Source organism: Acinetobacter sp. YH12233, from assembly GCF_013417725.1.
GTDB lineage: Bacteria > Pseudomonadota > Gammaproteobacteria > Pseudomonadales > Moraxellaceae > Acinetobacter.
The window spans coordinates 1-54,460 of record NZ_VPDK01000017.1; the positions used below are offsets into that span (position 1 = coordinate 1).

The window sequence follows — 54,460 nt, forward strand, 5'->3', positions numbered from 1 at the left end:
TTGCTATAGACCACATTTAAGTTTAAATATGAACACCCCGAATCAGACGTATGAGCAAACTAAAACCGAGCTAATTGCTTAACTCGGTTTGAAGTGGAATACTGTCAATCTATTTCAGGACAAGACATAATTTTGAGTTAATCTATCTCACCAGTTTTGCCGGTTCCCATACATTCGATACACTGTTTAGCTTCCACAACGTTATAGCCGGTACCGCTACAGCTGCTACACTTCTTTTTTGTATAATCTGGATATAAATCCTCATCTGGATAGGATTCGTCCAAATCAAAATCATCATCAAAGTCAGTCATCACCCTTACCTCATTTTTCTAGTTATCAGGGAATTTCTATTAGTAATCCTTCATTGCATATCTGTCAAAACCTGAACGATAGATGGTTCATAGCATTTAATAAGCAAGCTTAATTGAATGAGAATTTTCCAGAAAAAACATGTGCAATTGATTTTATTAAAATTTGTATGAATAATCCTTAGATATTATAAAGCCCTCATTTAGAGGGCTTTATTATTTAACCATAATTAGAAGACTTATTTTACGTTTGGAGCCACCATATTTTCAGGGCGAACCACCTGATCGAACTGTTCTGCAGTTACCAATCCGAGTTCTACTGCGACCTGTTTTAAGGTTTTACCTTCTTTATAGGCAGTCTTGGCCACTTTAGCTGCATTCTCATAACCAATGACTGGATTCAATGCAGTGACCAGCATTAATGAATCATGCAGGAAGTGCTCAATCTTGTCACGGTTAGGCTCGATTCCGACTGCACAGTTATCGTTAAAGCTGTTACATGCATCGCCAAGCAGTTGGATGGATTGCAACAAGTTATAAGCAATCACTGGCATAAAGACATTCAGCTCAAAATTCCCTGATGCACCGGCCACATTAATTGTCGTGTCATTCCCTAAGACTTGGGCAACGACCATGGTCATGGCTTCACTTTGAGTCGGATTCACCTTACCCGGCATGATACTTGAACCCGGTTCATTTTCAGGAATACGTAATTCACCAAAACCACAACGTGGTCCACTTGCCAACCAGCGAATATCGTTGGCGATTTTATTCAGGCTAACCGCTAAAGTCTTTAAAGCACCTGAAGCAAATACTGCTGCATCACGGCCGGCCAAAGCTTCAAATTTATTAGGAGCGGTGACAAAAGGTAAACCTGTTAATTCCGCTAGAGTATCCGCGGCTTTAATGGCGTAATCTGGATGGGCATTCAAGCCTGTACCGACGGCGGTTCCGCCTAATGGCAGTTCATATAACCCTTGCAAAGCCTGATACAGTCGAATTAAAGCATGATCCAGTTGAGAGACATATCCACTGAATTCCTGACCTAAAGTTAAAGGTGTGGCATCCTGAAGATGGGTACGACCGATTTTTACAATCTCAGCAAATTCCTGAGATTTAGTATGCAAGGTATCACGTAAACGTGTTACTGCCGGTATTAACAGTTCATTGATCTGTAAGCTAGCTGCCACATGAATCGCGGTCGGAAAAGAGTCATTGGTCGATTGAGCACGATTGACATGGTCATTTGGATGCACAGGCTTTTGTGCACCTAAAGGATTGCCCAGTTTCTGGTTAGCAATATTGGCAATCACTTCATTACAGTTCATGTTACTTTGCGTGCCCGAACCGGTTTGCCATACGACTAAGGGGAACTGGCTATCCCATTGACCGCTGATCACTTCATCCGCAGCACCGATGATATAGGTCGATAACTCATGAGGAATCTGGTTTAACTCGGCATTGGTGATCGCAGCTGCTTTCTTGACCAAGCCCATGGCACGAATCATGGCGCGTGGCAAATGCTCATTGCCAATCTTGAAGTTCTGTAGACTACGCTGAGTTTGTGCGCCCCAAAGTGCTTCACTCGGTACAGCGACTTCTCCCATCGTGTCATGTTCAATACGTGTTTGCATGCTCAACCTCAATTGTTATTCCATGTTTTACTCATTTAGACAGCAGCTTCAATGCTGTACTCTATTCATCTTAATGAGTTTGATTAATTTTGCAAATGATAATTATTATCAATAATTAACTTATAGGATTCTTAATCACTGCTCTCTTAACGTATTCTGATAGAACAACCATTCATCCTCTAACATTTTCCTTAAGGTATAGCGTGGCTGCCAATGTAACAACTGTTGGGCTTTATCCGTATTAGCACCCAGTTGATCCATTTCGGCATGTGGATATGGCAAAGCATCTACTGTAGGAACAGCAGATTGGGTGACTTCTGCAACCTGATCCAGCAAAGTCTGCATTGAAATTAGCTCTCCAGCAATATTAAAGGCTTCGCAAGTCCATTGTTGCTGTTGAGAAAGCCAATGTAGTGATTTGAATACCGCATCACAGACATCCATCACATGCAAAAAGCTGCGTTCTACCGTATAGTCTTCGGTCTTGGCCTGACGGCGCAATTCCAGATATTCACGCTGCTTCGCACCCACCTGCATGGCCAGAGGCACAATATTCTTTGGTAGAGGTGGTACCCATTCACCTAAAATGCCATTTTCAAAAGCACCCGCGACATTAGAAAGACGTAACATCGCAATACGCCATTCATTATCCGTCTTGGCAGTATCCCGAATGATTTCTTCCACCATCTGCTGTGATTTAATATAAGGGTTTGGATAAGTGTAATTGAAAGCCTGATCTTCTTTTAAATCCGTTCCGGAATGGCCATATACAGCCAATGAAGACAAATACACCAGATTGCGTACTCCAGTACGCTGCATGGCACGCATCAAGCTCATGATACAACTGACATTATCATTATAATATTCAAGTGGTTTTAAAACTGATTCTTCCAATGATTTAAAGCTGGCAGTATGAATGACAGCCTGTACCGAATTCTGTTCAAAAACTTTATTTAATGCTGGAGTGTTACGGATATCAATTTTGACAAAAGGCACATAGCGGCCGGAAATAAATTCAAGGCGTTCTAAGGTCTGGAGACTGGCATTGGCCAGATTATCGACCACAATGACCTCTAGTCCTTGTGCCATCAGACTTAAAGCAATATGTGAGCCTAAAAAGCCTAAACCACCCGTCACTAAAATCATTGTTTATTAACTCCGCTTTAGAATCAGTATCTTAAATTGATATGGTGTTTATTTGGTGCTTTCTCCGACTTATCCACAGGATCAAAAACGCAAAAACCGACCCAAAATTTCTTCTGAGCCGGCTAATCTGCTCAATAAGTATATTTTATTTTACAGGTCGAACAAAAGTTGATTGTTATGTAATGTATGGAATTCATGACAATGAATTAAGCCCTCACTTGGAGGGCTTTCTTAACTAAAAAATAGCTTTTTTAAGTAGGTTAAATGCAGCCTTGGCCGCATTAATAAATCGAAGAATAATTGGGATCCAGTAATCAAGATTCGTTAATACTTCTACAATTTCCTTCTTCGCATACCCAATTACCCAGTTCCGTTTTTCTTCACCAGATAAAGTGCTGTTTTTCAGCTTTTCAGCAGCATCCATATACTTTGCGATCTGGCTTAAAATTGGGCCGCCTGATTCAGCTACCTCTAAGGTGGATTTTGATACCTGTTCAATTGTTAATGCTGTCATTATTTAAGTCCTTTCTCATATTCAATTAGGACTTTGGCCACAGCTTTCGCTGCTAACCAGTAGCTAGCATTGAATCGGGCGAGTTCATCTTCATTTGAGATAAAACCAAGTTCTACAATCAGACCACCGGCATTGATATAACCTAAACTTCCTCGGGCTGATTGGTTTTGATCAATCCAGCCATTGTTACCACGTAAGCGGCTACCTAGTGCAGTTGCCACAGCTTTAGATAGATCCTGTGCTAACTTCTTATCTTTTGGCAATGCAATGGTTTCTACTCCGTTCGCTTGTTTGGAGGTTGCAGCATTCATATGAAATTCGACCGCAACACTTGATCCTTTAATTAATTTTACCGCAGCAGACAGTGGATCGTTTTTAGTGCCAGTGCCATCGGTCTTGACCTGTAATCCAGCCTCACGCAAATAATGAGTCACTGCATTACGGAAGTTGACGACCAGATCTGCTTCTTTGATTTTGCCGTTTACTGCGCCTGGATCTGTATTGCTATGGCCGGCTGTAATGGTGGCCAAGCCTAAAGTCTGGTTAAGATTTGGCTGAGCCTTTTTACGGCCAATAAGTACAGCTAGGAACATCAAACCTAAAGATGCAATTGTTTGATATGGTTCCGGCAATACATTGGCGTTATATACTTCCTGCAAAATCAAATGTACACAGGATAAAAAAAGCGCCATATAGGCGCCATATTTTACTGAGTCAAACTTCCATACACTTTCATTAATTAATTTCATTATTTCCTCTCACATTACTGCGTTCATAAAGTTTGTTACGGATTTCTTCCAAAGTCCGAAGGGTTTGATCAGACTGTTTTTCAAGGACTTGGATTTTTTGACTATTCGCCATTGCTTGTGCATTCACTGTGTCAGTTTTGGCAGTTTGATTGTTCCAGGCGGCAGCAAAGACACCTATGATTGCAATCCCACCCCAGCGGACCAGATTGGTCACACTATCTATTTTGGTTTTACTTTCATGCAGCACCCGGATCTGCATATCGACTTCTTTGTGCTTGACCTCGGCATCCACTCGAATTTGCTTCATTTCATCTCGAAGGCTTGATTTTGTTCTATCTAGATCATCCTCGAGGTTTTTCTGGATTTTCTGCACATTACTATCAAGGTTTTGTTGTTTCTCTTGAAGTTGATCGAACTGCATACTCATACGGTCAATTTTTTGCGGCACATCTTCCAGTTTTCGCATCTCCTGCCGCATCTCTTGGCGTAGTTGGCTAATACTTTCTGATATGGCAAGCAACTGCCCGGACGTGGCTGCAGGTGGATCAGTCAAATAGTCATTCGACATTGCGCCCCCTAAATTTTAGGTAATAAAAAAGCACCTAAAAAGGTGCTGTCATTTGGTTAAGTTTAGACTTCTATTTCTGAATGCTGCCCGGTTGGTGCCGGCCTTAGGATTACCTGATTTGAGATAAATACTCTGGCACCTAAGTTATAAGCTGTACCGGATGTGCAAAGCACTGGACCAGATCCACCATCGATCTGTACCCGGTATTCTGGATGCTTCACTGATGTGATGGTGCCGATGTACTCGGCATGGGTCGGATTAAGCAGCTTACGCAGTTCAAATAAAGGATTAGTCACGGCTGATACGCTCCACTGTAATGGTTTCATTCACCTTTTCATGTGAGAAGCTACCTGAAACTGAATCGATCACACCCCACCACTGACCATTAAAAGCAATGGTTTTACCAGGTAGCATCTCACCAATTTCCTGACTGACCGGGATATCAGAAAAGGTGTGCAACTCCTGAATATTGGCTTTCACTAATGCATTCTTGCCGTAACTAGCACCTGACACCATGTTAAACAGTGGCCCTGTGACTGACTCAAGCGGCACATCACCCGAAGTACCACGTTGCTGTACTTTTAGGCTCTCACCGCTGCGACTATTCACTATGGTGATGGCATTAAAGTCTGCAATGTATTCATCGTTCTGCTTGATGTTCTGCTGCATCACGAGGCTTTCAGATAACAGAATGTCGTAATCCTCAACTGTCATCGTATCCCAGTAGCCGTTCTGATACCGGGGTAAGATAGTCAGCGTGTTGCCCGCTTTCTGGCTATAGATAAAGCCACCGCCTGCATCAACCACCTGTTTGATTGCATCAATCGGTGAAAGTTCTGCATAACTCAGGCTTTCAGTCGAAACGATCCAACCCAGTTCATCGATAAGTTTCCAGTCCAGGCTGGTACCGCTATTTGCTCGATCCAGTTCCGCTTGTACTAGTTGCACAGAGGTACGTTCATTGTCCTGAATGAATGAGCGTGTCGGTCCGTATTTATCCGAGTTCAATGCGGTAACGCTTCGACCCGGATAGGTGTATAAAACGCTGGCAAAACGTCTGGTTTCTTCCGGATCCTCGAGCAGAATATGATGCTCAAAACTATTGATCGTAACCTTCAAGATCACCGGCTGACCATCTATTGGCTGAAGCTTTTCTTTTTCCGTATGAGCAACTGTGATGGAATAGGTCCAGCACCACTGTGATCGGCTGGTGCTATAGGTGCCATCCATGACTTTAATCTTCTCGCCGGTATCTAATCGCTCGGCTATTAATGTATTCACGATATACCACCAGTTCCGTTTAGGCAGTGCTGGAATGCAGTCATCTGCACCAAAATTTAAAACAACATTGTGTGAATCAACGTCATGACATAGACAGATGAAATTTAAATCACCAGTGCCCTCATATTTAGGTAATTCGGGCTTTGGCCAAGGTTGAACCGGATGCTTGCGGTAATGGATCACTTTGGCTTTATCCCATGGCAAATCTGACTTGGTAATAATCTCAAGGCCTTTATCCCACTCAAATGAAAAGCGGTGCTCAAAGACCTGAGCCACTTCATGTGAATAAGTAAAAGTCTTACGCCTGCGGATCATTTCCTGCCAGACCGTTTTCCGGTTGTGGCGCAGCTTGATCGTTTCTTCATGCAGATAGCGTTGATGGATAAAGCGCTTACCACCCTCCTCCCAAATGACATACGCATCGGAACTTAAGCCGATTGCCTGCTCATGCAAGGATCTAATCGCCTGGATTAATGTTCCTGCCTGCTCATGTCGCAGATCCGCTTGATTGGAAATTACTAAGCCCTGCTCATAAAAAAGAGCCTCATTTGAGACTCTTAAGGTTGGTTTGGCCCACGGTATTTCCGTGACACTTAAAGCAGCGATTGCCTTGTGATAACTAGCATCAAACGCATAAGACACTCCGACGATGTGATTAATATCGAATACCGCATCAATTTGAAATTGAAAAGCGGTATCTAAAACCGCATCAATGGTGCATAGGTTTTCAACAAATACTGCTTCGACTTCAAAACTTAAGCTGGTGTCTAAAACCGTATCGATTTGACCGATAACATCAGTATTTTCACTAAACTTAGCAACCACATCAAAGCTAAATTCAGTGTCCAGCACCGTGTCTATGACTGCAGTATTGGCACCACTGTCTGCATAAACTGCGGTGATTTCAAATGAAAACTCAGCATCGAGTACTGTATCAATTACACCTGAAACATCATCACCAAAATTGAGATTGGTTGAACCATCCGCCAGGTGCTCAAAATTCAGAATGATGTTGTGGCTATCGGTATTTTCGGACTTAAAATTCAGGTTTAGGTTGTGAGCATCAACGGTGCCGAGCTTATTTTTAAAATCCACATGAGCACCCTTTTTAAATTAAGGTCTGAGTTTTATCGACTGAATAGACAAGGTTCCACCCAAGACCAGATTGGTATTCGCCAGAGTGATGTCTGTTCCCACGGTTAAATCTGCAGTCACTTCACCCGTACCATTATAAATACGTGCCCAGGTTGCAGTGCCGGTTTTGATGACCGTTGCTGTGTCTGTTGGATGGAGCTCTACATAGGTGGGCGTGGTTTCTTTAATACATGGCTCCGGAAATGTGAGTGTCACCAATGCACTATTCGAATCTGCTGCAGCCGCAGGACTGGCAGGTTGCACGCCCTCATAAAAAATAACGGTAGCACTTTGGCTACCGCTATCCATAAACTCTGAAAAGGCTTGAATCATGGCAAGCCGAGCGTTGACTGAAGTTTTACTCATTTTGCGATTACCTTATCCTGAATAACTGCGTTGTATTGGTTGTTTGGGTCAAAAGCCACCACAAAGCACTCAAGCTCTTTTGCGATGTTTCCAATCCGATATGTGCCATCTGACTTGGATTTTGTTTCCCACAGCAATTCACGAGTTGAGCGCTTAAAACAACACACTGGCACTGGAGAGTAATTTGCTCCAACTTTCTTTGTGGTACCTTTAATTTGCCCAAAACCTTGATTTGCGGTCTTAACATTAATAAAAGGTCTTAAATTTCTAACAGAAAGATATCCCATACCAGTCAATTTGTTTTGATCCGGTGTGTAGCCCCCATGAAAAGCTCTAAAAATCTTAATCAATTTTTATCTCCTCAACTGGAAACGCAAGATATTGACAGTTTAACGCTCCGGTATTCGAGGCAATATGATGAATAATACACTTATTATTTAGGTCAATATCGTAAGTATGGAGTGGTGTTTGCGTTCTATCAGTAGATGGCGCATTTACATCATTTGCATACATGCATTCATACATACCGCCATTTATAAAACCCAAATGTTGGCGAGAGCTGCGTTCATAAATAGCGATAGGTCTAGCTGTTGTGGTGTTGAAAGCTTCAATTGTAGCAGGAAGGTAGGATTGGTTAGCTTTAGCAGTGGTAAAAATAAATGGTGGAAAACTACTACCATTCATGGCGTCAAAAGCTACATTGATTTTTCCCAAATAAGCAAAAGTAGCATAGCTAAGCCCCTTGGTATTATAACCACTGCCTGCTGCATTATTAACAAACCCAAGTATTACAGGTAGTTTAAGATTGTCGTATGGCGTAATAACTGGAAGAAAGCCATTCACTATCCCAGCTGATAAAACTGAACTCATATTACTAAGAATTACAAAATGATACTTACTACCTACAATACAACCCCTACCAAACTCCGAATACCCCTGCGTGTAGGTATAGTTATTAAAGGTAGCATTATTGCTATACTGAAACTCCCACTTTAGATGATCGTTAACAGTAGGGTTGTTGCGAGTCAACTCATAGGATTCTTGATCGGTAATAACACCCGTAGCAATATCAGCTTGCGCCCCAATGCAAACAGAGACGGTATTTCTATTTGTGGAAGCGGTTGTAAATACCAGTCGCAAAAATAGATCACTTTCATCAAGTGCTTTAAATTTATAGAGCTGAACAGGATTTTGCTCGTATACAAGTTGATATCCAAGCGAAGCGATATTCGTTTTAAAATCACCTGCAATCAAACCAGGCGCACCATCAATCGTCATCGTGACTGTATTTGTTGTCACACTATCAATAACGAATTCACCATTATTGATACTTAGAAGTTCTGGTGCGTTGACTTTTAAAACACGGTCAGCAACGTAGCCATGCGCACCGCCATAAGTGAATGTAACCTGATTTCCCGCCACTGCAACACTGGTAACTGTTTGTACGTTATAACCCAGTGTCAGCATTTTCTTAAAACGATCTGGAAACAGGCTTTTTGATCCTGCACAAAAGTCTAAACCCACGTCTGAGAAGTCAAAATATTTTGTTTGTGTTTGCTTCATTGCCATTTCTATTGCTCATAAAAAAGACCGCATAAAGCGGTCATATTTGATTTAAATTTTAAATTACGCGATCAATATCACCGCGTAGCATGATCTGGAATTGGTCTGATATTAATGTTGGTTCAGACTGCTTCACTGTGCGGATCACCCAGACTGGGAAGTTTGCAGCAATAGTATTGAAACGCAGGGTGTTGCCATTAGCCCAACCTGCACCCCAACCTTCTTTTTTAATCACAAAATAAGGCGCACCTGTTACTGGATTAGGTGGTGCATAGTCAACACTGGTCGAGCCTGCAAGAGTTAATCGACCTGTATATTCACCAACACAATAAAAAGCCTCTCCGCTAGTGAAGACAATCGCCCATCGTTCCTGAATTGCGCCCTTGTTGGTGGTCAAGATTGGGTAGAGTGAATCATTGAAATTTGCCGAAATCCCTGTACCAGTCGGCTCATCATTCCAGACACTATTCCAAGCCTGCTGCACAAACTTACGAGTATAACGCGCCTGCATATCACCAATCACTAAAGCAGAGCCCACAATGGTGTCAGCTGCATCATAATTATGAGTCAATGGCTTGGTAAAAGTCAGTTGACCATTAATTTGCACATCACGGATTAGGCCCATATCCTGGTAGCGGTATTTAACTGTCAGTGGTGCAACCAGATTACCCAGTACAAAGTCACCACCCAATGTCACACGACCATAATCATAATCAATCGTGTACAAATCGAAAGCGACTTTCGTTCCGTTAGTATCTTCAAGTTCAGCCCATGAAATACGTTGATCATTCAGATCGTACGTGGTCCCTGCAATTGCGCTTGGTAACTCTTGCGCTTTGCTGGAGCTGACAATTCCAATACCACCAACTCGAAATATCGGCACTCGACCATCAATCGGTAAACGTGTGGCAGATAGACCTAAAATTTCAGAATCTAGTGGAATATAGGTATAAGCCACTGCGTTATAGCGCACGGATGAAGCGTCGACCCAGACTGGCACATTGATATAAGTATCGGCTCCCTCCTGATATTCAAGCAGCGGATCGTACCAGTCGTTTTCCTCAATCTCCGCACGGTTGGCTTCAGTGATTTTGGTTTTGGTGTAAAAGTAAATCGTGACAAAGCCATTATCCCAATTGACCTGCCCATGCGCCCGACTGGTTTCAATCACCCCGTTTTCATCCGCAGTCAGTGTGAGCTGCCCAAATTCAATTGATGCTAAAACCACAGTTAATGATTGTGGCCGGATCGGCATGATTGGTGTTCTAAAACTGATTTTATTGACCGGTAGCAGGTCGGTTGTGGTGGTCAAGGATTCCAAAGTAATCGTGTTATCTGCATTTGGGGTCCATGAGTCGATTTCAACAATACCGGTGCCATATTGAATAACACCTGACTGAATCCCACTGTTATTGGCTGGATTCACATTGCGATATAGCAAGCCAGTACGATCCAGAAAGGTATCAGCGCCCACTTTGAAGCGGGCTGAACCTGTCAGAATCTGCTCATCAAAACCAGATGATAAATCCAGCTTGAGCTTGTTTGCCATCACTGTATGCGTTGCAGAGTTAGAACCTGATGTGTCACGATATTTAACTTGTACATCAACAGCATTAAAGGCCTTCAGCTCAACCTGTTCGCCTTGAATATCTGACGTTTGTGGAGAATAAAAAGACATATTTCCTCGCTAGGCAGCCGCATAGGTAGCCATAGGTGTAAAGGTTTGCACAAATCTGCTCGCTGTACTTTTTGGTGTGACTTCAACTGCGCCAGTGGCATAGATAATGGTGCCTTGCACTTGACCGCGGCTATTCACTAAATTCCCCATGGTTGCATTCACCGGCACATCTGTCAGGGTTACAGATCCTGTAATCCCCTCATTGCTTTGAAGTGGAATTTTTAACTCAACACTATTTGGCTGGATCGCTGGTCCCGTACCAATGGTAAAGGTCAGCTTTTGATTTGCAGGGGTAACATCCATTTTGGTCTGCTCAAGTGATTGGCCATAGTTATAAATCACCGAGAAAACTGTGCCTTTCTGTGGCAGCTTGTTTGGAATGATCTTGCCGGTACCCGTGGCATAGTTGATTTCACCAGTGGCATCACCAGTAAACTTACCTTGAGCATTCGAAGTCGCTGTTTTGGACTCACCCTCAAGCAACCAGTTGATGGTGATACCCGGCAATACACCCGGTCGACCTAAGTCAAACTCAAATGCAGCTTTTTCCACACTTAAATTGGAGCGTACGAAAGTGACAATTGGTGTACCCCAGTTCAGCAAAATCGGCGTATCTACATCCGGTAATGCGCCTGTGGTGAGTAACCAAGAACCGGTTTCGTAATTGATCATGCCTGAACCAAAAGATGGACTGGCAGCCTTTAACTGCCCCGAGCCATCATCTTTAAGTTCATAGAACTTGCCTTGCGACATGTAGGAAATGGATAGTGCACCAGGTGCCGGAATAGGAATCAACACTCCGGTCCAGTTGGTGCTCTGGTTATTTTGAGTCACCGGAATGGCATGGCTTTGGTAATACTGATTCGGTGCAGCTGCTGGTTTAAATGTAATATTCAGATTTGCGGTTCCAGCCGGTGCTGCCGCAGTCCACTGAATTAATCCACGTTGATAATCAATCGTGCCAACCTGAGTACCTTGCGTATTCTTAAGCAACCCACCCTGATCGGTAATCTGCTGGCCTTGTAATGTGAAAGCCACACTGGATGGAATCACTGCTGAACCGATATACAGGTTCTGACTCACTCCAATAGTCATGCCGGGATAATTGACGGTGATCGTACCTTCATTACCCGCGACCAGCACCACGCTTTCACCCGCAGCGTTCACATCAATGATCGGTGTTTCGGTCTGGGCCGATGGAATCAGCTGGGCAAAGATACTTTTCGCATTGACCGTAAATTCACCCACGTTCGCATCAGATGCTAATGCAGTCGATGAATAATACAGACCAGTATCAGCAACAATCGTATCCCGAATAATGGTTTTTGATGGATTGCCTGCATACCACTGCCGTGCAGACAAGCCTACAAAATCTATTTCCAGTGCATCATTTAATGAGTAAGTGGCAATCTTGTATTCTACTTTTTTACCATCGATGACCATAATGGCAGTACGGGTCTCAACCTTGGTGATTCGTACGTACTGCTCACGCTCTAATACCTTGCCCTCATCACTGATCAGAACAATGGTGTCACCTACTGAAGATTCCACTTCCTGAGGAAACATAGCCACCTGTAGTGATGACATACCTTTCCAGTGGGTATCTAGTGGTGTTCCGGCGATCTGACCGCCTTTGGCTAGATAGTTTTCCAACCGGTTCTGAGCAGACTGGCGTTCATCGGTCCAGTTTTTGGTGCTGAAAAGCAATGCTGATACGTTTGGATCCTCTGGTAGCTCAGATACAAAAACCGTTGCACCCATTAATAGATCAGTGTCATCTGTTGTGACTGCAGGGAAAACTTTCCGCATGGATACATCGCCCATGGTGCGATCCATTTCAGATACATCATTGAACAGGTTATTACTAATACCATCCTGGACTACTACACCTGAGTATTTACCACCGCCATCAGAGTTATCCGTCAAGCGTTCAGACTTGTAAATTACTAAATCCTTAGTTTCAATCGCCATCGTCTAACTCCGTAAAGCGTAAAGTCACATTAAAATAATCATCCAGTGATACGGCTGGAATTCCTTTCACCGGTGCAGCTTCTAAAGCCCCATCCTGGTGGTTAAATTTGACTGTGAATTGCCGGTTGTCATGAGGTTGTTCAAACTTCAGTTTGAAAACTTCGTTCTGCAACATGGACCATTCTCGAACAGTCCGTAATTCACGCAATTTGATCCAGCCCATTTCCTGATCTGCTGGCTGTAAAGTAATAGGCCGACCAGATTTCTTTTTGCCTTCCTGAATATGCAAAGTGCCATCCATTGCATAAGCCTGAGTTTGTTCGATGGGCTTCCAGGAGAATTCATCAGACCATAAAAAACCGTCCTCTAATGGGACGGTTTCTGATGTTGCTAAGCGAATAAGTTTCATGTTGATTTCGCTATACCTTTTAATTGATTTACCAGATTGGTCATTACATCCTTTTGGCTTGCATCACCTGTAAGGGATAGGGTTTGACCTCCGAATTGAATGTTGTAATTCACACTTTCCTTAATGCTTTGTGTAGCAGCATTTGATGACACAGAAGGAATTGATGGCGCATAATCACCCAAGTTGGCTGATCTACCACTTTTACCTACATACTGCTCCAACTTCTCAATCTGTTCCATAACATACATAGCATTACCTAAAGCCTTCTGGTTATCGTAAGCAGTAGTACCATACTTTTTCTTCACCCATTCATTGGAGGCTGATTTGTAATAACCCCCAGCCACCGGCTCGGCATCCTGAAAAAGTTGCTTGGCTTTTTGCTTGGCATCACCTTCATAACCAATATCCTTAAGTCTCTGTTCAATTTCTTCAACAGAAAGCCCATGTTTAGCAGTTGTTCCAGTTTTGGATGCCTTCATCTTGCCCTGAGAAGCCATAGCTGCTTCTGTTGCTTTGCGAGCTTCCTCCCAGGCTTCAGCAGTATCGCGACCAGCCTGAACGCCTCTACGACCTAGATCATCAAATCCGTCACCTGCATTTCCTGTGGCATTGCGAACACGGTGTAAGCTTTCTTCCACGGCATTATTGGCTTTTACTGAAACTTGGCCGGTTTCACTTACCTCTTTTGATAGACCGTAGTAAGCAAGCTTAGCTTCATAGGCTGCAATTTTAACTGCATCACCAGAAGCATAGACCTTATCAGCCATGTTAATTAAGGCTTGTCTTAGTTCTTCGACCGAGGCAGTACCGCTTTGCTTTAATACATTAAATGCTCTCATTTGAGCATCCGCAGCCTCACCCGCTTCTTTTCTTGATGTTATACCAAGCAGCTTATAGGCTTTTTCAACTTCAGAAATATTTTGAGGCAGTTTTCCATTAACCTGATCCAGATGCTCCATACCCATCTGAACTTGTTTTGCAGAAAACACTCCTTGTTTTTCAAAGGAAAGGAGTTGAGCTTTTGCTGCATCGATTTCGGCTGGTGATTTGGCTTGCTCTGCCCATTTCTCCCACCCTTGATAAATTAGCTCAGTTGCACGTGCGCCAGTGACACCCATTGCTTCTAAGCCACCTGCATAACTGTTCAAATGATTCTGATCAGAAGCAAATTTTTCAGAAACCCGATTAAGAGCTACATCTAAATCAATACCAAGCGCAGCAGCAGCTTTGCGGGCTTTGTCTGTCGCACTAACTTGACCGTCGGTGGCGATTGTTGCATCCTGCATCGCTTTCACAACTACCTTACCGGTGCTATCAAATTCAGCCTGTAAGCCTTGGGCAGCCAACTGGGCATTAAGAACTTTTAGTTGCGCCATCCCCGCAGCATCTGCAGATTGAATCATTGCACTTGCTACGATCTGAGCAGCCTGAATCTTAGCTTCAGTGATTTTCTGACTTTCAGCCTGATATGCTTTTTCCTTGGCATCCAGTTCGGCAAGACCTTTTACAGCCTGATCAATTGCAGCCTGATTGCCAGTTTTGCGTGCTTCATGGAGTTGCTGCTCTAGCTGAACACGCTCATCACTAATAGCCTTGTAGTCAGCCTTATGCTTTTCTTCTTGAAGCTTTAATTCATTAAGAGTTTTTTGGCTCTCAGCAACCCGTTCTTTATTTGCCTCATCCTCAGTCTGACGAATCTCTCGGATTGCTTCTCTTGTCGCAGATTTGCTTTCAAGTGCTAGCCTGTTAGCCTCTTTACCATTCTTTTCGGCTTGTCTAAATAGAGCATCAGACGCATTTTGAGCCTGTGCAGCAAGATCATCGAAACCAAGGAAATCTAATACCGAGGCGCTAAGCGCATAAATACCACCGGAAATAAACTGGATACCTGCAAGGAGTAGCTTCAAGGCAATATTTAATCCGGTAGCCCCATCGGAAACTACACCAAGTGCAATTTTAAAAACGTTAAATAAGGTTGTTAAGCCGCTAACCTCTTCCTTACCACCCATAATTGCGTTAAATAGCGGGGCGATTGCATCCAAGGTAGATGTGAAGGCACTCCAGGCGGTTTCAGCGATTCCTGCCATGCCTGAAATGACAGTTTTAATCGTGTCATATACAGCAGATAAAGTGCTTCTAATAGCCTCAATTGTAGATGGATCGATTTCAGAGAGCTTGTCTTGAAACCATCCAACACCTTCAGCCACATCATCAAAGAATACTTTTAAAATTCCAAGATTATCAGCGATGACTGAGAGAGCATTAGCTACCGTAGCGCTTGACCCATTGGCTTGATCCATCTCACCAATAAGGATTTGCCACTGTGTTGATATCTTCTGCAGTGCATTGCTAATAGTAGTTGGAAACTGGTTGTAGGTTTCTTGGATCTGTGTGGCTTGGCTTTGAACAGCTTTAACAACTCTTTCAGAGGTAAGCTCCCCATTTTCAGCCATCTTGCGAAGTTCGCCGGTAGTGACTCCCAACCCTTTAGCTAATGCTTCAGCAAGACCATAGCCATTTTCCATAATGGAGTTGAATTCTTCACCGCGAAGAACACCGCCTTGCATTGCTTGAATAAACTGAGTGATTGCTGCTTCACTTGCTTGTGCTGATCCACCACCAATCTGAATCGCTTGGGTCACTGTTTTAGTAAGGTCTAACGCTTGTTGCTGCGTCATCCCCATTTCTTTACCGACTGTATTCAATCGAGTAAATAAGCCTGCTGTAGCATCCAAACTTGAGTTTGTTGCTAATGCGACCTGATGAACGCCAGCCATGGCCGATGTAAAATCACCGCCTTCACGAGTGGCAATCTGAATTTGTACTGAAAGGTTGGTATAAGAATCTGCAGCCTGTGCTAATTCACGAAGGCCCAAACCAATACCAATACCGCCCATAACCCCAATAAGGGCGGTAAATCCGGTTTTTAGTACCCCTATTCCCTTCTGCGCCGTCTGAGCAGCTGTATCCGTTTCTTTTAGGCTTGTATTGGCTTTGCCCACTTCTGCCTGAAATCCATCAAAAGCCTGATCTGCTTGCTGTACTTCTTTTTCTAGTTGATCAACCTGGATTTGTGCTTTTTCAATATCAGCAGGTGAAGCATTGGTTTTTGAGAATGCTTCAAGGTTTTGCTTAGCCTGAGTCAGATCACTCTTAAGCTGACCTAGGGCTTTTTCGGCCTTATTACCAAAATCTGTAAAGTTACCCGCTGTGGATTTTGCGTTATCACCAGCATCCTTAATGATTCCTGTAGCAGCATTTAAGGATTGTGAAAGCTTGTCCGCTAACTCACTGGTTCCTTTTGGGATAATATTTCCCATCTCTTTAGAAGCATCAGTAGTCGCTTGTTTTAAACGTTCTGATTCTTGTTTTATTGCATTGAATACTGACTTAGCCGCATCTTCAGACTGCTTGATATTGCCAACAAAACTTTTAGTGTCGGCATCCATGATTAATTTGAATGTTAAGTTTTTACCAGCCATGATGACCTCTAAATTTTGGCAATAAAAAACCCGCCGAAGCGGGTTAATGTAGGTATTTAAAAGCACATGTTAGTGCCTTAACTTATCCACAAGACTTAGACCATAGAGCGTCCATTACTTGAGGAGTAAAAACAGAATTTTTTGAGTCACTTTCAATCATGACCGCATCATTTGCCGGATCGTAAATATAACGAGAGTAGCCAACATAACCGCCCATGCGGTTTTTAGAATTTACTTCACCACAGTTACCCTTTTGATTTCTAAATTTCGCTGAATCCGAGTCAATTAATTGTTCTTTGACTTTCTGAGCAGCTAATTCAATTTGAGCTTGTTGTTTATCTTGCTCTGCCTTTTGTACAGCTTCATTCTCTCTGATGCGATCTAATTCTGCTTGGGCCTTTTGTTCTGCGGCTGATTTAGCCGCATTAGCAGCATCAATTTTTTCCCGCTCTAATTTTTGCTGGTGAGCAATCTCGGCTTGTTTTAGTCTTTCGGCTGATGCCTTGTTGCTTTGGTGCATAAAATAAAACATACCGGATGCCAAAACTAAAAGACCAATGATTAAGTATTTCATTCGGCATCCCTCTTAAATATTACGCCATAAGATTTTTACAATTCTGTCGCGACATAAAATAATAGTGTATTCCTGCAAATCCACTTCTTTTACATACTCAGTAGCTGCACAATATAGTTTGCCATCATCAAGCACATAGTGTCTTGGACCTCTAACTTCCAATTTATCTTTTAGAGATTGATGACTATCACCAATTCGTACCAGATCCCCTGATGGGGTTCGGATACTGGTGGTTGTTCTCTCAGCAAAAGCAAACCCCGACACTAAACACAAAGCTAATAATAAATATTTCACATTTCACCCCCTAAATTATTATTTCCACATCATAACTTTAGGGTGATGCGTGATCAATCAGAAACCATTTCTTTCTTGAATGATTCAAAGCCTTTTTTGTCGGATTGGGCTACACGTGCTGCAACAGCGTTATTGAAGATTCCCTGCTTGTATATCTTGTTTGCTGCCTTAACATAGCCTTGGAATGCGCCGTAGGTCATTTCCATAATTTCACTATGCTGATGGCCCATTGATACCAGAAACTGGAATGAATCAAACCAGGTGGAGTCATCTTTCTTTTTAATACCACGTTTTGGTTTTTCGTATTTGAAGTAAGCCTGGTTGATCAGAAGTACAGCCTTAAGCAATTCCTTAAAAGTTTGCTCATCTACTGCCAGATCAAAGATAGCTTTCTGATTTAGGTTAGTCACACAGGCAATAGTCGAAATGACCTGGACACCATGGGCCTTAAATAATCCTGTCAAAATCTCATCTGAATGATTTTGGTCTTTGATGAAGTTCTTCAATACTTCAGCATGTATTGCCCAGGTATCGAAGTCTTTTATCTGGATCTGGCGGACTTCAATGTCATTGATTTTGATGCTTCGATTTGTGGCTAAGAAAAAATCATTCATGATGGGGTCTCGAGAAAATTTTAGACATCAAAAAAGCACCCGAAGGTGCTTTTCTTTTAACTTTAATAAAAGCTGAATTCTATAAAGCCCAATTACGACCTTGCCCCATCTCATAAACGATGAGAATTAAGGCTACTATCATTAGAACGACAACAACGATTTCGGCTTTGGTCAGCATTTTCGGAGCTCCACTTTTCATCATTCATATGATAAGCAAAGCATACAATTAATAACATAAAGATTACAAAAAAATTATTGGATGTTACAAAGATTTAGAAGTTAGGGAAGTTTCTTTAGAGTGTAACTACCTACTGAAGCATTCAAACATTTCGTTAAGCAACTCAACAAAAAGTTTCAACCGAAAAGCATTCTTACGCAAACCTAGAAACCTATAACTTTAGACCTGAATATCTTACATATCCCGACATAGCTGCTACATCCACGATTTAAATCATTCTCTACACTGAAATTAAGTCTTAGAAACGTAGAGGAAATTCAAATGAAAAAGTATTCGAAAATTCTAATCTTAGCTTTAATGGGATTTACTGGTACCGTAGCTATCGCAGCTGACTCGATTCCAATAGAAGCCACTGCCGCAGCTGAAGCACAACAGGTTGCTTTAGAGTATGGAAATGAAAAAGATCAAAAATCTGAATCATCTGGTGAATAAAAGAAAGCCCTTAATTAAAGGGCTTTTTAATTACTTCCAGCTTGGCGTACAACCATTCTTCCATGACAACTCAAATTGCTTTTGATCCGTCTGATTTTCTGCAAGTACTATATCCTTTGAAAGCACAATAAAACGCTGGAAGGGAACATAATCACTATCTGCTTCTTTATAGCTTACCTCTCCACACTCTCCTATTTGATTGCGGAACTTTGCCGAATCAGGGTTGGGAATGAATTTTTTTGTAGCTTCTTTTGCAAATTCAAGCTGTTCCTTTTTGCTTGTTTCTAAATCAAGATGCTGACCGTTAGATTCCTTGTGTCCACACCCAGCTAAAATCACAATAAAAAAGAATAAGCTTAAATTTTTCATAATATCCCCATGTATTAAGGGCAGCACTTTACATTAATTTTCAATCTTATCTAAAGCCTAGGGAGAGTGGATTTGTAAAGTTATGTTTTACTATTTTAAGTCTTTTTAAAATTGACCCTATATAGCCAAATGGAACTTCCACTTATCAAAAAACCGCCCTAAAGGCGGTTCTTAGCTTACTAACTTACTGACATACAAGATAAATAAAAGTAGAAATAATTATTACGGCTAGGATGGAGACAAATATTTCTATTTTAGTCATAGCAGTTTTATTCTCAACGTGAACTGAATATCTTTTATAGCCCTATTGAGCGCTAATTAAACTAACAAAATATTACAAAACGATGGAGTATTAAAAAATTACCTTAAAGGTATTTTCTATTACTGACAGTGTCTGGTACCGGTTTTAGTTTCATTGTGAAAACCATTCTTATCAGTTCTTCCACCATGCGCAAAAGCTATTGTTGCAAAGCAAGCTACCAAGATCAGCAATATCAATTTTTCATAATTGTTTCTGCTTTTTTATTGTTTAGAAGAGTTTTTATAACTTACTTTAAAAAGTTTTTAAACTAAAGCTAAAGCAAACCTCCCTAAGGAAGTTTGCTTTAAAGGCTTGTGTGTAAGTTATTTGAGAGTCCAATTACAGCTTTGTCCAATTATGTAAACAACCACAATCGCAGCAAAAATCAATAATGCAATCAAAAAAGCTTCTACTTTAGTAGGCATGCTAATTTCTCGAAATATCCAACACGCCGATCATATATATAAAATATAAATTATGATATTAAATAAGGATAAATATTCTTAAATATGAATAAAATAATTTTTATAAATAGTCAATTTCTATATTTAAACAGGCACAAAAAAAGATGCTAATGCGCCGTGGATTTCTTTGTGCCTGTATGGGTTTAAGCAGCTACACTGAAGCGCTCAATATGGCCAAAGACACTTAGTTCAGCATCATTGGCTTTTGAGATATCTGCGAGAGCTTCACCTTCAATTGAATAAGACCCAAAGTCTTCATGAATCAGATCAAATTCAGTATCTGGTGAGAATTTCACACGCCATAATGTCATGACAACCTTATCACCAGTGAGGGTATCAATACCTTTGAAAAGGATTCGATATTCATTCCCAATGTTATTGGCAATTGTCGTACGTGTCTTAGCACCAGCTTTAGCAGAAAATTTAACTGGACCAGTTACAGCTTCGTTAAAAATTACGGTGCCATAAACTGAATCAAGCAAATATTTGTCTGCCTCAATAGCAGCGTCCGAACTATCCTTAAAAGCCACTTCGCTTAAATTGCGATGACCCAGATCGATCATGGCACCAATCTGTACTGTACCTAAATCGATATCAGTCAGCTGAGCTTCAGGAATTTCAATTGATTTACCGCTAAGGATTAACTCTAAATTTTCCTTAGTAACCTCTTCAATTGTCCCTGAGATAGCAACACCAGTTTGCTTGTATAAGACAGCATCTTTCGAACGTAGACCAGTTTTACTTTCATAGTGGTCAGTAGACTCAGTTGAAATAGCAATCTGTAAGTCTGGAGTACTACCAACCGGCAGTAATGCAGCTGGTACACCACTAACCATTTTCGCTAGATGAAGTTCACCCTGAAGTGAAATTACATTTGAATTAGCCATTACTTTTCATCCCCTGTAGTTTTCTTGGCTGGAGCAGCTTTAGGTTCAGGTAGTTCCTGAATTGCACCATCTGCTAGTAATTTTTTGATTTGTGCATCACTCAGCCCACCGACCACATCACCCTTTTGAAAGCGACCGACAGGCTGTAATGCTTTGTATTGTTTTGCCATGACTGGCTCCTAAATGAATTTTTGTGATTCAAAAATAATCGTGATGTATGCAAAGCCTGGACTATACCCATCCCGAACCGAAATCATTTCTAGTGCCGTTCGTGATGCCTGAGGCTGCCAGCCGGAAAGTAATTGAATGACCTTCTCGGTTAACAACCCAGCTTCATCACTCACCGCTCGGCCATCAGTCATTTGAGATTGAGCATTACGACATGCCACCGTGACCGCCCATTGCTGACCGATCTGATTGATACTTCCACGACCTGCACTGGCTTTTTTGTCAATACGAACGAAATTGACGTGTGCTGACGGCGTAACCTGCGACATCTCGGTTACGCTGACTGAGTTTAACGGCGTATAGATCTTTAGAAGTTCTGGAATTTCTTTCAGCTTTTCTGCAATCTCATCACGCACCGCGAAGAAGGTGCTCATCTATAAAACTCCCGACAATATCCAAAATCATTACCTCATCTTCAGCATTAATACCGAGCTGGGTCCGTGGCGGTAGAACTGATTGCTTAACCTTTCGATACTGGCCACCAACTGCAAAGGTGATGTATTGGCCATTCTTAGGTAAGATTGTTGCGCCGTAATGCAGATGGGGTGCATACGCAACATCTGTACCCACCTCCACACCATTTGAAAGAACATTGTGTGTGTAGGAATTCATCAGGCGGCCAGTATCTCGAAGCGTTTCACCACCCTGCATACGTGCACGCCATGAAATCTTCCATGGATTACCATCAACATCAGTACCTGTTAAGAATCGATGCTGCACACTATCCACAAGTCCAGCACCAATCTCATCAAACAGCTGGTTCTTTAATGATTCAAAGTTACCTAATTGCTTAAGCACTGCTTCAATAGGTGAACTATCAGCTTGAATGGTTATTGCAAAAGCCATAAGCACCTCACTTCAAGCTGGGCATCTGGTCCAGGATAGAATCTCCAAATACACCACCGGTATATGAAGTACCGACTGGTGCTGTTGAAGGTCGTCCTTTAGGTTGGTCATCCACGATCTGGTTTGTTTCTGGTAACTGAATCTGCAAATGTGCTTTGTTATCAGCCACACGTTTTAAGAATGCAATTGCATCCTCATAACGCTTCCGGGCCTCTTCGATGGGTTGCTGGAAGTAAAGACGATAGCGTGCGATGTCACACGCCATACGCTTTAAGTTACTAGGCACATTGGGAAGTGGCAAAGGATAACGACCACCGATATGACCGTTAATCTCCTCTGTTGCATCCTGAATTGCATCAGTTATTGAAGACTGAGAAGGAAGCATCGCTTTCAGATTTTCAATCTCATCACCAAATCGTGCGACCAAATCTGCTTCAGTCGCATACATAGATCACCTACTTGGTTTCGTCAGCAGGTTTTGAGTCTGCTTTAGGTTTTGCAGCAGGCTTCGCCTTTTCAAGTTCAGCCACCTTGGCTTTAAGCTCAGCAATTTCTTGCTCGGCTTTAGTCTTGTCGGCAGTTGCCGTCTGATTGGCTTTGGTTAAGGCTTCATTGGCTGCTGTTAGCTCAGCATTGGCCTTTTCCAGTTCAGCCAGACGAGCAGCGGTATTGTCTGCTTCTGGCTCTTCCGGCTCTTGATATTCTTCAATAGCCCCAGATGCTAAAAGGGCCTGAAGTTGTTTAGCTTCAAGCCCTTTGATTTCATCACCTGGCATAAAATGCCCGATGGATTGTTTTGCTGTGTACTTCGGCATGTCTTGCTCCTTATAGGGTGATAAAGCCAGCACCACCAACAACACCATTCTTGTTAGACGGCACAACCAGTGGAGCAGATTCGGTCATTAGCATGATGCCGCTTGGATCTTCACAATACCACTGACGATCAAAGTATTGCTGAGCAACGCCGTTGGCCAGCATGTTCTTGATCTTACAGTGAGCTACCGAACCATTGGTATCAGAGATTAGTGAGAAGTAATCTTTAGGAATAAAGCGCTTCACTTGACCTTTGTTACGGTAAGTTGCGTCATATACCCAGAATTCGATTCCATCAAAGGTTCCTTTGAAGGTTGCTGATTCTTTTACACCAAAGCTTGGATTCACTGGAACAGAAATACCCGCATATGGCGTGATGAATTCTTTTTTGAATTCTTCATTGTTCCAGAGAGCCGCCCAAACCAAGCCAGACATAACAGACAGCTTAGCTTCACCACCATCAGCAGCCAATTGACGTTCAAGCATGGTGCGAATATCCGTTACTGGCTTGGCACCCGCTTCATTCCATTTGACCAACGGCGTATATGTCAAAGACGCATCACGACGGTAATCCACCAGGTTGAGCTCATAATCATCTGAGTGAAGCGTGTATTTACCATTTTTCAGTAAATCGATAGCCATCATCATGACTGAGTTATCAATCGCATCATGGTTGCGCTTCATCACTGAGATTTGAGCAATGATCATTTGCTCTTGCTCAGATAGTCGCTGGTTACCAGTTGAGATGATACCTGCAGTACGTAAACGCTCAAGCAAGGCAATTTCAAAAGTTTCTGCCGGAGTGACCTGATTCTTTGGCTTGTAGTAAGCCGGTTTAACGTGGCGTACTTCACCAGATTGAGTAGTATCAAATGGCTTACCAGGCTGTTGCGGTGATACCAGTGGTGCCAGATCATGTTCAGCTGATAATTCAGCCAGTGGAACATCATCACGCGTGAATAACGGGCGATTAGGGAAAAGCTTATCTAAAAGCCATGTGTCCATTGGACGGTAATTCGAGTGGATCAGTGCCAGCTCACCCACATCAAGAAGTTCAAGTGGAGCACCTTCAATATTAAAAGACTGTGGCATGTTGTTTACACCTTAGAAAGTTCGATTTTGTTTTTAGTTGCCTGTGCACGCGCTGCATCATATTCTTCAGCAGCAAGCAAAGTCCCATTAAGCGATACAGCTTCAATACTGAAAACCCCGCCGTAGTAGACCGGAATTTCGATTCCATCAGCGGCCTTGATTGTGGCTTCTGCAGCCGTAACGTCTTGGCCACAAATCACATCCCATGTTTTTTCATCAGCAGCGTGTGTGAGTACATTCGCATCTGAAAGTGTAAGTAAGTCACCTTTTTTATAGGCTGTAGCGGTAGTTACTTTGGCATTGGCACGTCGTAACTTTTCATTGTCTAGGACCAGCTTTTTAGACTGGACCGTAATTTTTGGAATAACCTGGCTCATGAATTATTTCCCCTTGTTTTGTTCTGCGAATGCTTGTGCACCAGAAGTAAATTTGTGAGTGTCAGTGTGATTAGACTGACTACCCTGCCCCGGATTGGCTTGATGAGTGAACAAGTGAGCAAATGCCGGATTTACACTTGGTGTTTGTTGTGTCTGTGGTGTAGTTGGCTGCTGGCTACCTGCAGAAAATTGGCGAAGCTGTTTGGCAGTAAAGCTAAAAACTGAATCATCCATATTGGTATAAGCCGTTTTATCTTCAGCACTAAACTGTGTTTTCAGCTCAGTTTCTAAAGCTGCAATTTCATCAGCACGCTTTTGCGCTTTGAATTGCTTAAGTTCAGCCAGGGCTTCATCACGTTCACGCTCTGCCTGCTCTTTGGCCTGTTGTGCTTTTTCTAATTCGGTCACGTCGGTGTCCTCTTTGGTTGGGTTTGGATTGGCTTTGCCTGAGAAGGCTTCGATAGTGGTTTGAGTATCTGCACCTACACCGCAAATTGTGATTTCATGCACTCGCACATTTCGGAATACATGTAATGGACCAGTAAATTGCTGACCGTTTACTTCAACTGTTTTACCTGGTGCAATTTCTTCAATGGATTCGGGATCAGCCCACCAAGACATTTGAAATGGATATTCCTCATCGATGTCTTGCACGATTTCTTTAGCTTTTGCATTGCTAAGAAAATGACCTTTTGCCTTAAAGGTTTGACTGATTTCGTATGAAGTAGCCACACCAACACGTTTACCGCCAAAATGCTCTTCAACAAGCCCAGTTTTGGGTTTTAGTTGCAGTCCTTGAAGATCAATAACTACACCTGCACGGCCCCAGTAATAGTGATTGTCGATGCGACCACCGCTATATACTTCCGCCTCAAACGTACGGCGCTTTTTTTCACCATCTTCTACTGTAGTGATCGGAACATTTACAGCTGTAAACTGACAACGCAAATGCTCCTGATTAAGTTCAGGCATTTTTCATGCTCCATAAAAAAACCGCCAATTAAGGCGGTTTTGTTTTCTAAGAATTAATTACTTAGCGATTTGTAAGAATGTGATTTCAAAATTATCCCCATCCCAGAAAGTAATTTCTCCAATCCAATCTAGTTTTGGTGAAAATGTATTTTGGAATTTACTCGCATCTTCGCCACGTTTAACACCTTCAATATTATTTGTACGTGCTATCACGGCTCTAATAGGCATTTTTTGTTCATGTGCAATCAAGAGATTTTCTCTAAATTCTTTATTTCCATGCCCATGCCATCTAGAAATTGAATCACTATAAATTGCTTTTCTATTTTCTGTTCTAAAGAAGTCTTGCCACAAACTCAAAACTAGTTGTTTGTCTTCATTAAAAGCAGAAACAGACCAAACTGTATTCTTCTGGGTAGCACCTAACTTCTTGAAAGCCTCAGTTTTATTCATATTAACCATACTTAGAATCTGTTTAATTTTATCAATTATAATAGTTTCAAAGTATAAACCATTTGCCCTTCAACCGTCTCAATCGAAACAACCTCAAAAGATAACCCTATCGGCATGAGAACACCGTTACCAGCATTCAGCATATCCAGATCAATACCCAAGCCTTTAGCATTCTCGATCTTAATCACGATATCTGAAGCTGTGTCAGCCATCAGTAACGGCGCATTAAATTGAACTGTTTGCCCGACTTGATAAGCCGCTACTTGATTAAGAGTTGCAGCACCAACTACGGTAGAAGCCGTATTGCTTGCCACAGTTTGAATCGCTGCCATATCAGTACTCAGCCAGCGCTTAAGTACATCATCAGCCAGAGAGCTTGTAGCTGAGTTTAAATAGCTGGTCAGCGCTGAATCATTCTCCTGTACATAATCAAGGAGAGTCCGAATCGCACTTGGTCGAATGCTGGGATCAAGTGGAATTACCGTATTGGCCACCGTATCAAATAGGTCCCGAGTCTTATCATCCATTGGAGCAAATAGACTGGTGAGCTTTTTACTCGCCGTCCATTCAGCTCTTATCAATTCTTTCTGTTCAAGGAGATATTCTTTATCCAGACTTGAAGTGCTGATCTTTTTATCTACCAGCGACTCAAGCTCACCAAACTGCAATGGATGAGAACTCCAATCTAAGGCTTCAGCTATCTCAGGCAACTGATCATCTGGCGTAATGCCGTATTTCAATGCCTGCTTCTCAGTCAGAGCAACTACAGTACAGCGACAACGAAAGCCCAACGGCGGGTAATGTGTCAGCCAGAATGGATGATCAATCGGCAATACAATCCGATTCAAGGCCAAATGACTTGGACGCACTCGACTATCATTGATCGCCGAGTACATCAGGTAAGGTCGCTTAGCCTTATTTCGTTGCTGTTGTTGCCACCGCCCATGACCATAAGCACTTTGAATATTGGTACGAAATACATTATCCAGGTAGTGCTTTGGCAGAATGATTTCAGATTCTTCAATAAGCTTCTGAAAATCTTTAAAAGTACCGCCGTCGGCAATGGATTTATTCACTGCCTTGATGACAGTCTCAATCTGCTCAAGACTCGATAGAAAGCTAACCGTAGTTGCCATCTGCCGGGTCTTAAGGTCCATTGAATAGAACTCATCAGGTAGCACGATCTTTTTGCTGTGAGCGTACCGAAGCGCCTCAAGAAACGTGACTGGTTGCATAGCTTACTTCCCGTTTTGAGCCGTCACATACCCCAATACATCTGCAGCATACAAAGCTTGGTCCAGATTAGCTGTGAACTGTGTCTGAGTTGCACCAGGTATTAATTGCATCAGGTTATAAGCCAGACTTTCAGGGCTATCAGACTTGAATACCAATTCCTTGACCTGATCTGGTTTCAGTAGCTGCAATTCATCCTGACCATCAGTCAGTTCTTCAACTTCCTGCTGTTCTGGTGAGAGCTTGTTGGCTGTTGCCTTAAAGTTGAATGCCTGGCGAGGTAATGCAGTGAATTGATTGAAACCAGTTTGGACTTGATCAACCAGATCTTCTTCTTGCAGCCCATACTCACGAATGAAGTAATCTTTAGAAAGATTGGCACCTGCATTTTTTAAGTGTACGTCTCGCTCTGCCTGGTCCTTATTCAGTGGTTTTGGCTTTTCACCCAACATAACTGTATATTTAGACCACCCATTCAAGACACATAATGAGTCGACTACAGCTTGCAGGGTTGGAGTCACCAATCGAATATCTGACTTCAACTTGTCCAATCTTACATTTTCATGCACTTGGCCAAGGCTATAACTTCCCTTTCCATCTGTTCCACTGGTAAGCGTCTGCCCTAATACAACCTTTTGGATCTGGCGAATCAGTTGGTTATTGAATGATTCAAACGCAGCACCAGCAGTACCACTTGTCCCTGATGTAGACAAAATCTGAACATCATCATCTGCATCAATCGATAAGACGCTCTGTGCATGTGCATTTAACAATGCTCTGCTCATGTCCTCGGTTTCAGTATCTTTACATTTACCCAGTAAGATCGGCGTCCCAAAACGCTCCAGAAATTTAGCCCAGAACTTGAATCCATTCTGTTTAAAGAAGAACAACCAATACAGGGTAGCCAATAGCGCTTTGCCATAGGGCTGTTCATATGTAGCCTTACGGCGTGTTAAAAAGAATTTGAATACCTGATCCACTTCATGCTCGGTACCAATGCCTTCTGGTCGGTAAATTAAGCGGCCATCATTTTTAGGTTCAAACCACTGCATAGGTTTTTCACCGATCCACTGAATACCCAAATAGCCTTCTGGTTTTAACTCATAGACAGCTTCTTGTACTGAATAACCAAAGAACAGTGCACTCATGGCACCAGTAGCAATTTCATGAAACCATTCTTTCAATATCAGATTAAGCTTTTGTGCTTCATCAGTATCATTGGGTTCAACACGCAACGGCGTAGCTAGCAATGCATCAATTCGCGTTTCCACTACTTGAGCAATCTCATCATCATCAAGCAGTATACGTAATCTATGACGTGTAATGCCTGCTTTGCGTAGTACTTCATCCGTATCAGGCTGTTTGCCAAAGTTCACCAGAAACTGAGTGACCGCTTCTTGAGTGTATAAATTGCCATAAGACAAAGCCTTCTTTGACGCTTTGTCCTTTTTAGACTTTGCCATGTAAACACCTTAATAAGTTCGAGATCCTGCACCTGCAGGTTTTTTCCGTTTTCGCTCTCGGATATCGCTAAAGCAAATCATGATGCTGTCTGCTCGGTTTGGAGATAAAGCTCCATCCGGTTGCTTATTGACTAGGATTTTGCCTGCACCATTTTTTGTATAAGTGGGTTGCGATAACTCTCGCTTGAGCTGTTCAAGCTCCTGCTTGTTTATGTCTTTGGTAGAGAGCGAAATAAGATTGTCTGGGTCATATTGCATACCTTGTAAGGCTCGATAAGTATTCTGGAATCTTATGCGTAATGACCACCACATCTGAGCCTTAAGATTGGCAAAGAAGTCTACATTTTTACGCGCCTCAACCATTTCCTGCTCCGGGTTGTGCACCGCACCTGAGCCTCGGAATGGATTTGCTTCGATCTCCGGAATACCTTTGGATCTATTCTGCTCATTAATGACTCGGGCATCACCACGTACACCAGCACCAAGGCCGTCAGCATCGTAAAAAAACGAGTTCAAGCGTAGATCCAGACAAGCATCAATGGCTTTTTGAGTCGTTCCAAAGATGTCATCACCAATACCAGACCAAGTATCTAAATACTGCAATACGATGCCATGACGTGCAGCAAAAGAGTTCTTATCCTTACCTTCATCCGCCACATCAAGCGCGCCCATCCGTTCGCCTGACGGCTGAATATCTAATTCAAGATGAGCATCGACCGCAGCTTGTACCCATGCTGATGGAATCAACACACCTTCTACCGAGGCGGCATAGTCAATATCAACCTCTTGAGCTAAAACGATGTCATCAAGGGTGGCCAATTGTTTTTCATACCAGGGATAAATTAATTTGCCATTAAATTCGACCTGCCAATTCTTATCTGGGTTATCACGCCATGCCATTGTAAAAACGGCGTAACGCCCACTAAAACGATCTTGGTGAAACTTGTCACCAATCCCGTTTGGAGTAGACCCCTTGATGTGTACGTTAGTATTTTGAGAAATTGCAGCATCAACTGCTTCTTGACGCTCTACGAATGCCCATTCATCCAGAAAGTACATTGTGGTACGACCACCTCGGCCAATGTTATCACCCGCTTCACCGGTAACAGTTGCACCGTTGTCCGGGTTGATGATTCGCATGTAGTTGTCATGCACTTTCTCAACAAAGCCTTTAGGCTTCATCCAGTCAGGCAGCTTGGAAAACATATCCCTGAATTTGTGCAGCAAGGTTTTCGGATCACCTTTCTTATCAACCAGATCTTCTTTACGGCTACCGACGCCACCTGCAAAGCCTTCAACAAATAGCCATCGGTGCAGATAAAAACCAAGTACAACGTAACTCATACCCTCATCACGACTTTTTTCAATTAAGCCGTGTGTCTGGGTGCTTTCACGCTCTAATAGCCAATCAACAAGCTCAACCTGACCAGGACGCAAAACAAAAGGAATATTCGCCGGCAGTCCAAAAGGCATGCCCCGCGGATCATAAGTCCATACCCAGTGATTAAACCAATGAGCCGGATCATTCTTACATTTGTAGATTTCAGCCTCTCGACTTAGTTCATTCTGCTCTATCAGCATCCGGTAGTAATAGCGCCGTTTCATTTCTTCAATGATTTCAGGCAGACGTGTATTGATTGTCCACTCTTTAATTAGTGGCGCTATATCTTCGATTGCATAAGTCATAACTTGCCATTGATTGCTAAACGCGAAAGCTCTTGCGCGGATAGTCCGTTAAGCTCATCTGGTGTGAATTGATGCGTTGATTTGGTTTCTTGCTGAATAGGTCCACCGTCTGGACCGGTGATTTCCTGCTTTGTCACACGGCCATCTGTTTCTTGAAAGGCTTGCTTCAGTAGATTCTGCTTGGCGCGTTTGTTTTTTCCAGAATCCTCATACATCTTCTGAAGCTCACGTAAACGAAACGCCTTGTTAGCAATCGCAATATCATCAATATTTTCACGAAACTCTTTGCGAGTTTGCTCAAATAAATCCTTTAATTTTTTACTGAGATTACGACCTGCATATTTTGTCGGGTCATAACTGTGACATTGTTTTCGATCAATCTTGATCTTATATATTTCTTCTACCGCGTCTGCTACTTGTTGAGGGGTTTCAAAGCAAGCAAGAGACTGAACTATAAACATTTTTACAGGCTCTTTTAATGCTGCCATAAACACCTCTTTGTCGTTCTACGTCGTACAAGATAGGCAAAAAATTTAACCAATCACACAGTTCCCACAACACGCAGCAATACTTGTTTCAGATACAAACGGCGCATTCTTCGCAATTTCAACGAGACGTTTCACTGAATCATCAGCTCCCCACCGTTTAGTCTCACCAAAGAACACTTCCACGTCATGGCCAGCCAAGTAATGCTTAGGCAGCCCAGTCATATCGCTATAAATGATTTCGCCATCTTCATCACGCTCTACACCGATGTGATAAAGCTCATGCTCAATCAACCGGCAGAAGTCTCGATCTGTAGCTTGTTCACAATAAGTAGCGTCTACCGTAATGAGATATTGAGGAACGAACCCAAACCAATCCCGCATCTGTTGTTCCTGGCGTGCTTTCTTCCAGCCACCTACGTTAAACATAACCTTTTCACACTGGCCTAATACCATACGTTTTTTCGCTAGAGCGGCAGATGAAGCCCAGGCGAATGCAAGGAACTCATCATTGTCGTGAAGTAGTTCAGCAATATGATCATGATCTGGGTTGTGCAATTCACCACCTAAAGTAAGCCAATTCTTTACGACCCATTCTTTAAGCTCTGGTGCCGGTGCCAAACGTATGGCTTCTTCTTCCTCGGCCTGATCAATCAGATCCGTCGGTGGGAATGGTCTGAACTGTTCCATGTGATGCCTTTAAATTTCTAAGCCACTGTATGGCCCTATTGGATGATGAGATATCTGAGACTTCAAAGCGTATATACCGATATCCCATTTCTTCAGCATGGTCATAACGATCAATGCTCCATGCTTTAGTAGCCAGCTTACCCTTACGGCCACCAGACCACGGACCACCCGCTATTTCAATCAATGTGAGATAGCCGACCAGGTGCAAATCGAAACGCCAGTGCTTAGTGGTTTTGAAATGAAAATATTCTTCATATTTGATTTCCATCCGATCAAGGATCTCTTTGAGCCGATCGAATGCTTCTAAGTATTTCTCACTGGTTTTAGGTAATGGTCTGTTGCGAGGTTTATTTTTAATTGGGTCTTTATCAGTTAATTTTTTATAGTGCTTAGGATCCATATAAAGTGAACCGCAAATTCTTAATACGCTCTTTCAGCTTAATCATGATGCCGTCAATCGCATGCAACTCACTAAGCGTTAATCCGGATCGACTGAGATTCTGATACTTAGACAGCTCAGCACTGCAAAACTCTAAGTCTTGTTTAGCTTGTACTTTGTCTGTCATAGGTACCACCAATAAGAAAAGAAAAACCCCTCAACATCTAGAATGCAAGGGGCTTTGTTTGCCGTAATATGTTCGGCTAATTCGTGTAATTATCTCGATGCTTTCCACACTTACGGCATTCAACCTGAACGAAAATATCAGACTCATAATCGTAGTGATGAAAGCAGAATAGGCGTTTTAGGAATTGGAGCATCACAGCACCTCGAATTGATCTCCCTCATACACAAACTGGAAGCCCATACAGCGAGCATCGTCAGTTAATGATGGGAACATTAGTGATTTCTCTTTTGAGCAGATAATGGCAATACATTCAGCCTTGCACTTATCTTCACGATCTACAGCAAGAATCTGCTCGTTATCATCTTCATCTGGTAGTGACTCAATGACACACGGAGCCAAATAACCAAATTCATCAGCAATTCCCCATGCGTAATCCCATGCCTTATCACCTGCTCTAGCAATATGCACATCATTAAACTGGAATTCATTGTTTTGGTATTTGATTGTTTTCATGATTGGCTCGGTTATTTTTAGAATCTGGTGCCCTGATATTGCTTACACCAACATTTCTCAGGACAACAAAAAAGCCCACCATTTGGCGAGCTTCTTAGCACTTGGTCACTTTTGTATAGAACGACCAGTCTATAAATATCTTATGTTATATGGGGGTTTTTTGTCAATTAGGATTTTCGCAAATCTTTCCGATACATATCCGCATAAAAATCTATCTCATCGCGCATATCTGAAAGCATAATTTCCACCATGTTTTCCAGATAAGCATAGTGCTCACGATAGGTGCGCATCTTCATTTCTGTAATACCAAAGAAGCGTAATTTATCCTCAGCTTTAAAATTCCCCATATCTCGAAGATTTAAGAACAAAGCCATCTTTGCAACCTTGAATGCAAAGGATTTAAGATCAAACCGAATACGCTGTACATCCTTTGCCAATGCCTGATAAAGCATGGCTGCCAGATGACGCTGCAGGATGTTATACGCCATCGTATTGTCACGATAATCACCCCACACCAAGATTTCACAATATGCCTTGGTTGCCTGATCCTCGATTGAGGCAATAGCACCGCAACGATCCTCCCATGTGATTGGCTCCAAACTACCACCCCCTTGACTTGGTTCATAATTCGCAGTCTTTGCTCTTAACTGCTGCCCCAACCATTCAATGTTTGTCATCTTTTCAGCTGCCATCGCATTCATCCCTATTCCCTCTTAAACCCTTAACTTTTCAACTTGAATAATCAACTTCCCGCCTTTTTCTGATGGCAACCGCTTCACGAGCAATTCATCCACCTGGGAATCATCCAAAATCAACCCACCTTTCGATAAAGCATCAAAGCAAGGCTTTACGATGTTATCGATGTCGCGTATTTTCGCGTCAGGTGGCGCGTATTCGATCTTTACGCGAACTCTGCCCTGATACCCTGCCGGCTCGATAAAACGCTTCATAACGTCAATAAAGTGGATTGCACGCTTACTTAATCGATTGGTCTTGTTGGCCCCACGAATCCAGTAGTGATTTACCGAAGGAGGTGTGATTAAAACCTCACACCAAAGCAGTTCATCATTCATCACACCAAACCCTTTCCCTTCGACCAGATGAGCTGGGACCTTTGGCATTGGATCTGGATTGGATTTCTTTTTCCCCGACTTGGTTGTTACGCCAAATCGAGGACCAATACCGGCTTTTCGTGCCTGTGCTGCGGTGATACGGAGATTAGTCATTGGCACCCCACTTCTCAAAAAAGAACACTACCGGCTTATCCGTAAACTCAACCAACCCAAAGCGAAGTGAGTGACGAAAAGTGTGTGAATCTCGAATTAGAGCATTTCGATAACCAGTTAAAACACCTCGCCAACTTTCAAGTGACATGGATGATTTGTTCAAGTTGCACGGAATGCATGCTGGATTCATATTCTCAATTGTGTCCAAGTGTGGCTTATGCATCTCACCAGAGGTTTTAATTCCTCTTTTTTCACACTCAATCATCACCCGATCTACTGCCTCAATATGATCCGCATGCCATTTATCACCCAGCTCACAACCGCAATAAGCACAGTGACCACCAAACTTCATTTTTAGCTCTGCACGTTGCTGCTTAGTTAGTTTCATTGGCACCTCGCCACATCATCGAAGCAAAGCAAGCCATGAAAATAAGCATCAATACACCTAAAACAGTCGTCTTAAACTCCGCAAAAAGAATCACATCGCAAATCAGAAGCACTGCGGTTTCTTGTTGGAATCTACTCATGACCCACCTCGCTTCTTCAACTGGTGATAAAAGGCGTAAATGAATAAACCCGGCAGGCAAACGAGATAGATTAAAAATCTGATCCAGAAAATGGTTGTTGCCAGTAGCGCCTGAAGGCCATTTTTAATAAACATCCAGTTATGCTTAGTTGCACTTACCGTGTCATCCAGAACATTGGCTGTAGTGATTGATAGTTTGCTTAGTGAAGCTGCAATTGCTTTAGTTGTTTTCATGACTCACCTCGCAGGGCTTCTTCATCAAACCACCACAGGAACATCCCGCAACAAATCGCATGAGCTAAATGATGCTCTCCTGTTTCGGGGTCTTTCTGCTCACCATGCCACCAAGCGTCTATGTGGCGTTGCATTGCATCGTAATATCGCACCTTAGCGTCAGGCACATGCTTCCAGTTGTTTTCCTGATACTTGGTAGCTCCAAACTCTAGAACGCGAATTACGGCATTTAGAGCGCCTTTTGGAAGCAGCGACATACGCGGCTTATTTTTGTCAAACTTTTGACCCTGCTCACTCATCCCAATCACTCCAATCACCCCGAATCAAATCCTCAAACTGCTTACTTTCTTCATCTGCTGCCTGATGCATCATTTCAAATTGCTGCTGAAGTAATTCCTTTTCCTGTAGATCAGTCGTCCGGTTGATCTGATCTCTTAATTCTGTAAATCCTGTCATGCTGCCTACTCCCCAATCTTTTGAGCCTGTTCACGCTTGCGTTTGTGATAAGCCCGGTTTGCTTCACGCTTGCAAAGAACGCACTTAGTTCCATAAGCTCCATGTGACATCACTCGCTTATGAAGTGCCATCCCATGCTTCTCGCACTCGCCCTCAAAATGCGTTTCACCTCTTTTCATAGCTTGTTTCATTGCTTCCAGGTTGCGATTTATACGTTTCCATTTTTCCGTGATTGGTCCGTATGACTTCTTGGCTCTATCAGACTCGCATTTGGTGCAGCGATGCACTTTTGCATGAACTACGTACTCAACCGGGCCATGCTTTTTGCATTCACCATAAAAACGTTTCTCTCCACGGATACGTGCGTCATTTGCCAGCATTCGGTTATTGGATAATTTCTGATTGTTGTACTGCTTCACCTTTGCGCTTCTACAACTTATGCAATAAGTCGTTCCTGAGTTGTAGATTCCAAAACAGGTTTCTTTTTCCTCTTTGATGCAGTAAGCCAGGAATGTTCTTTCGCCTCGTTGCACAGCGTCTTTTTTACGAGCCATGTTATGAATGCGGATAAATGATTTTTTATCCATTGCCATAAGCGCCGGCCCATCCGCGTATTCAAAGTTTTTAATAATTTCTTCTAGCTCATGGATCCTTTCCCATGTCAGCGCATATCTACCGATAATTGCATCATTGATTCGGTTCCATACCACACCAAACTGTTTTGCTAGTTTGTTTGTGTCACCAAAACGCGCTCTTGCTTTAAATCCTTCAAGCAGTGTTTTTTGTTTCTGGAGGCGTAATTGTCGATCCTGCTTTTCCGCCTCCTTTTCAGCTTTTTTAAGAGCTACGCTTTTTTGACGCTCTTTTTTGATTTGCTCGGCCTTTTTCTCACCCTCTAAAGCACGTTGCTGTTTAGCCGACTCAAGTTCGCGCTCACGTCTTTTTCGTTCCTCTTGCTTGCGCTGTTTAGCTTCAGCACGTTGCTGGCGTTTTGTAACCTCTCTTGCCTGGCGAGCTTCTGTGTTAGTAGCTTCAATTTTTGCATTACGTTCAGATTCAGGAGCTACCACCTTTGCACGTTCTTTTGGAATATTCCCATCAGGAAACTTTGTGAAACCCATTGGCAACTGAGTGATTTGGTTTTTAGTCAGCCAAGCTTCAACATCGTTATTTAATTTTTCAGATTCGATTTGTTTTTGATAAATACTCATGCCGCACCCCCGAATAAATCTTCCTGCTCACCCTGGCGAACATCACCACCCCACTGCATAGCCATAGCATCGGCAATTCCCTGGAATGTTTTTGATCTAATGTTGGATCGCTCCTTTCCAGGCGAACAGAAGTGAATGCGCTCACGCTCCTTTCTTGGCAGTCGCATCATTTCCTGTTTCACATCCATTGTTGGGTTGAGCAATGGCAGGCCCTTAAGCCATAGGCATGTAGTTTTTTGCTCCATATGCCCAAACTGCCATGGGTGAATAATCTGGTCCGGCTTGCGATATACGCTAGACATAATGCAGACAGGGTTTTCAATGGCGATGCGTGGAATATCACACTTCGCCAGCATCATGAAAAAGCTCACTGCTGCATGCTGACGACCGTCATGAATCTTCTTTTCAAAGTGGCGGCTTCCACTCACAGCAATATGTGTACACGGTGGATGAGCAATCATCATGTCAAACGGATAATCCAGGAGGTCACGCACATCACCTTGGTAATGCGGTCCAAAATCAGAATCACTTGGCTGCATGTCACATGAAATCGCATCATGGCCAAGCTTGATAAATGCATCACGGACAGTGCCGGACTTTTCACAAGCAATTAGAATCTTCACACCCCACCCCCTGCGCTTTGCCCATGCTTCAACTTCATCGCATTCAACATTGCCATCGGCAAAGTCATGCCCGCCTCTTGAAACTCCTTAACCTTATTTTCCACCCAAGCCTTTTCCTCTGGCGTTGGCTCAGGTAGCCATGATCTAGGTTTGCTTTGTTGAGCTGCTGACGTGCTAATCATTTTTGGTGGCACATACCATTCTTGCTGACGACCTTGCATCTGAGCTTTAGCCAGGTACGTGTCATAGATCGATTTGAACTGCTTGAAAGCCTCTTTCATGCTTCCCTGCTCGACCAACCAGTAAATCGAATCCCATGCTTTTTTAGTCAAGATAGTAATCTTGTCTTTTTGCTTCAGGAATTCCTTCAGCTCCATGCGAGACAATTCAGCCACACGATGAGAACTCATATTTGAGTAATCACAAGCACGTTGCCAAGCTTCTGTTGCTGTCCACCAGCTGCCAGACATGCACCATGATTTAAAATCTGAAAGCGTTGGACAGAAATCACCTGATCCAGCCTTAGTATTCAACTGTGCCATGCCTTTCTGAAACTGCTCATCAGTCAACACCATCAAAGCACCGCCAATGATGGTTAGAATGCGATTCAGATCAGTCATGCCGTTAAATTGGCTAATAAACTTGTGTCCATACATCACTTGCATGATGTCGTAGTATTCGCGTGCCTTATCCAAGGCGATCCCGTTATGCACGACCCACCCCCTCAATCAGTAATGGCTTTTTTGGCTCACCAACATCAATGATCTGACCTTGCTGTCGATCCATAGCTGCACGTTGTTCAGCGAGAATCTGAGCTGTGGTTTTAGTGATAGATTGACCTGGTGTTTTCAGTGGTGTTTCTTGTTGACGTTTAATCCACTCAAATGCTTTACCAAGAATCTGGTTTTTCACCATTTGCTTTTTATGTGAATACGCATCCTGAAGTTGAATCAATAAAATATTCAAATCGTGTTGAGAGATATTCTTTAAACCCGCCATCGATAAACGAGTGTTCACATCAGAAAGAGAGAGATCAAAACGTGGATCTCGGTTTTCTGTATTCAGGTTTAAGGAATCAGGAATCAGGTTAAGGGAATCAGGAATCAATATATCAGCAGGGTCAGACTGAGGCTTGCCTAGGGCTTGACCTAGGCATTGATTATTATCGCCATAAGTTATTGAATTTAATTCACTTATATAATCCTGATTTTCATCAGCATTCACATTAACAACATTCTGAACTTGTGCTTGCCCTAGGTTTGCCTCGGGTTTGCCTAGGTCTTGTACAGGGTTGTATCTTGGAACATCATTCACACTTTCTTTATGGTGTGGGTTCTGGTGCTTGGTGAATTTAGGTAGAAAAATGCATTTGCGATTGTTCACCATGTAGCGGATTAAAAATTTATGCTCTTGAAGCTCGTTTAGCATCTGATCAACATTTACGTCGTCAGCAGGGAAAAGTGCCATTTTGATTTTCTTAGGCTTATCTTCCAGGTAGCCCTCACGATCAGCTAAAGTCCATAAGCCAATAAACAAAAGACGAGTTTCAAATGAGAGCTCTACCATATCTTCATTAATAAAGAATGAAGGCTTAATATTTCGTGCTCTAGCCATTAGTTACACCCCACTTTTAAATACATCCGAATAAAACCAATTACATCTTCAAGTTTTGTATTCATGCCGCCACCTGCTTTGTATTACGTACTTTGTTTACCAAGCCAGTGATACGAGTCAGACCAAAGGCAGTGACACGCATATGCAGGAACACACGTTCTTTGCCATCATTGCGATTAACAATTACTGGTGACGTACGATTGGTGAAAACCTTGTTTAAGACATATTGGGCATGTGGCTGGAGCTTGCGATCTGAATCACGGTAGATCCATTTCTTATTAATCAGTAGCTGGATTAATTCAGATTCTTTAATGCCGATTGTTTTGGCACATTCACGTAAGCAATAAGTGTTAGAAGTATCAGCAATGGTTTCCAATGCCTCAGCCTTAGGTGCGAGTACTGCTACTTTTTCACTTAACTCAATATTGAGCTTGGCTTGAATTTCGATTGCTTGAAGCAGATGTGCTGGATTGGTGATGTCAAAGCTATTTTTTGCCTTAAGTGCTTCTTCCATTGCAGTCATACGATCAAAGACTTGAGCTTGTAACTCATAGCTGTATGACATTGCCATAAGGCAAGCTTCGCGTTTTGGGAAGCGATAGCATGGATAGGTTTGTCCATTTTGTTGGTTAATGTAGGTATCCCTAAATTTTGGGAGACCCTCTAAACCCAAAACCTTCGGCACTTTTGCCATAAAGTGATCATGGCGAAGTTGCGCCGGATTGGTTTCACTTTTTGCGCGATATTCATTAATGAAATCAACAATCTCAAGTGATGACATCGTTACTTCGTTTATGTTAAAATTTCCTTGTGCTAACATATTCATGTTTACTTTCCTCGACCGTTAGTGAACAATCGAAAAAGCCTGATCTAGACCATCAGGCTTTTTCCATTTGTAGAGCTGATAAATACTTTGCACACTCGCCTTTCATGGCTTTACGCAAAGATTGAATTTTGTGTTCAATTTCTTCCAGGATGCGATCTGTCTCATCCATTTCAGTAGGTGTCACCACACCATCTTCCAGAGCAGATAAAACTTGCTTATTTGCTGCACCATTCCCAACATTCATACCAAGCAGTGATTCAAGAACACCTAGTTGATGATCTTTTCCTTCCGCTTGCTCTACCGGCATTAATGCAAAACCTAATTTGTGCGCCCACACTTTTAAAGAAGCCGGGTTTTGTGTATAGGTCAGCATTGCTTCAAATGCCTTTAGGCTCGGCAAATGGTTTTCCATGTTTGGATTTGCATAATTCAAAATGGTGTTATGAGACACACCAACAACATCAGCAATCTCTTTAGGTGTAATCCCATTTGATTGGTGAATCATCTTGTGTAGCGCGGTTTTACTTTCCTTGGATATATCCATGTGAACACCTTGATTAAGTTCACGTTTATTAAAAACGCTTACTGGTTGATAATTGGTTTAAGCAGTGAGCGATAAAGCTTGATTTCGGATGTAGTCAAAATCCACATCTGGGCACAATAAATCGCAACTCACTCGACCGTTACTTTCCTTGTCAATTTTGATTGCCAGAGAAGCCCCGCACTTGCTGTTGCCATACATAATTTGATTTAAGTAACCAATTGATGTTTGGCAGCGCTTGGCGAATGCTTTTCGCTCACTGAGAGTTAATTGACTTAGATAGTTTTTTAGTTCGGTTGTTTGAGAAGAAGACATATTAATCTCCTTTACTAATTAATTTAGTAAATACTAATTTTTATCACTTAATAAGTCAATAAACATTTAGCGTTTGCGAATTTACTTTTTACTAAAAAGTCTGTGAAATACTTAAATGGACATAATTTCTTTAAGACGCGTTAATTTGCGCCAGGCTATTGATGCCAAATTAAAATCTGAGGGTTTTTCTTCGGATGCTGCTTTCTGTGAGCATTACGACCTTAATCCAAGCCATATATCTCAACTTGTGAAAGGTCATGGGAGTTTTGGTGAGCGTGCGGCTCGTAATCTTGAGAAAAAGGTTGGATGGGAACCGGGTTCATTAGATAAGGAGTCGGCAGAAACACAAGCTACAGAAGTTGCGCCAGTTTCAAATGTAAGACCCTCTAGAAGAAAACTAAGGAAGATTCCGGTATTAGATTTCGTCCAAGCTGGTATATGGCGGGAAGTTGTATACGATGGAGTTCATCCGAAAGATGAGACTTATACAACCTACGAAGGAAAGGATCCAAATGCTGTTTTCTCATTAGAGATTGATGGCTTGAGTATGGCGCCTGAATTTATGCCAGGTGATGAAATTGTTGTAGATGCAGCCTTAGATCCAAAGCCTGGTTCATTAGTCGTTGCTCAAGAAATTCAGCATGGTGTAGCAATGACTACATTTAAAAAATACCGTGTTGTTGGGGTCAATGAGCATGGGGTCGATATTATTGAGCTTGTTCCTTTAAACCCAGACTTCCCTACTTACAACTCATCTCAGATCGAAATTTCAATCATTGGTGTCGTTGTTCAGCACCATAAAGATTTTAAGTACTAATAGAAAAGCAGCTTTTACAACTTTGTTAAATCAACATGAGTAGAATGCAGGAATTAAATCGACTCCTTAGAACAGAACGAGGGAAGAAAATTTTGAATATATAATCAACCAAAATTTTTCTGATTAATTATTGTCGGAAAATATAATTAGTATTTTGCAAAATTGTTGACTTATAAGTAAACTAATATGAATATACACTTTACTAGGTTAGCTACTGGTTTTCCAGAGCCATTAGTTATACCTGAGGATACTGAAGAAAGTTACAAAGTTTTTCATGCGTCAGCATATGCAGATTTCCGAAATTGTTTTTTAAATCAGGATATCTCCAGTATAGAGCATTCTGATCCAGTTAGTGCTAAACATGCTCGTAGCGGATTAATTCAACTTAATGAAAATGCATATCATGGGCTCCCATTGGAAAATTTCTATACAGACAAAGCTTGTCATGAGTCAGGTTTTAGAATCCAAGACACTCACAAAACAATTGATGTGAATGTTTTACGGATTAGAAAAAGCGCAATTCGTATTTATTGGTGTTATATGAGTCATAGTAGAGCGGTAATGGTATTACGAATACTAACAAAGCGTGAAGACGCTAATCTGCATCAGAATCCCAAAATTCAAGAGATTGGAAATGCACTACTGCCATTTTTCAATGACCCTAAAGGATTTAAGGAGAGGATAATATGAACGATAACAAAAAAAATGTCGTTTGCAAAAAAATCTCAAACTTCAGCTCAATTGACGTGAAGAAAATTCAATGGGCATCAGCATTAAATGCACTTATGGTTCACTCTGGTAAATCGCGGACTGAAATGGCTGAAATTTGCAATATTAGTAAAGGGCGAATCACACGTATATTATCTGGAGATTCTAATCTTACTATTGAATCAATTTGTTCTTTTGCAAATTCATTGGGGTACGATGTTGATATAGCATTTTACAATTCTCCAATGACTAAACCATATCAACCTTGGAATTCAGGACAACTAGAATTTGCCACTTTCAAAAAGTTCAAGAAAATTATATCTGAAGAAAGAAGTTTAACCACTACTACTTCTAACTTTAATTCATCTATTCGTGAAATAGCTATTGGATCAGATTGCATTAATACTTGGACAAACGCCTGTATAGCTAGAAGTGATAAAATTAAAGAGTTTATTTTTTAACATAAGGTTTAAAGTATGCCATCAAATCAACAAACTCAGCAGAATTTCTTCGATGCCTCTTTAAAGCCAAAAAAACTAATCAGGTCTGACAAGATACCTACTTATGCTGATGAAATTACAGAAATTAAAATAAATTCACATATAACTCGACTGACTTTTGGTGTTATATCCCCAGACGCAGATACATTGGATAGTAACCATACAATAGTTAATGAATCTGTTACAGTGGCCTTACCAACCACAAATTTTCTTGCTGCAATTTCTCAAATGATTGTCCCACTTGTTGAGAATGAGCAACTCCTACAAGTTATTAGTGAAGATTACAGTAATATATCCGAGTATGCCAAGGCACAACTTGAGCAATTAAAATCTGTGAAAAAATAGTCAAATATTCGTCAATCAACCCACCCCCAGCGGTGGGTTTTCTTTTATGAAATTCTCTATATAACTCAAAGTCCAATAACAATAAAATAAAGCTATGAAAAGAATAATTTTGACTACCCTGCTCTTATCCTTAGCTTTCACTGGTTGTGAGAAGCAACTTAGTGAAGATATGGATCCAATCACAAACACAACAGCTCTTGAGAACTCAGATAATATTCTTAGTAAATACATAGAAAAGTTAGACTCAGAGTTCACCACACAAGATGTGCGGATTAAAATTTTATGCAGAGACTACCCGCGCGAGTATCAAAAAAATTATATGCCTAACTTGTTGAAGCTATCACCCGGTGAATACTCTGAAGCTGTGCTTTTGGCTGATATGGATTTGGTTTTGGATCACTACAAAGAGAAAGATGCTATTCAGTGCTAAAGCTTTCTTACTTCTGAAATATTAAATCTTTATATTGGACTTAAGACCTCTCATGACCAGGTCTGTAATAACTAAGTAAAGCATCACTAACCCGCTATCCGCGGGTTTTTCTTTATGTAAGGTAAGTGTAACCTTGTCTTTAAATGTTACATTATAATAATTAGTATAAAGATACCTATGATTCAGAAATAGAAAGGTAAGTATCAATGAAATATTTGTTAGGTGCAGCATTGTTAGGATTGGCGATTACTGGCTGTACTTCAAATCCAAAAAACGAAGTGGTACAAGAAAAAGTTGTGAGCAATACTCCGGCTGAAACTCAGGTAATTAACTTTACTGGTCCAATGGATCTTACAGTTGAATTGAAATCTTCGGATAATTTTGAAACCGCAGAAATGACAGATAATTCTGGCAAGGTTTATCACCTTAAACGAGCTATTTCAGGAAGTGGTATGCGTTTGGCCAATGATGACGGCGTTTCAATTCACTTCAAAGCTGGTGAAGGTATTGTAGAGTTTATGAAAGACAAACCTATCAGTATTACTGAATACAAAAAATAAGATTATTGCTCTAGGACAACCCACCCCATTGGTGGGTTGTCTTTTTATTATATGAAGTAATATTTCTATTTATTAACCGATGGAATTCTAGAAATTTTAAGTAAAGTGAATTAAATTTTTGAATAATTAGTGAGCTAATCAGTTTAAAATTATAATATATGACGCTGTAGTCTAAAAATTGTTTTTTTCCACATCTCTCTTAGTACAAATAACGGGCTAACTTAATGAATAATATTAACTTTAAGAATTTCGAAGAAGCTGGCCAAGCCATTTTAAAATTCTTATCTCAACGATTTGGATTTAAGTTATGGATGATTACCCGTACTGAAGGTGATGACTGGATTGTGTTACTAAGTGAAGATAATGGCTATAACGTTAAGCCAGGACAAGTATTTCGATGGGCAGATTCGTTCTGCTCACACATGGTACAAAATAATGCGCCCCGCATTGCCCCTTACTCGCCCGATGTTCAAGTTTACGTAGACGCACCTATAAATCACTTAGTCCCAATTAAAGCCTATATCGGCCAACCTCTGTATAAAGAAGATGGGTCCCTTTTTGGCACTCTCTGTGCAATCGATCCTGAACCTCAATCTAAAAATCTGGTCGAGGAAGCTCCATTATTTGAGCTGCTAGCACAAGTGCTTAGCTATAATATTCAAGCTGAATTAAAAGCCGCTGAGTACATACGTAAAGCTGAACGGTTTGAAATGGAGGCATTGTCCGATCCCATGACTGGCCTTTTTAACCGTCGTGCTTGGGACCAGTTAATTGTATTAGAAGAAAAGCGCTGCAAGCGATATGGTCACCCTGTTGCTATTCTCATGATTGATCTTAATGACCTCAAAATCACCAATGATACTTTGGGGCATGCTGCAGGTGATGAACTCATTCAAAAAATGGCTTTAACCCTCAAAAACACTGTACGCAATAATGATATTGTCGCTCGTCTAGGTGGTGATGAGTTTGCTGTACTCAGTATTGAAACCAACCGAGAAAATGCGGATAAACTTGCAACCAGAATTCAAACTGCTATTGCAAAAGCTGGCATTAGTGCTGCAATTGGTTTTGCAATGCGAAATCCCACATACGGTCTATCAGCAGCTATCATAGAGGCAGATGAAAAAATGTATCAGGATAAAGCCCTGAGCAAATCACCTGAGACTAATTAATAAAAAACGCGAACCCGACGCGGCTCAATAAGCAGGAAGCTATATGATATTGGATCGAGAATTACAGCTTGAGTTGTTAAGTAAGATCGCAGAGTGCTACCCATTTGTATGGACTGATTATGAGCGAAAGCCAGATAGTGCTGAGTATCATAAAATTGCTATCAATTTGAACTATCTCAAGGGTCATGGCCTTCTTACCGAGAACTCCACCAAAGTGGTGCATAGTAAATCTGGAGATGGTGGTGGCTCCATTCTTATCATGAAGCCGGAAATCACAGAAAAAGGCTTGGATTTTCTAAAAGATGATGGTGGTCTTTCAGCGATTTTAGGTGTAGTAACTGTAAGGTTTGAGGCTGATACCATTCGCACTATTTTGCAATTAAAGGTGGATCAATCTGATTTATCGCCTGCTGATAAGAAAAAATTGTCTGGTGTGCTTCAAGAGCTGCCTGCCGAGAGTATAAAACACCTGACAACGAAAATTGTGGATACGGGCTGGGATGGTCTAGGCTCTCTAATGAACTTAATTCAAAGCAGCCTTTTTTAGCGATATTCTTGAATTTCAAATAACCAATCGACTTATTGTAATCGCCTACTGGCACAAAAAATTCAGGCACATCTTCTTTTATGTGCTCCAGATAAATCTGTGTTGAGCCAGGATGAAGACGATCTTCCATTAAAACAAGAGTTTCTAATTTCATAACAATTACCTTGCCGCATACCCGAGCGGCTCTTGGATCGGGTGGAGAAAAGAATGAGTAATAGCACTACAGTAAGTGGACCAATCGAAATTAAAGACAAGTCGGTTGAAAGGGTTGCATTGGAATTAATGCAAATAATTTCAGAATCCGAAAGGGTGGCTGATAAGGAAAAATTTCGCAAACCCAATTCAAGAGAATATTATTTAAAACTCTACAACCAATGTCATAGAGTCGTAAGCTGGAGTGGTGTTGATGTTAAGGATGTTTTGCAGGAGAGCAATTCTTAAATAAACCCTCTTCGATTTCTTTTATATTCGCAATGATAATAGAGGCGTCAGTAACACCAGCACTAATTAATTCAATTACAAGTTTTAATTTTTCATTGTGATCCAACATAGTGAAACTCCAAACAACCCATCCCTGTGATGGGTTTTCTTTTTGTCTATTAAAACATAAAAATTAGCAAAGACTTAATTTTCACTAAATTTATTTAGTATTTACTATTGACAGTTTATTTAGTAAATACTAAATTACATTCACAGACAACAAAAAGCCCCAGCGTAGCCTACGACAACTACCTGGAGCGTGACCCACAACCTAACTGTGAGTGAAATTATTATGAATGCAAAATTGACTCCACACAATAGCTTCAAGGTGACTCTTGTTGCTACTGCCTTAACTATAAGCGCATTGGCGTTTGGTTGGCATGCTGACTTTGGTACTGACCAAGCAGCTCCAGCTCAAAACATTCAATCTGAATACGGCATCGTATCTTTAAAAATGCTTGATGACGTACGCGGTGAAGCAACCCTGAATCTTGATGGCTTTCGTTTGGAAATCACTTCGTTTGAAGTTGCTGCACATCCAGACGATTACGGTGTACCAGGTTCCGAGTTCACCAATGTGGAAGTTGTAGAACTTGGTGAGATCAAAGTATTCGATGCAAATGGCAATCCATACAACGACTTCACTGATTATCAGGATCACCGCGAAATCAACGCAATGATCGCTGGCTATATCATGAAACACCGTCTGGTGGAGGTGCAGTCATGATTCTTAAATCTGCCGATCAAATCTTTGAAGCACTTTTGAATGGCCAGCTGGTTTACTGGTGTGAATATGGCTCTGATGATTGGTCCCCGCTTAATGACCAAGCACAAGTTAATTTTGCTGATCTTTACACTGGTTTCCTGCAATTTAAAGCAGATGAACTACCTGTCATTCCAATGCCAGTAGAGTTTGGCTTAACTCATCGTTACTTCTCTGAATACATCAAGACGTTTGAAGGACTTGAGATTTACAGGGTTGGTAAAAACCGGGTGAGCTACTTCGCTTTACGTGTCAAAAGCTCAGGGACTATTACTGACTATTTCTGCGATACGTTGATCTACTCCATCCAGCCTGACGGTTCGCTGAAGAAAATGGATAAGTCCACAGCTCCACAGTGGATTCTAGATGGTTTGGAAAATGCGCGAGTCGCCATGCGCAAAAATAAACGACATCAAGTTTTAGAAAGTACCGGCTTCTTTGGGTCTGAGGACTATAAGAACTTTAAACGCAAAAACCGTCAGCTAGGAGTACGTTGAGATGGCGATTAATATTATTCCAGCGGATCAACCGCTATTGGTACAAGCCATCATCGTTTATCTGTACGCAGATCCGGGCTTGGGTAAAACATCAATTGGCTTCACTGGTGAAAAAGCAATTTCATTCGATTTCGATAAAGGCTCTCACCGTACCGGTGAACTGCGTCGCGGTGCTGTGGTTCAGGTCAATCAATGGGCTGATGTGGCTAACCTGACCATGCAGGATCTAGAACCATTTAAAACGATTGTGATTGATACCGTTGGCGCAATGCTTGAAAGCATTAAGACTCACCTATTGCTAAACAGTACAAACAAGCAAAAAGATGGCTCTTTAAAACTTAAGGCCCAAGGCTTGGCCAATAACATCTTCAAGCAATACGTGAATACGCTAATTGCTTCAGGTAAAGACGTCGTTTTCATTGCCCATGCTTCTGAAGATCAGAACGGTGACCAGGTAATTTACCGACCAGATCTTGGTGGTAAGAACCGTAATGAGCTGTACCGCATTGCAGATGTAATGGGTTACCTGACCACTGTGCAAACAGGTGAAGGCAAGCATGAACGTGTGATCAGCTTTAGGCCTTGCCCTACTCATCATGCCAAAAATGCGGGCGGTTTAGGCGGTGAAACTGGTGAAGTATGGGTTCCAGACTTAAAAGCGAATCCGTCTTTTTTGGCTGACCTAATTAAGCAGGCTAAAGATCACATCAATACGATGACACCTGAGCAGCTTGCATCAATGAAGGCTCAGGAAGATTTGGATAACTGGATCCAGAGCTGTGCTGAGGCTCAGTATGCCAGCGATCTAAACCAGCTTACTGAGTCTATCGATAAGAATCATACGTATTACAAAAATATGCGTGTTGCTCTTAAGACCAGAGCTGACGAAATGAAGTGCACCTTTGATATGCAGCGTAATGCATGGGTAGATCCTGTCGAGTTCTTTGGCATTAATGATCAGCAACTGGCTGACCTCCAAGCCTTCATTGATGAGCGCGGCCTTGATGCCAAAACCGTATGTGAGCATCTCGGTATTGATGCACTTAACCAAATCGAAGCCAGCAAACTGGCGACTGTACAACAAGAAATTGAAAAATTGGCAAAGGAAACTATTAACGCATGAAAGCAATAATTTTGGACACGGAAACTCATACGATTAATGGTTTCCCTATTGAAATCGCATACGCACCTTGCTCTTTTGAGCAAGGTAACTTGGGGTTTGATCAAAGCCAGATATTTGATGAGTTTTACTCATGTCCTGAGCCGATCGCATACGGTGCAATGGCAACTCACCACATTCTGGAATCTGACATCGAAGGCAAGCCAAGCTTTGATACTTTCCGCTTGCCTAAAGATGTGGATTGCTTGATTGGCCATAACATCAATTACGACATTGAAGCGATCCGTAAATGTGGTACGGATGTTCCTGAAAAGTCTATCTGTACTTTAGCTCTAGCTCGCTTCACATGGCCTGAACTGGAAACTCATACGCTGAGCGCTTTGTTCTACTACGTAAGTTCAGACAAGGAAAAAGCACGCAATTACCTGCGTAATGCTCACAGTGCGAAGTATGACATCTGGTTCACATACATCATCCTGAAAAACATCTGTTTAAAACTGGGTATCAAAGACATGAATTCATTGCATGTCCTATCTGAACAGGTACGCACTCCAAATGTAATGCCTTATGGCAAACATAAAGGTACTCCATTAAAAGAGGTTCCAAAGGACTATGTGAAATGGATGCTGACCACTGATATTGATCCTTATCTGCGTAAAGCATTGGAGGCAGCGGCATGATTTTCAAAATCAAAAAGAAACATGAAGTCGGTTTCAAGCTTTGGCTAGAAAAGCTGGGTTATACGAAGAAAGAACTGACAGATGGTAGCTCTACATTTTCCGGAAAAGGTACACGTAAAACCCTGAGCTATGTGTTTTTGAAGAATGATTTAACAGGTAATGCAGCATGCCAAGTGTTATTCGATGAATATGAAATGCACCTGCGCTGCCCGAACGTTTCGAATGAAACCAGTGAGAACTTAGCAAAGATTGTAGCTAATCAGATTATGAAGGTGGCGTGATGGATATTGAAAAATTAAAAGCTGAATTTGAGCAGTCTGAATGCTTTAAACGCCTTGAGCATGTTGCGCAATACACCTTCTTTGAATTTGGAGCATACATCAAGCGTACTAATGTTCCTGCTGACATTGAAAAGAAGTGTGGCAAATTAATCACAGCCCTTCTTTTTAGTTGGTCTGCCTGGAAAGAAGCTAAAGCCCAAGCGGTGCCAGACCTAAGCGAACTGCAAGAAAGGATTGCAGGACACCAGTATTACCATGATGAACATGGCCACATGATTGTAGATATGGATGATGTGGTTAAGGAGATCAGCGGATTTGATAGTTGGAAAGCCCAATCGGTGCCGGAAGGGTTTGTTTTGGTGCCGAAAGAAAATATTTCTTGTTTTTGGCAAGACGATGATGAGCCTGAGAACTTCTGCAATTCAAGCAATGATTGGGATTGCTTAGGTGATGGGATCGAAAAAGATCAAATCATGATTGTGAATAAACACACTCAAGCACATATCTCTACCGAGAAGTTCTTCGGTGTGTGGAAATTGATTGAAACCTCATACGGCACTCGATGGAAATTTGAGTTATTCAAATCGGAGTTTGAGGCTAAGCAAGCCATGATCGAAGCACAGGAGTCAGCCAATGACTGAAATTCAACTAACCAAACTTCAATTGGCGAACTATGTTTGTGATGAGCTGCATAAAGAAATGCCATTTGATCTGATTTTTAATCAGGATGAATTCGTGCCTTTTATGGAAATCATTGACGCTTCAAATCTCAATATTGGATTTCCAGTTAAGAACATCGGTGACAAGATTCATGTCGGTGTAACTAAAGGAAATTCAAACGGTATATATCAGGCATTGAGCAGCTACATCGCTCAGCATCAGAAGCCGGAAAACTGCATCGATCAATTTATTGCTAGTGGTGAATTTGATAAGGCTTTTAAGGATGTGTTTGGTTTACCGGAATCAGTACAACAAAGTTTAAAAGAGGTAACTTAATGGCTCGATACACCATCACCGTTGAAGCCGAAAGACCGCCTCAAATTATGCTGGGTCAGACTATCGGTGGTGCAACGGTGAAGGAGCTTAAAGAGGTTGAAGTTGAACTGGTTTCAGCTTCCTATCTGGCTCAAAAATACAATCTGTCAGTGACTACGATTAGAGAAAAATTAGTTTCGATCAATCAAGGCACACAAGGCAAGGCGCTATACAATCCAAAGTTGGCCCATGACCTGCTGACAACCAAAGTTAAAGTAGGCAGACCGAGAGCTAATTAGCTCTCACTGTCGTTAAACATTTCTACCAAATCCTGAGCATCTGGATTGTAATAAGTATTCACCAGCATTGAGATAGTTTTGTGGCCTGTAATTTTGGCTAGCACTTCAACCGGTAATTTTCTCACCTTCACCATTCTAGTGATGGCTTCATGTCGTGAATCATGGAAGTTGATATGTGTAAGCCCTGCTCTTTTCTTTGCTCTCATCCATGTAGCACAACATATCTGTTTATCAATGGGCAGAAGTTTATCTGTTCCTTTAGGTAATAAAGAAAGCAGTCTTTTGGCTTCACCAGATAAAGGCACGTTTCTGGATTCACCATTTTTTGTCATCGGTAAATGCACAAAGCCTTCTTTAATATCCTTCCTACGCATTGCCAGTATTTCACCCTGACGCATAGCAGTTTCCAGAGCAAATCGAAATGCCCATGCTACATAGTGACGTGACGTTTCTGGTGTTGTAGATCCATCCCAGCTTAACGCCTTTAGCAACAATTCTTGATCTTCTTCTGTAATACGCTGGCTTCTGGATTTTTCCTTGCTCGGCATGGTGACCGCATGCCAGACGTTAGAATCAATCAAAAACAGTTCTTTCATGGCATAGGTAAACACGGCTGAATAAATGGCGTGTTCATTCCTGAGTGTTGCTATCTTCACTTCTTTTTTACGGTTATTTCGCCATTCTGCAATGTCAGCAGGCTTGAAATCATAAATAGACTTGTCAGCTAAATTTGGTGCAATCCGGTCAAGGTTTTTAATTTTAAAATTGATCGTTCTTGCAGATCGCATGTGCCGGCCATGCTCTTGATAGTATCTGGCACAAAGTTCCCTAAATGGATAATCCGGCTTTTCGCCTTGTTCTATTGCCTTTTTACCAGATCGAAGTTCAAGCAATTTATTATAGGCCCACTGTTCACATTCCTTTGCTGTGTCTCGGGTGGCTGAATATCTTTGCTTGTCGAAAGTGACAATGATGCGCCAGCTAGATCCTCGCTGGATGGGTTTGGGTATTTTCATTTTATTGGTGCAGATTTGGTGCAGATTACTTTGCATTTTATCGGTAAAGTAAAAAAATGAAAGGATATAGAAGGGATTTTGTGCAGTTTTGGGTATGGTTTAGTGACGGGATAGGATTAATAGACTGTTTTAAATTATTGTTTTTATTAAAATTAAATCTTTTTATATTTTATTTTTTGTCTTTTTATCAGAAAAGATCATCTAAAATCATTGTATACTACCTACTTTCTTTGTAGCCAAGATCATCATCCCGCGTTGATCAAGCCTGTAGTGAATTTCGATGAGCACCTTAATTCTTGTTACCTCCGCACCGACTTCTATTTATGCCTGGCATGCGCTTGGACTCGCCCAAGCTTTACAACATAAACAGGAAGCTTTCCGTGTATTTTTCTATCAAGATGGCGTGTCGGTCGCAAATGCATTGCAATGGGTGCCCGACGACCAGCGTCATCTCACACGTTCCTGGCAGGATCTGAAGATCCGCTTACCTGTTTGTGTCAGTGCAGCCTTAGCGCGTGGGATTACAGATCAGGAAAATGCTCAACGTCACAATATTCAGCAACATAATCTTGCTGATGGTTTTGAATTGGTCGGTCTAGGCGAGCTTGCTGATGCTGTTCAGTCCTCACAACGTCTAATTCAATTCTAGATGCTTCATTTTTCAGGATGTGTTGCTTTTAAAAGGAATCTTGTGTGAAATCTGTACTTGTTATATTAACCCAAGCCAACCTAAACAGCTTACAGGTGCATGAAAGCCTGTCTGCCACGATGGTACTGGCGACCTTCGGCGCTGAAGTTAAAGTATTACTCCAAGGCGCGGCCTTGAGTCTTTTACGTTCTGAGCTCCAGTTTGACCAGCTTAAACATGCCTTTAAACTGGCTTCAAATCTGGTGGATAGTTTCGAATTTTATGACCTGACCCCAATTCTGGTTGAGCAGAAAAATCAGGACTCTCCTTTTGTAAAGCAAAGCGAGCAGGAGATTGAGTTGATTGAACTCAATTCAGAATTCGTTCAAAAATTTGATCACGTATTGTATTGGTAAGGACAAAGGATAAATAAATGTCAGATCAAACCCTTTACCTGATCCAGCCAGATTATGCAGCGACGGCGTCAGTCCTTGATCAATTAGCACAGCTCCATGCTTCAGATGATCAGGTGGTCCTGATGGGAGAATCTGTGCTGTATCTGGACCATGCTTTCGTACAGCAACTGCCGCAAGTTTATATCCTAAGAAATGATGCAGAAATTCTGATCTCACCTTTATCGGAAAATGTTGCTTTACTCGACTACTCCGAATTTGCAGATCTATGTCTGAAATTTAGTCGTTGCATCTCAATGAAATAATCCATGAGTCAAATATGAATCTAGAACTGGACCAAGATGGTCATTTAGTCGATTACACCATCTGGAATGAAGACGTTGCCCAAGTACTGGCAGATACACTGGAACTTCAACTTACTCCTTGGCATTTTGAAGTGCTACAGGCAGTCCGTCAATTTTATCAGCAGTTTGGGCATTCTCCTGCAACCCGTCCGTTGATTAAGTTTTTGATGAAGACAGTCAACCCGGAAATTAACAATGCCTTATTACAGGAAAAGTTTAATACAGGTCTGGTGGCACGCCATTTAAGCCGACTGGCTGGTATCCCGAAACCGGCGAACTGCTTATAAGTTTTAATCTAAAAAATGAATGAAGAAGAAGTCCGTTTCTACGGGCTTTTTCTTATTAAGCTTATCTATGATCTGTATTCACAACTAAATAAAGCTTTAAACCGGAAGATTAAAAACTTTTCTGATCCAATGCATTTAAGGCTTGATCAAGCTGTGGAGAGATTTCAGGCAGAACTTTCTGCAAAAATTCTATTTGAGCTCTCGCCTCTTCCGGAGCAACGACCCGAGCATTCACCAGATTCTGCTGTTGTAACAGCAAATGATCTAGCTGGCGATAGTCTGGCTTTTCACCTTGACTTAAGCCATTCATCATTTGGGTAAAATCCAGATAAAGCTGGTCTCTCTGTTGTAATAAGACCTGCTGTTCAGAATCCACTTCCGAGTGTCTAGCCGTTCTTGCCGGTACAGCTGTTTTAGGATTTAAATTCGAAGTAATCAGTGACTTTGCTGGAAAAGTCATCTGATCATCAGGTTTCAGTATATTGAACTCTGCCTTATAGATATCCTTATGAACCTGATAAGCAATCCCAACCAGAATACCGGTCAATAACATTCCCGCCAGCAGATATAAAGTAAGTGTTTTGTTCCTCATATATGCCACCTACAATGCTTAGAGCAACGTTCATAACACATTGCTCTTTTTAAGCCATTATTTGCTACGGTGTAGACCAGTCTGCTGGGGCATAACCGATCCGGACACGCTGTGGATGATTGCCTACAGGTACACTGGTCACTTTATTGCCTGTCGCGAAATCAATTACGGTCACCACATCCGTTTCACTTTCTGAAATGATACAGCTACGGCCATCCGGACTTCGGGTAGCCCAGTATGGCTTACCTGCAGGAATCAATTTTCCGGCAGTCAGACTCTGACGGTCGACAATGGTGGCGTAATTATCCATCGTGCCCGCAACACAGAGCTTCTCACCATCAGCACTGATCGATAAACCATGATGGCGGGAATCATTCACCCATTTGGTACGATCTTTGGGAATGCTATCGCTACCTGGCAACTGCCCAATACGGGTCACTTTATTCTGGTTTAAGTCATACTCAATCAAACCATTAAAAAATGATACCTGAGCATAGAGTTTACTTTCATCCTTGCTAAAGACCATCGGCCGCACTGAATTAGATAAATCTTTTCGACCAAACGCATCCAATGCCGGTCTAAAGTCAATTTTCTTAAGCACCTGATGGGTATTGGCATCTGCAATGGTGATATAGCGTTTACCCTTGGTGAAATCCTGCCACTGCGCATCAAGAGAGGTTTCTACATTACCAATGGCCGAGTTCAGAATTTTTCTGCCATTATCAAAGTAGATATTTTCATGCGGTTTATCACCCGTCGCAAATCGACCAAGTTCCTTACCAGTATGAATATCCAGTACATGCACCACATTTCCGGAAGATGCGGAAACCGCGACACGCTGGCCATCTGGTGAAACTGCCATATGATCCGCGCGGAAGCCTTCAACTGGAGTACGCCAGTTAATTTTGCCTGTCTTGATGTTGATAGAGACCACATCGGCAAAACTTGGACGGGATGCGACCACTGACTGTCCATCTGGCGTGGAGTACATATCGTCGACCAGCTGATCATTACCTTCACCCGCAGTAGCTTGAATATAGGTAT

General features: G+C 41.9%; 76 protein-coding genes (1 of these 76 cut by a window edge). 22 read left to right on the forward strand and 54 right to left on the reverse strand.

The features are described from left to right. Positions 1-137 precede the first annotated feature (137 nt). The 18 genes from FTV12_RS09115 to FTV12_RS09200 all read right to left on the reverse strand — a co-directional run bounded on the left by FTV12_RS09115 (position 138) and on the right by FTV12_RS09200 (position 18,285). On the reverse strand, positions 138-311 hold the full coding sequence (locus tag FTV12_RS09115) for a hypothetical protein (protein WP_166135486.1): 174 nt from the start codon (positions 309-311) through the stop codon (positions 138-140). Between the two features lie 236 nt (positions 312-547). Next, complete coding sequence (gene fumC / locus FTV12_RS09120; protein WP_179992530.1) at positions 548-1,942, reverse strand: class II fumarate hydratase; 1,395 nt, start codon at positions 1,940-1,942, stop codon at positions 548-550. A gap of 135 nt (positions 1,943-2,077) precedes the next feature. Then, a complete protein-coding gene (locus FTV12_RS09125) occupies positions 2,078-3,088 on the reverse strand; it encodes an NAD-dependent epimerase/dehydratase family protein (RefSeq protein WP_180033869.1) in 1,011 nt (336 codons plus the stop codon). Between the two features lie 235 nt (positions 3,089-3,323). Further along, a complete protein-coding gene (locus FTV12_RS09130) occupies positions 3,324-3,602 on the reverse strand; it encodes a hypothetical protein (RefSeq protein WP_180033870.1) in 279 nt (92 codons plus the stop codon). After that, the gene (locus FTV12_RS09135; protein WP_180033871.1) at positions 3,602-4,351 is read right to left on the reverse strand and encodes an N-acetylmuramoyl-L-alanine amidase; all 750 of its coding nucleotides are present in this window, start codon (positions 4,349-4,351) and stop codon (positions 3,602-3,604) included. Before FTV12_RS09135 ends, FTV12_RS09130 begins: the two co-directional genes overlap by 1 nt. After that, on the reverse strand, positions 4,338-4,919 hold the full coding sequence (locus tag FTV12_RS09140; protein ID WP_180033872.1) for a hypothetical protein: 582 nt from the start codon (positions 4,917-4,919) through the stop codon (positions 4,338-4,340). The genes FTV12_RS09135 and FTV12_RS09140 overlap by 14 nt, the downstream gene beginning before the upstream one ends. Positions 4,920-4,981: 62 nt before the next feature. Beyond that, positions 4,982-5,215: a hypothetical protein gene (locus FTV12_RS09145; RefSeq protein WP_004893916.1), complete on the reverse strand. Its 234-nt coding sequence runs from the start codon at positions 5,213-5,215 to the stop codon at positions 4,982-4,984. After that, on the reverse strand, positions 5,208-7,295 hold the full coding sequence (locus FTV12_RS09150; protein WP_180033873.1) for a hypothetical protein: 2,088 nt from the start codon (positions 7,293-7,295) through the stop codon (positions 5,208-5,210). The genes FTV12_RS09145 and FTV12_RS09150 overlap by 8 nt, the downstream gene beginning before the upstream one ends. Positions 7,296-7,313: 18 nt before the next feature. Continuing rightward, entirely contained in the window at positions 7,314-7,700 is a 387-nt protein-coding gene (locus FTV12_RS09155) for a hypothetical protein (RefSeq protein ID WP_180033874.1), read from the reverse strand. Next, entirely contained in the window at positions 7,697-8,050 is a 354-nt protein-coding gene (locus tag FTV12_RS09160) for a carboxypeptidase regulatory-like domain-containing protein (protein ID WP_180033875.1), read from the reverse strand. Before FTV12_RS09160 ends, FTV12_RS09155 begins: the two co-directional genes overlap by 4 nt. Continuing rightward, on the reverse strand, positions 8,043-9,269 hold the full coding sequence (locus tag FTV12_RS09165; protein WP_180033876.1) for a hypothetical protein: 1,227 nt from the start codon (positions 9,267-9,269) through the stop codon (positions 8,043-8,045). Before FTV12_RS09165 ends, FTV12_RS09160 begins: the two co-directional genes overlap by 8 nt. 52 nt (positions 9,270-9,321) lie before the next feature. After that, complete coding sequence (locus tag FTV12_RS09170) at positions 9,322-10,941, reverse strand: hypothetical protein (protein ID WP_180033877.1); 1,620 nt, start codon at positions 10,939-10,941, stop codon at positions 9,322-9,324. A gap of 9 nt (positions 10,942-10,950) precedes the next feature. Next, the gene (locus tag FTV12_RS09175) at positions 10,951-12,912 is read right to left on the reverse strand and encodes a hypothetical protein (protein WP_180033878.1); all 1,962 of its coding nucleotides are present in this window, start codon (positions 12,910-12,912) and stop codon (positions 10,951-10,953) included. Further along, positions 12,902-13,321: a hypothetical protein gene (locus tag FTV12_RS09180; RefSeq protein ID WP_180033879.1), complete on the reverse strand. Its 420-nt coding sequence runs from the start codon at positions 13,319-13,321 to the stop codon at positions 12,902-12,904. Before FTV12_RS09180 ends, FTV12_RS09175 begins: the two co-directional genes overlap by 11 nt. Beyond that, positions 13,318-16,803: a tape measure protein gene (locus FTV12_RS09185; RefSeq protein ID WP_180033919.1), complete on the reverse strand. Its 3,486-nt coding sequence runs from the start codon at positions 16,801-16,803 to the stop codon at positions 13,318-13,320. Before FTV12_RS09185 ends, FTV12_RS09180 begins: the two co-directional genes overlap by 4 nt. Positions 16,804-16,885: 82 nt before the next feature. Beyond that, positions 16,886-17,377, reverse strand: a complete 492-nt coding sequence (locus FTV12_RS09190) for a hypothetical protein (RefSeq protein ID WP_180033868.1) — start codon at positions 17,375-17,377, stop codon at positions 16,886-16,888. A 12-nt stretch (positions 17,378-17,389) separates the two neighbouring features. After that, positions 17,390-17,671: a hypothetical protein gene (locus FTV12_RS09195; protein WP_180003525.1), complete on the reverse strand. Its 282-nt coding sequence runs from the start codon at positions 17,669-17,671 to the stop codon at positions 17,390-17,392. A gap of 53 nt (positions 17,672-17,724) precedes the next feature. Then, positions 17,725-18,285 carry a hypothetical protein gene (locus tag FTV12_RS09200; RefSeq protein WP_180033880.1) on the reverse strand — a complete coding sequence of 187 codons (561 nt, stop codon included), beginning with the start codon at positions 18,283-18,285 and terminating at the stop codon, positions 17,725-17,727. 499 nt (positions 18,286-18,784) lie between these two features. On the opposite strand from FTV12_RS09200, the gene FTV12_RS09205 reads away from it, so the two are divergent. Continuing rightward, complete coding sequence (locus FTV12_RS09205; protein ID WP_005262212.1) at positions 18,785-18,955, forward strand: hypothetical protein; 171 nt, start codon at positions 18,785-18,787, stop codon at positions 18,953-18,955. 30 nt (positions 18,956-18,985) lie between these two features. Here FTV12_RS09205 and FTV12_RS09210 read toward each other — a convergent pair whose 3' ends face one another. The 33 genes from FTV12_RS09210 to FTV12_RS09370 all read right to left on the reverse strand — a co-directional run bounded on the left by FTV12_RS09210 (position 18,986) and on the right by FTV12_RS09370 (position 39,962). Next, on the reverse strand, positions 18,986-19,324 hold the full coding sequence (locus FTV12_RS09210) for a hypothetical protein (RefSeq protein WP_180033881.1): 339 nt from the start codon (positions 19,322-19,324) through the stop codon (positions 18,986-18,988). 381 nt (positions 19,325-19,705) lie between these two features. Beyond that, positions 19,706-19,822, reverse strand: a complete 117-nt coding sequence (locus tag FTV12_RS09215) for a YHYH domain-containing protein (RefSeq protein ID WP_180033882.1) — start codon at positions 19,820-19,822, stop codon at positions 19,706-19,708. A gap of 410 nt (positions 19,823-20,232) precedes the next feature. Further along, the gene (locus FTV12_RS09220) at positions 20,233-20,976 is read right to left on the reverse strand and encodes a hypothetical protein (protein ID WP_180033883.1); all 744 of its coding nucleotides are present in this window, start codon (positions 20,974-20,976) and stop codon (positions 20,233-20,235) included. Beyond that, positions 20,976-21,146, reverse strand: a complete 171-nt coding sequence (locus FTV12_RS09225) for a hypothetical protein (RefSeq protein WP_179992510.1) — start codon at positions 21,144-21,146, stop codon at positions 20,976-20,978. Before FTV12_RS09225 ends, FTV12_RS09220 begins: the two co-directional genes overlap by 1 nt. 9 nt (positions 21,147-21,155) lie before the next feature. Further along, positions 21,156-21,578 (reverse strand): hypothetical protein, encoded by a 423-nt coding sequence (locus FTV12_RS09230; protein ID WP_034171151.1) that lies wholly within the window; start codon positions 21,576-21,578, stop codon positions 21,156-21,158. After that, on the reverse strand, positions 21,553-22,050 hold the full coding sequence (locus tag FTV12_RS09235) for a phage virion morphogenesis protein (protein ID WP_159122988.1): 498 nt from the start codon (positions 22,048-22,050) through the stop codon (positions 21,553-21,555). Before FTV12_RS09235 ends, FTV12_RS09230 begins: the two co-directional genes overlap by 26 nt. A 7-nt stretch (positions 22,051-22,057) precedes the next feature. Continuing rightward, complete coding sequence (locus tag FTV12_RS09240; protein ID WP_086044620.1) at positions 22,058-22,498, reverse strand: gp436 family protein; 441 nt, start codon at positions 22,496-22,498, stop codon at positions 22,058-22,060. A gap of 7 nt (positions 22,499-22,505) precedes the next feature. After that, positions 22,506-22,865 carry a hypothetical protein gene (locus FTV12_RS09245; RefSeq protein WP_180033884.1) on the reverse strand — a complete coding sequence of 120 codons (360 nt, stop codon included), beginning with the start codon at positions 22,863-22,865 and terminating at the stop codon, positions 22,506-22,508. Positions 22,866-22,875: 10 nt separating this feature from the next. Continuing rightward, positions 22,876-23,955, reverse strand: coding sequence for a major capsid protein (locus tag FTV12_RS09250; protein ID WP_180033885.1), 1,080 nt, complete (start codon positions 23,953-23,955; stop codon positions 22,876-22,878). 5 nt (positions 23,956-23,960) lie between these two features. Beyond that, positions 23,961-24,332 carry a hypothetical protein gene (locus tag FTV12_RS09255; RefSeq protein WP_180033886.1) on the reverse strand — a complete coding sequence of 124 codons (372 nt, stop codon included), beginning with the start codon at positions 24,330-24,332 and terminating at the stop codon, positions 23,961-23,963. A gap of 3 nt (positions 24,333-24,335) precedes the next feature. Then, the gene (locus tag FTV12_RS09260; RefSeq protein ID WP_180033887.1) at positions 24,336-25,304 is read right to left on the reverse strand and encodes a hypothetical protein; all 969 of its coding nucleotides are present in this window, start codon (positions 25,302-25,304) and stop codon (positions 24,336-24,338) included. Between the two features lie 57 nt (positions 25,305-25,361). Beyond that, entirely contained in the window at positions 25,362-25,754 is a 393-nt protein-coding gene (locus tag FTV12_RS09265; protein ID WP_180033888.1) for a hypothetical protein, read from the reverse strand. A 35-nt stretch (positions 25,755-25,789) separates the two neighbouring features. Next, entirely contained in the window at positions 25,790-26,989 is a 1,200-nt protein-coding gene (locus FTV12_RS09270; protein ID WP_180033889.1) for a phage minor head protein, read from the reverse strand. Positions 26,990-26,992: 3 nt separating this feature from the next. Then, on the reverse strand, positions 26,993-28,450 hold the full coding sequence (locus FTV12_RS09275; RefSeq protein WP_180033890.1) for a DUF935 family protein: 1,458 nt from the start codon (positions 28,448-28,450) through the stop codon (positions 26,993-26,995). 9 nt (positions 28,451-28,459) lie between these two features. After that, complete coding sequence (locus FTV12_RS09280; protein WP_159122984.1) at positions 28,460-30,136, reverse strand: terminase; 1,677 nt, start codon at positions 30,134-30,136, stop codon at positions 28,460-28,462. After that, on the reverse strand, positions 30,133-30,624 hold the full coding sequence (locus FTV12_RS09285; protein ID WP_010117574.1) for a DUF2280 domain-containing protein: 492 nt from the start codon (positions 30,622-30,624) through the stop codon (positions 30,133-30,135). The genes FTV12_RS09280 and FTV12_RS09285 overlap by 4 nt, the downstream gene beginning before the upstream one ends. Before the next feature lie 45 nt (positions 30,625-30,669). Next, positions 30,670-31,311 carry a putative metallopeptidase gene (locus FTV12_RS09290; RefSeq protein ID WP_180033891.1) on the reverse strand — a complete coding sequence of 214 codons (642 nt, stop codon included), beginning with the start codon at positions 31,309-31,311 and terminating at the stop codon, positions 30,670-30,672. Further along, positions 31,271-31,711, reverse strand: a complete 441-nt coding sequence (locus FTV12_RS09295) for a hypothetical protein (RefSeq protein ID WP_180033892.1) — start codon at positions 31,709-31,711, stop codon at positions 31,271-31,273. The genes FTV12_RS09290 and FTV12_RS09295 overlap by 41 nt, the downstream gene beginning before the upstream one ends. A 358-nt stretch (positions 31,712-32,069) precedes the next feature. Then, complete coding sequence (locus tag FTV12_RS09300; RefSeq protein ID WP_180033893.1) at positions 32,070-32,390, reverse strand: hypothetical protein; 321 nt, start codon at positions 32,388-32,390, stop codon at positions 32,070-32,072. Positions 32,391-32,557: 167 nt separating this feature from the next. Further along, positions 32,558-33,091 carry a hypothetical protein gene (locus FTV12_RS09305; RefSeq protein WP_180033894.1) on the reverse strand — a complete coding sequence of 178 codons (534 nt, stop codon included), beginning with the start codon at positions 33,089-33,091 and terminating at the stop codon, positions 32,558-32,560. A gap of 12 nt (positions 33,092-33,103) precedes the next feature. Then, positions 33,104-33,616, reverse strand: a complete 513-nt coding sequence (locus FTV12_RS09310) for a RusA family crossover junction endodeoxyribonuclease (RefSeq protein ID WP_180003372.1) — start codon at positions 33,614-33,616, stop codon at positions 33,104-33,106. Then, complete coding sequence (locus FTV12_RS09315) at positions 33,609-34,004, reverse strand: HNH endonuclease (protein WP_180033895.1); 396 nt, start codon at positions 34,002-34,004, stop codon at positions 33,609-33,611. Before FTV12_RS09315 ends, FTV12_RS09310 begins: the two co-directional genes overlap by 8 nt. Then, complete coding sequence (locus FTV12_RS09320; protein ID WP_180033896.1) at positions 33,991-34,143, reverse strand: hypothetical protein; 153 nt, start codon at positions 34,141-34,143, stop codon at positions 33,991-33,993. The genes FTV12_RS09315 and FTV12_RS09320 overlap by 14 nt, the downstream gene beginning before the upstream one ends. After that, on the reverse strand, positions 34,140-34,376 hold the full coding sequence (locus tag FTV12_RS09325) for a hypothetical protein (protein WP_180033897.1): 237 nt from the start codon (positions 34,374-34,376) through the stop codon (positions 34,140-34,142). Before FTV12_RS09325 ends, FTV12_RS09320 begins: the two co-directional genes overlap by 4 nt. After that, a complete protein-coding gene (locus FTV12_RS09330; protein ID WP_180033898.1) occupies positions 34,373-34,675 on the reverse strand; it encodes a dATP/dGTP diphosphohydrolase domain-containing protein in 303 nt (100 codons plus the stop codon). The genes FTV12_RS09325 and FTV12_RS09330 overlap by 4 nt, the downstream gene beginning before the upstream one ends. Then, positions 34,668-34,832 carry a hypothetical protein gene (locus FTV12_RS09335; protein WP_180033374.1) on the reverse strand — a complete coding sequence of 55 codons (165 nt, stop codon included), beginning with the start codon at positions 34,830-34,832 and terminating at the stop codon, positions 34,668-34,670. Before FTV12_RS09335 ends, FTV12_RS09330 begins: the two co-directional genes overlap by 8 nt. A 5-nt stretch (positions 34,833-34,837) precedes the next feature. Further along, a complete protein-coding gene (locus FTV12_RS09340; protein WP_180033899.1) occupies positions 34,838-36,043 on the reverse strand; it encodes a hypothetical protein in 1,206 nt (401 codons plus the stop codon). Next, positions 36,040-36,666: a DNA cytosine methyltransferase gene (locus FTV12_RS09345; RefSeq protein ID WP_180033900.1), complete on the reverse strand. Its 627-nt coding sequence runs from the start codon at positions 36,664-36,666 to the stop codon at positions 36,040-36,042. Before FTV12_RS09345 ends, FTV12_RS09340 begins: the two co-directional genes overlap by 4 nt. Beyond that, a complete protein-coding gene (locus tag FTV12_RS09350) occupies positions 36,663-37,379 on the reverse strand; it encodes a hypothetical protein (protein ID WP_180033901.1) in 717 nt (238 codons plus the stop codon). The genes FTV12_RS09345 and FTV12_RS09350 overlap by 4 nt, the downstream gene beginning before the upstream one ends. Next, positions 37,372-38,280 (reverse strand): hypothetical protein, encoded by a 909-nt coding sequence (locus FTV12_RS09355; protein WP_180033902.1) that lies wholly within the window; start codon positions 38,278-38,280, stop codon positions 37,372-37,374. The genes FTV12_RS09350 and FTV12_RS09355 overlap by 8 nt, the downstream gene beginning before the upstream one ends. Before the next feature lie 61 nt (positions 38,281-38,341). Beyond that, positions 38,342-39,106: a phage antirepressor KilAC domain-containing protein gene (locus FTV12_RS09360; protein WP_180033903.1), complete on the reverse strand. Its 765-nt coding sequence runs from the start codon at positions 39,104-39,106 to the stop codon at positions 38,342-38,344. A 52-nt stretch (positions 39,107-39,158) separates the two neighbouring features. Next, positions 39,159-39,650, reverse strand: coding sequence for a phage regulatory CII family protein (locus FTV12_RS09365; protein WP_180011271.1), 492 nt, complete (start codon positions 39,648-39,650; stop codon positions 39,159-39,161). A 57-nt stretch (positions 39,651-39,707) separates the two neighbouring features. Next, positions 39,708-39,962, reverse strand: a complete 255-nt coding sequence (locus tag FTV12_RS09370) for a YdaS family helix-turn-helix protein (protein ID WP_180003580.1) — start codon at positions 39,960-39,962, stop codon at positions 39,708-39,710. A 115-nt stretch (positions 39,963-40,077) separates the two neighbouring features. Between FTV12_RS09370 and FTV12_RS09375 the strand changes: the two genes are divergently transcribed. The 17 genes from FTV12_RS09375 to FTV12_RS09455 all read left to right on the forward strand — a co-directional run bounded on the left by FTV12_RS09375 (position 40,078) and on the right by FTV12_RS09455 (position 50,136). After that, positions 40,078-40,779 (forward strand): LexA family transcriptional regulator, encoded by a 702-nt coding sequence (locus tag FTV12_RS09375; RefSeq protein WP_180033904.1) that lies wholly within the window; start codon positions 40,078-40,080, stop codon positions 40,777-40,779. Between the two features lie 186 nt (positions 40,780-40,965). Continuing rightward, positions 40,966-41,469, forward strand: a complete 504-nt coding sequence (locus FTV12_RS09380; RefSeq protein WP_180033905.1) for a hypothetical protein — start codon at positions 40,966-40,968, stop codon at positions 41,467-41,469. Then, the gene (locus tag FTV12_RS09385) at positions 41,466-41,948 is read left to right on the forward strand and encodes a helix-turn-helix domain-containing protein (protein ID WP_180033906.1); all 483 of its coding nucleotides are present in this window, start codon (positions 41,466-41,468) and stop codon (positions 41,946-41,948) included. Before FTV12_RS09380 ends, FTV12_RS09385 begins: the two co-directional genes overlap by 4 nt. A gap of 15 nt (positions 41,949-41,963) precedes the next feature. Next, positions 41,964-42,332 (forward strand): hypothetical protein, encoded by a 369-nt coding sequence (locus tag FTV12_RS09390; RefSeq protein WP_180033907.1) that lies wholly within the window; start codon positions 41,964-41,966, stop codon positions 42,330-42,332. A 94-nt stretch (positions 42,333-42,426) separates the two neighbouring features. Continuing rightward, positions 42,427-42,762 carry a hypothetical protein gene (locus tag FTV12_RS09395; RefSeq protein WP_180033908.1) on the forward strand — a complete coding sequence of 112 codons (336 nt, stop codon included), beginning with the start codon at positions 42,427-42,429 and terminating at the stop codon, positions 42,760-42,762. Between the two features lie 206 nt (positions 42,763-42,968). Next, positions 42,969-43,322: a hypothetical protein gene (locus FTV12_RS09400; protein ID WP_005104451.1), complete on the forward strand. Its 354-nt coding sequence runs from the start codon at positions 42,969-42,971 to the stop codon at positions 43,320-43,322. A 224-nt stretch (positions 43,323-43,546) separates the two neighbouring features. Then, complete coding sequence (locus FTV12_RS09405) at positions 43,547-44,494, forward strand: sensor domain-containing diguanylate cyclase (RefSeq protein WP_034171175.1); 948 nt, start codon at positions 43,547-43,549, stop codon at positions 44,492-44,494. Positions 44,495-44,537: 43 nt separating this feature from the next. Then, the gene (locus FTV12_RS09410) at positions 44,538-45,041 is read left to right on the forward strand and encodes a hypothetical protein (protein ID WP_180033909.1); all 504 of its coding nucleotides are present in this window, start codon (positions 44,538-44,540) and stop codon (positions 45,039-45,041) included. Positions 45,042-45,248: 207 nt separating this feature from the next. Next, on the forward strand, positions 45,249-45,482 hold the full coding sequence (locus FTV12_RS09415; RefSeq protein WP_180033910.1) for a hypothetical protein: 234 nt from the start codon (positions 45,249-45,251) through the stop codon (positions 45,480-45,482). Positions 45,483-45,813: 331 nt separating this feature from the next. Further along, positions 45,814-46,248, forward strand: a complete 435-nt coding sequence (locus FTV12_RS09420) for a hypothetical protein (RefSeq protein ID WP_180033911.1) — start codon at positions 45,814-45,816, stop codon at positions 46,246-46,248. Beyond that, the gene (locus tag FTV12_RS09425; RefSeq protein ID WP_180033912.1) at positions 46,245-46,781 is read left to right on the forward strand and encodes a hypothetical protein; all 537 of its coding nucleotides are present in this window, start codon (positions 46,245-46,247) and stop codon (positions 46,779-46,781) included. Before FTV12_RS09420 ends, FTV12_RS09425 begins: the two co-directional genes overlap by 4 nt. Before the next feature lies 1 nt (position 46,782). Then, on the forward strand, positions 46,783-47,904 hold the full coding sequence (locus FTV12_RS09430) for an ATP-binding protein (protein WP_180033913.1): 1,122 nt from the start codon (positions 46,783-46,785) through the stop codon (positions 47,902-47,904). Beyond that, entirely contained in the window at positions 47,901-48,581 is a 681-nt protein-coding gene (locus tag FTV12_RS09435; RefSeq protein WP_180033914.1) for a putative quorum-sensing-regulated virulence factor, read from the forward strand. Before FTV12_RS09430 ends, FTV12_RS09435 begins: the two co-directional genes overlap by 4 nt. Then, positions 48,578-48,862, forward strand: a complete 285-nt coding sequence (locus FTV12_RS09440; RefSeq protein WP_257220881.1) for a hypothetical protein — start codon at positions 48,578-48,580, stop codon at positions 48,860-48,862. The genes FTV12_RS09435 and FTV12_RS09440 overlap by 4 nt, the downstream gene beginning before the upstream one ends. After that, entirely contained in the window at positions 48,862-49,503 is a 642-nt protein-coding gene (locus tag FTV12_RS09445; protein WP_180033915.1) for a hypothetical protein, read from the forward strand. Before FTV12_RS09440 ends, FTV12_RS09445 begins: the two co-directional genes overlap by 1 nt. Then, positions 49,496-49,858, forward strand: coding sequence for a hypothetical protein (locus FTV12_RS09450; RefSeq protein ID WP_180033916.1), 363 nt, complete (start codon positions 49,496-49,498; stop codon positions 49,856-49,858). Before FTV12_RS09445 ends, FTV12_RS09450 begins: the two co-directional genes overlap by 8 nt. Continuing rightward, positions 49,858-50,136, forward strand: a complete 279-nt coding sequence (locus FTV12_RS09455; RefSeq protein WP_034171181.1) for a hypothetical protein — start codon at positions 49,858-49,860, stop codon at positions 50,134-50,136. Before FTV12_RS09450 ends, FTV12_RS09455 begins: the two co-directional genes overlap by 1 nt. Here FTV12_RS09455 and FTV12_RS09460 read toward each other — a convergent pair. Further along, positions 50,133-51,152: a site-specific integrase gene (locus FTV12_RS09460; RefSeq protein WP_180033917.1), complete on the reverse strand. Its 1,020-nt coding sequence runs from the start codon at positions 51,150-51,152 to the stop codon at positions 50,133-50,135. The two genes, FTV12_RS09455 and FTV12_RS09460, sit on opposite strands and share 4 nt — an antisense overlap. Positions 51,153-51,432: 280 nt before the next feature. Here FTV12_RS09460 and tusD point away from each other — a divergent pair, with 280 nt between their 5' ends. From tusD to FTV12_RS09480, 4 genes are read left to right on the forward strand one after another with little or no spacing between them, the layout of a single operon-like run. Beyond that, the gene (tusD, locus tag FTV12_RS09465; protein WP_166135495.1) at positions 51,433-51,801 is read left to right on the forward strand and encodes a sulfurtransferase complex subunit TusD; all 369 of its coding nucleotides are present in this window, start codon (positions 51,433-51,435) and stop codon (positions 51,799-51,801) included. A gap of 44 nt (positions 51,802-51,845) precedes the next feature. Continuing rightward, complete coding sequence (locus FTV12_RS09470) at positions 51,846-52,196, forward strand: hypothetical protein (protein ID WP_005235449.1); 351 nt, start codon at positions 51,846-51,848, stop codon at positions 52,194-52,196. Between the two features lie 17 nt (positions 52,197-52,213). Continuing rightward, positions 52,214-52,498, forward strand: coding sequence for a DsrH/TusB family sulfur metabolism protein (locus tag FTV12_RS09475; protein ID WP_125279645.1), 285 nt, complete (start codon positions 52,214-52,216; stop codon positions 52,496-52,498). Between the two features lie 14 nt (positions 52,499-52,512). After that, entirely contained in the window at positions 52,513-52,824 is a 312-nt protein-coding gene (locus FTV12_RS09480; RefSeq protein WP_034705617.1) for a TusE/DsrC/DsvC family sulfur relay protein, read from the forward strand. 109 nt (positions 52,825-52,933) lie between these two features. On the opposite strand, the gene FTV12_RS09485 is transcribed toward FTV12_RS09480, so the two are convergent. Both FTV12_RS09485 and FTV12_RS09490 read right to left on the reverse strand, forming a co-directional pair. Further along, positions 52,934-53,416, reverse strand: coding sequence for a hypothetical protein (locus FTV12_RS09485; protein ID WP_179992477.1), 483 nt, complete (start codon positions 53,414-53,416; stop codon positions 52,934-52,936). Positions 53,417-53,480: 64 nt separating this feature from the next. Beyond that, positions 53,481-54,460 carry the 3' portion of a YncE family protein gene (locus FTV12_RS09490; RefSeq protein WP_034705621.1) on the reverse strand. 274 nt of this gene lie beyond the right edge of the window, so 980 of the gene's 1,254 nt are visible here — the last part of the coding sequence; its start codon lies beyond the right edge, outside the window — the gene reads right to left on this strand; its stop codon occupies positions 53,481-53,483.

Bases quoted from the DNA above. Each gene is read 5' to 3' on its own strand.
- FTV12_RS09115 (WP_166135486.1), bottom strand. From the start codon at position 311: ATGACTGACTTTGATGATGATTTTGATTTGGACGAATCCTATCCAGAT.
- fumC (WP_179992530.1), bottom strand. From the start codon at position 1,942: ATGCAAACACGTATTGAACATGACACGATGGGAGAAGTCGCTGTACCG.
- FTV12_RS09125 (WP_180033869.1), bottom strand. From the start codon at position 3,088: ATGATTTTAGTGACGGGTGGTTTAGGCTTTTTAGGCTCACATATTGCT.
- FTV12_RS09130 (WP_180033870.1), bottom strand. From the start codon at position 3,602: ATGACAGCATTAACAATTGAACAGGTATCAAAATCCACCTTAGAGGTA.
- FTV12_RS09135 (WP_180033871.1), bottom strand. From the start codon at position 4,351: ATGAAATTAATTAATGAAAGTGTATGGAAGTTTGACTCAGTAAAATAT.
- FTV12_RS09140 (WP_180033872.1), bottom strand. From the start codon at position 4,919: ATGTCGAATGACTATTTGACTGATCCACCTGCAGCCACGTCCGGGCAG.
- FTV12_RS09155 (WP_180033874.1), bottom strand. From the start codon at position 7,700: ATGAGTAAAACTTCAGTCAACGCTCGGCTTGCCATGATTCAAGCCTTT.
- FTV12_RS09165 (WP_180033876.1), bottom strand. From the start codon at position 9,269: ATGGCAATGAAGCAAACACAAACAAAATATTTTGACTTCTCAGACGTG.
- FTV12_RS09170 (WP_180033877.1), bottom strand. From the start codon at position 10,941: ATGTCTTTTTATTCTCCACAAACGTCAGATATTCAAGGCGAACAGGTT.
- FTV12_RS09175 (WP_180033878.1), bottom strand. From the start codon at position 12,912: ATGGCGATTGAAACTAAGGATTTAGTAATTTACAAGTCTGAACGCTTG.
- FTV12_RS09180 (WP_180033879.1), bottom strand. From the start codon at position 13,321: ATGAAACTTATTCGCTTAGCAACATCAGAAACCGTCCCATTAGAGGAC.
- FTV12_RS09185 (WP_180033919.1), bottom strand. From the start codon at position 16,803: ATGGCTGGTAAAAACTTAACATTCAAATTAATCATGGATGCCGACACT.
- FTV12_RS09190 (WP_180033868.1), bottom strand. From the start codon at position 17,377: ATGAAATACTTAATCATTGGTCTTTTAGTTTTGGCATCCGGTATGTTT.
- FTV12_RS09200 (WP_180033880.1), bottom strand. From the start codon at position 18,285: ATGAATGATTTTTTCTTAGCCACAAATCGAAGCATCAAAATCAATGAC.
- FTV12_RS09205 (WP_005262212.1), top strand. From the start codon at position 18,785: ATGAAAAAGTATTCGAAAATTCTAATCTTAGCTTTAATGGGATTTACT.
- FTV12_RS09210 (WP_180033881.1), bottom strand. From the start codon at position 19,324: ATGAAAAATTTAAGCTTATTCTTTTTTATTGTGATTTTAGCTGGGTGT.
- FTV12_RS09220 (WP_180033883.1), bottom strand. From the start codon at position 20,976: ATGGCTAATTCAAATGTAATTTCACTTCAGGGTGAACTTCATCTAGCG.
- FTV12_RS09225 (WP_179992510.1), bottom strand. From the start codon at position 21,146: ATGGCAAAACAATACAAAGCATTACAGCCTGTCGGTCGCTTTCAAAAG.
- FTV12_RS09230 (WP_034171151.1), bottom strand. From the start codon at position 21,578: ATGAGCACCTTCTTCGCGGTGCGTGATGAGATTGCAGAAAAGCTGAAA.
- FTV12_RS09235 (WP_159122988.1), bottom strand. From the start codon at position 22,050: ATGGCTTTTGCAATAACCATTCAAGCTGATAGTTCACCTATTGAAGCA.
- FTV12_RS09240 (WP_086044620.1), bottom strand. From the start codon at position 22,498: ATGTATGCGACTGAAGCAGATTTGGTCGCACGATTTGGTGATGAGATT.
- FTV12_RS09245 (WP_180033884.1), bottom strand. From the start codon at position 22,865: ATGCCGAAGTACACAGCAAAACAATCCATCGGGCATTTTATGCCAGGT.
- FTV12_RS09250 (WP_180033885.1), bottom strand. From the start codon at position 23,955: ATGCCACAGTCTTTTAATATTGAAGGTGCTCCACTTGAACTTCTTGAT.
- FTV12_RS09255 (WP_180033886.1), bottom strand. From the start codon at position 24,332: ATGAGCCAGGTTATTCCAAAAATTACGGTCCAGTCTAAAAAGCTGGTC.
- FTV12_RS09260 (WP_180033887.1), bottom strand. From the start codon at position 25,304: ATGCCTGAACTTAATCAGGAGCATTTGCGTTGTCAGTTTACAGCTGTA.
- FTV12_RS09265 (WP_180033888.1), bottom strand. From the start codon at position 25,754: ATGAATAAAACTGAGGCTTTCAAGAAGTTAGGTGCTACCCAGAAGAAT.
- FTV12_RS09270 (WP_180033889.1), bottom strand. From the start codon at position 26,989: ATGCAACCAGTCACGTTTCTTGAGGCGCTTCGGTACGCTCACAGCAAA.
- FTV12_RS09275 (WP_180033890.1), bottom strand. From the start codon at position 28,450: ATGGCAAAGTCTAAAAAGGACAAAGCGTCAAAGAAGGCTTTGTCTTAT.
- FTV12_RS09280 (WP_159122984.1), bottom strand. From the start codon at position 30,136: ATGACTTATGCAATCGAAGATATAGCGCCACTAATTAAAGAGTGGACA.
- FTV12_RS09285 (WP_010117574.1), bottom strand. From the start codon at position 30,624: ATGGCAGCATTAAAAGAGCCTGTAAAAATGTTTATAGTTCAGTCTCTT.
- FTV12_RS09290 (WP_180033891.1), bottom strand. From the start codon at position 31,311: ATGGAACAGTTCAGACCATTCCCACCGACGGATCTGATTGATCAGGCC.
- FTV12_RS09295 (WP_180033892.1), bottom strand. From the start codon at position 31,711: ATGGATCCTAAGCACTATAAAAAATTAACTGATAAAGACCCAATTAAA.
- FTV12_RS09300 (WP_180033893.1), bottom strand. From the start codon at position 32,390: ATGAAAACAATCAAATACCAAAACAATGAATTCCAGTTTAATGATGTG.
- FTV12_RS09305 (WP_180033894.1), bottom strand. From the start codon at position 33,091: ATGAATGCGATGGCAGCTGAAAAGATGACAAACATTGAATGGTTGGGG.
- FTV12_RS09310 (WP_180003372.1), bottom strand. From the start codon at position 33,616: ATGACTAATCTCCGTATCACCGCAGCACAGGCACGAAAAGCCGGTATT.
- FTV12_RS09315 (WP_180033895.1), bottom strand. From the start codon at position 34,004: ATGAAACTAACTAAGCAGCAACGTGCAGAGCTAAAAATGAAGTTTGGT.
- FTV12_RS09320 (WP_180033896.1), bottom strand. From the start codon at position 34,143: ATGAGTAGATTCCAACAAGAAACCGCAGTGCTTCTGATTTGCGATGTG.
- FTV12_RS09325 (WP_180033897.1), bottom strand. From the start codon at position 34,376: ATGAAAACAACTAAAGCAATTGCAGCTTCACTAAGCAAACTATCAATC.
- FTV12_RS09330 (WP_180033898.1), bottom strand. From the start codon at position 34,675: ATGAGTGAGCAGGGTCAAAAGTTTGACAAAAATAAGCCGCGTATGTCG.
- FTV12_RS09335 (WP_180033374.1), bottom strand. From the start codon at position 34,832: ATGACAGGATTTACAGAATTAAGAGATCAGATCAACCGGACGACTGAT.
- FTV12_RS09340 (WP_180033899.1), bottom strand. From the start codon at position 36,043: ATGAGTATTTATCAAAAACAAATCGAATCTGAAAAATTAAATAACGAT.
- FTV12_RS09355 (WP_180033902.1), bottom strand. From the start codon at position 38,280: ATGGCTAGAGCACGAAATATTAAGCCTTCATTCTTTATTAATGAAGAT.
- FTV12_RS09360 (WP_180033903.1), bottom strand. From the start codon at position 39,106: ATGAATATGTTAGCACAAGGAAATTTTAACATAAACGAAGTAACGATG.
- FTV12_RS09365 (WP_180011271.1), bottom strand. From the start codon at position 39,650: ATGGATATATCCAAGGAAAGTAAAACCGCGCTACACAAGATGATTCAC.
- FTV12_RS09370 (WP_180003580.1), bottom strand. From the start codon at position 39,962: ATGTCTTCTTCTCAAACAACCGAACTAAAAAACTATCTAAGTCAATTA.
- FTV12_RS09375 (WP_180033904.1), top strand. From the start codon at position 40,078: ATGGACATAATTTCTTTAAGACGCGTTAATTTGCGCCAGGCTATTGAT.
- FTV12_RS09380 (WP_180033905.1), top strand. From the start codon at position 40,966: ATGAATATACACTTTACTAGGTTAGCTACTGGTTTTCCAGAGCCATTA.
- FTV12_RS09385 (WP_180033906.1), top strand. From the start codon at position 41,466: ATGAACGATAACAAAAAAAATGTCGTTTGCAAAAAAATCTCAAACTTC.
- FTV12_RS09390 (WP_180033907.1), top strand. From the start codon at position 41,964: ATGCCATCAAATCAACAAACTCAGCAGAATTTCTTCGATGCCTCTTTA.
- FTV12_RS09395 (WP_180033908.1), top strand. From the start codon at position 42,427: ATGAAAAGAATAATTTTGACTACCCTGCTCTTATCCTTAGCTTTCACT.
- FTV12_RS09400 (WP_005104451.1), top strand. From the start codon at position 42,969: ATGAAATATTTGTTAGGTGCAGCATTGTTAGGATTGGCGATTACTGGC.
- FTV12_RS09405 (WP_034171175.1), top strand. From the start codon at position 43,547: ATGAATAATATTAACTTTAAGAATTTCGAAGAAGCTGGCCAAGCCATT.
- FTV12_RS09410 (WP_180033909.1), top strand. From the start codon at position 44,538: ATGATATTGGATCGAGAATTACAGCTTGAGTTGTTAAGTAAGATCGCA.
- FTV12_RS09415 (WP_180033910.1), top strand. From the start codon at position 45,249: ATGAGTAATAGCACTACAGTAAGTGGACCAATCGAAATTAAAGACAAG.
- FTV12_RS09420 (WP_180033911.1), top strand. From the start codon at position 45,814: ATGAATGCAAAATTGACTCCACACAATAGCTTCAAGGTGACTCTTGTT.
- FTV12_RS09425 (WP_180033912.1), top strand. From the start codon at position 46,245: ATGATTCTTAAATCTGCCGATCAAATCTTTGAAGCACTTTTGAATGGC.
- FTV12_RS09430 (WP_180033913.1), top strand. From the start codon at position 46,783: ATGGCGATTAATATTATTCCAGCGGATCAACCGCTATTGGTACAAGCC.
- FTV12_RS09435 (WP_180033914.1), top strand. From the start codon at position 47,901: ATGAAAGCAATAATTTTGGACACGGAAACTCATACGATTAATGGTTTC.
- FTV12_RS09440 (WP_257220881.1), top strand. From the start codon at position 48,578: ATGATTTTCAAAATCAAAAAGAAACATGAAGTCGGTTTCAAGCTTTGG.
- FTV12_RS09445 (WP_180033915.1), top strand. From the start codon at position 48,862: ATGGATATTGAAAAATTAAAAGCTGAATTTGAGCAGTCTGAATGCTTT.
- FTV12_RS09450 (WP_180033916.1), top strand. From the start codon at position 49,496: ATGACTGAAATTCAACTAACCAAACTTCAATTGGCGAACTATGTTTGT.
- FTV12_RS09455 (WP_034171181.1), top strand. From the start codon at position 49,858: ATGGCTCGATACACCATCACCGTTGAAGCCGAAAGACCGCCTCAAATT.
- FTV12_RS09460 (WP_180033917.1), bottom strand. From the start codon at position 51,152: ATGAAAATACCCAAACCCATCCAGCGAGGATCTAGCTGGCGCATCATT.
- tusD (WP_166135495.1), top strand. From the start codon at position 51,433: ATGAGCACCTTAATTCTTGTTACCTCCGCACCGACTTCTATTTATGCC.
- FTV12_RS09475 (WP_125279645.1), top strand. From the start codon at position 52,214: ATGTCAGATCAAACCCTTTACCTGATCCAGCCAGATTATGCAGCGACG.
- FTV12_RS09480 (WP_034705617.1), top strand. From the start codon at position 52,513: ATGAATCTAGAACTGGACCAAGATGGTCATTTAGTCGATTACACCATC.
- FTV12_RS09485 (WP_179992477.1), bottom strand. From the start codon at position 53,416: ATGAGGAACAAAACACTTACTTTATATCTGCTGGCGGGAATGTTATTG.